The following is a 57,671-nucleotide window of genomic DNA, read 5'->3' as shown; positions in this document are numbered from 1 at the left end:
ATTCTCCGGCGGCACCACCGAACGGCCCCGCTCGCCGGGCGGCAGGCACTCCCGCGCCCCCGCCACATCGGTCAGCAGCACCGGCCGCCCGCAGGCCATCGCCTCCAGCGGCGCCAGCGCCATTCCCTCCCAGCGCGAGGGCAGCACCGCCAGGTCGGCGGCCGCCAGCCACAGCCGCGGATCCGCCACGTCGCCCTCCAGTCGCACCCCGGACGGCACGGGCAGCGCCCGCACCCGGCGGGCCAGCGCCTCCGCGTCCGGGCCGCCGCCGACCAGCACCAGCCGGGCCGCCGGCAGCCGCCGCTGCGCCTGCTCCCAGGCGTCCAGCAGCACGTCCTGGCCCTTCTGCCGGCACAGCCGGCCGACGCACACCGCCAGCGGGGCGGACTGCTCCAGGCCCAGGGCCATCCGGGCGGACCGCCGGGACGCCGGGTCGGCGGGCGTGAAGTGCGCCAGGTCCACGCCGTTGGGCACCACCCGCCAGTCCGCGACCAGCCCGGCCGCCACGCCGTCCGCCCGCTCCTGCTCGCTGACGCACAGCAGGGTGCGGGACCACCGGGTGGCGTACTGCTCCCAGCGCAGACCGACCGTGGCGAGGACGCCCTCGACGGCGGCGAACGACCAGGCGTGCGGCTGGAACACGGTGGGCACGGCGCCGCGGGCGGCCAGCCGGCCGGCCAGCCCGGCCTTCGCGCTGTGCAGGTGCAGCACGTCCGGGCGGGCGGAGCGGAGGATCCGGCGCAGCCGCCAGGCCTCGCCGACGGCGCCCGGCCCGGGTGGGCGTTCGGCGGGCCAGTCCAGCACCCGGGCGCCGACGGCGGCGGCCTCGTGGGCGAGCCGGCCGCCGGGCGGGCAGGCCACCAGGACCCGGCAGCCGGCCGCGCGCTGACCGCGCACCAGGTCGACCACTACCCGGGCCACGCCGCCGTCGACCGGTTGGGAGACATGAAGGATCGTCATCTGCACGGCCCGGAGCCTAAGTTGGCAGCCACCGGCGGGCCGGGGTCGCTTCACCCTTCCCGGGGACGCAGAACACCCGCACGGCTGATCAGCCGTACGGGTGTCCGAATCGCCGGGCGGTTCAGCCGAGTTCGGCCGCCAGGTTGGCCAGCACCTGGTCGTGGATCCGGTTCAGGCCCTTGGGGGCGAAGGTGCGCTCGAAGAAGCCGCCGATGCCGGTCGCGCCGGTCCAGGTCGCATCCACGGTGACCTTGCTGCCGGTCTGGCCGTTGGCCGCGACCGTCCAGGTGATCACCATCGAGGAGTTGGCGTCGGTCTCCACCAGGGTGTCCGGGCTCGGCGCGGTCACCGTGAACAGGCAGTCCCGGACCCGCTTCTCGGTGGCCTGGAGCTTCCAGTGCACCTGGGTGCCCGCGCCGGTGCCGCCGGCCCGCACCTCGTACTCGCTGTACTGCGCGGGCAGCAGCTTCGGCCGGGTCACCGTGTAGTCGGCCAGCGCCTCGTACACCCGGGCCGGGTCGGCCCCGTACGTCCGCTCAGTGGTGGCGTGCACCTTGCCCATCTGTTCACTTCTCCTCGGTCCGGTCATCTGCGCATCTGCACTCGACGTCGCGGCCAAGCCAACCATCGCCGTCGGCCCCCGCCAAACCGGGAAACGGGCGGGTCTCCGGCCAGGCGTTAGGGTGGGCGGATGCTCGATGAGGTGACGGCGCTGCGGTACGTCGATCCGCTGCGCGCGGGCGGCTCGGTGCCCGGGGTGGTGGAGACCGACGACCTGGGCACGTACGTGGTGAAGTTCACCGGTGCGGCGCAGGGCGTCAAGGCGCTGGTGGCCGAGGTGATCGTCGGCGAGCTGGCCCGGCGGCTCGGGCTGCGGGTGCCGCCGCTGGTGCTGGTGGACTTCGACCCGGCCGTGGCTGCGGACGAGCCCGACCAGGAGATCCAGGACCTGCTGAAGGCCAGCGCGGGCCGCAACCTGGGCATGGACCTGCTGCCGGGCGCCCGGGACTTCAAGCCCGGGATGATCGAGGTCTCCCCCGCCGAGGCTGGCCGGGTGGTCTGGCTGGACGCGCTGACCGGCAACGTCGACCGCAGCGTGCACAACCCGAACCTGATGGTCTGGCACGGCAGGCTCTGGCTGATCGACAATGGCGCCGGGCTGATCTTCCACCACCGCTGGTCCTCGGCGCACGCCTCGGTGCACAAGCGCTACGACCTCAGCGGCCACGCACTGGGCGGCTACGGCCCCGACCTGGCCGCCGCGGACGCCGAGCTGGCGCCCCTGGTGACACCCGAACTGCTCGCCGAGGTCGCCGCGTTGGTGCCGGACGCCTGGCTGGCCGACGAGCCGGGCTTCGACTCCCCGGCCGCCGTCCGGGCCGCGTACGTGCAGCACCTGGCCGCCCGAGTCACGAACTCCGCGGCCTGGCTGCCGGAGGGGTTCGCCACCCCGGAACAGATCCGAGCCGCCGAGGAGCGGGCCGCGGCAGCCCGCACGGCGGCCCGTCCGGCCTGGTTGAAGCAGGTGCCGAACCGGGCCGGCCTGGCCTCCGTAGAGTCCGACTGGTCCCGGCACGTCGGCAACGAGGACTGACCTGCGGTCGGCTACGCGACACCGCCGGGCACCGACAACCAGGAACCGCCGACACCCGGCCGATCAAGTGCGTGGCAACGACCGGTGGTTGCTGCCACGTTGAACCGATCCCGGAACACCGACGAAACCTGACCCACGACCAGCTGCACCACGATCCACACCACCGGCCCGCGGGCCCACCGAACCGACCTACGGCCGACTGCACGACACCGCCGGACAGACAGCCAGAACCCACCGACGCCCAGCCGATCAAGTGCGTGGCAACGACCAGTGGTTGCTGCCACGTTGAACCGATCCCGGAATACCGACAAAACCTGACCCACGACCGACTACGCCACGATCCACACCACCGGCCCGCGGCCCGCCGAGCAGCAGCAGTGAGCTTGACGGCCCGCCACCGGCCAGGCGGCAGCGAAATCGTCGGCCCACCAACAGCAGCAACGCACCCAACGACCGCCCAGCCGACCAAGCCATCTCTCAACTCCGCCAAACACCCACAGCCTTGGCAGCGACGAGGCCAACGGCCCGCCACCGGCAGGCAGCCGCGAAGCGGTCGGCCCACCAACGACCGCAATACGTCCGACGCTCGGCCAGCCGATCAGGTCGTCTCAGCTCCGCCAGGCGTCCGCAGCCTTAGCAGCGATGAGATCAACGGCCCGCCAACGGCCAGGCGGCCGCGAAACCGTCGGCCCACCAACGGCCGTACTGTGTCCGACGACCGCCCGGCCGACCAAGCCGTTCCCAACTCCGCCAGGCGTCCGCAGCCTTGACAGCGACGAGGCCAACGGCCCGCCACCGGCCAGGCGGCCGCGAAACCCTCGGCCCACCAACAGCCGCAACGCACCCAACGACCGCCCGGCCGACCAAGCCGTTCCCAACTCCGCCAGGCGTCCGCAGCCTTGACAGCGACGAGGCCAACGGCCCGCCACCGGCCAGGCAGCCGCGAAACCCTCGGCCCACCAACAGCCGCAACGCACCCAACGACCGCCCGGCCGACCAAGCCGTTCCCAACTCCGCCAAACACCCACAGCCTTGACAGCGACGAGATCAACGGCCCGCCACCGGCCAGGCGGCGGCGGAGCCGTCGGCCCATCATCGGCCGTACTGCGTCCGACGACCGCCCGGCCGGTCAGGTCGTGTCAGTTCCGCCAGGCGTCCGCGGCCTTGGCGGCGTTGACCACGCCCGCCCCGTAGAAGCCGTTGTTGGCCAGGGTGCCCTCGCAGGTGGCCTGGTAGGCGCCGGTGCCGCCGGGGTTGAACACGCCGGTCGGGCAGGCGTGCGGGTCGGCCTGCTTCACCAGCAGGCTGCGCAGCTGCTCGGCGTTGGCCCCCGGGTGGGTGGAGGCGAGCAGCGCGAGGACGCCGGCCACGTGCGGGGAGGCCATCGAGGTGCCCGACATGTAGCCGTACTTGTTGCCGGGGAGGGTGGAGAGGATCCCGCCACGGCGGTCGGGGGTGTCGGGCGCCTGGAAGGCGGTGGCGTCGCCGCCGGGGGCGGAGACCGCGACCTTGTTCAGGCCGTAGCTGGAGAAGTAGGACTTGTCGCCCTTGGCGCCGATCGCCGAGACCGCGATCACGCCCGGCAGCTCGGCGGGCAGGTCGAGGCAGCTGGCGTCGATCGGCCGGCCGCCGGGGGTGGTGTCGTCGGGGCTGCTGACGTCGACGGTCTTGTGCGCCAGGTCGATGTTCTCGTTGCCCGCGGCGGCGACGTTCAGCACCCCGCCCCGGCGGGAGTAGTCGACGGCCCGGCGGACGGCCTCGCTGACCGCGCCCTGGTCGGGGTCGCCCGCGCAGTTGAACATCCACGGGTCCACGTAGTAGCTGTTGTTGGTGAGGGTGAAGTGGTGCTCGGCGGCCCAGACGAAGCCGCAGATCGCGTACTCGGGGTAGATGAATCCGCCGTTGTCGACCACCTTCACGGCGGCCACCCGAACGCCGGGGGCGATGCCCTCGATGCCCTTGCCGTTCTTGGCGGCGGCGATGGTGCCGGCCACGTGGGTGCCGTGGCTGCTGCTGGTGGGCTGCCAGGACTGCCAGCTGGTGTCGGGGCGGCCGCTGAGGCAGGACGCGGAGAGCGCCGGGTCGACGGCGGCGGCCAGGTCCTCGTGGGTGGCGTCGATGCCGGAGTCGAGCACGCCGACCACCACGTCGCGGTTGCCGAGGGCGGACTTGTGCGCCTGGTCGACGCCGATCTGCCGCATGTCCCACTGGTTGGCCCAGAGCGGCTCGTTGCCGTCGGCGGCGGCGGTGGGCACCGCGGTCTCCTCGACGGTGGACTCGACGTCGGCGGCCTGGATCCCGGCGGTGCGGCTGGCGCCGACCGAGTCGATGGTCTTCGACTGGCGGAGCCGGGCAGCGAAGCCGGGGTCACCCGAGCGGGCGATCACCACGCCTATCTGCTCGTAGGAGGCGACCACGCTGCCGCCGGCCGCCTCGATCTCGCGCTCGGCCTTCTTGGTCTGCCCGTGGTTGGCCTTGGTGTTCACCACGTAGTTCATCGGCTGCCCGGTGGCGGCCGGGGTGGCCGCCACGGCCGCGCCTGCCGCGGGTCCGGCGAGGGCGCCGGCCGTGACCAGTGCGAGACCTGCGGCGAGGAGTGCGGAGCGGCGGATCCGGGGAACGCTCATAGGGGTTGACCCTTCCGGCTGGCGGCGGACGCGATCGAGGGTGATCGAAGGCGCGCGAATGGCCGGGAGACTATTCATCCCATATGACAAAAATCAAGAGGTAGTAAAACAATCGGCCTAGAGCGGACGAGTGCCCGGTCCGCTGTCGGTCGGACCGGGCACTCGGGCTGCGGGGCGGTGCCGCCGGCGTTCGGTCAGCCGCCGAACAGCTCGCCGTAGGCGGCCATCGCCGTGGCGATGTCGGCCTGCGCCCAGAACCGGTGGTACGTGAAGGTCGGCGCCGCACCGCCGTTCAGGTAGCTCTGCACCTTCGCGAACGACGGGTCGTTCCGGTACCAGGACCGGATCGACAGGAAGGTCGAACTCCCGTTGATCGCATCACCGTTGGGCATGGTGCCGGTCCAACCGCCGGGCACCGACACCGAGTCCTTGAACCGGCTGTAGTCGGTGCGGGTCTCCGGCACCGAGATGCCCAGCGTGTCCTGGTTGTTGGCCCACATGCCGTCCAGCAGCTTCTGCGCGGCGGTCTTCGCCGCCGCGTTGCCGGACTTGGCCGCGTAGTAGGACAGCAGCTTGGCGTACGAGCCGGCCACCCCGACGTCGTTGGTGAAGTCGACCACGCTCACGTGCAGACCGGTGTTGGCGCCCGGCGAGGTGGCGTTCCAGCTGTCCGGCTTGCCGCTCCAGGCCAGCGTGGACGGGATCCTGAAGCTGCCGTCGGCGTTGAAGGTGGTCTGGGACAGCGCCCAGGTCACCCACTTGTCCAGGATGGCCTTGGCCCTGGTGTCGCCGCTCGACCAGTAGTACTCGGCCATCCGCTCCAGGCCCCAGGCCTGGAAGCCGAACCACTGGTTGGACGGCGGGTCGTGGTAGACCGGCGCCTCGTCGTAGAACATCCCGTAGAAGGTCGGGGTGCCGGCCGGCGGGGTGTCGTAGCTGCCGTTCCAACTGTTGGTGGCACCGCCCGCGATGGCGCCCTCGCTGGACTGCAGCCACTGGGTGAACTCGACCTGGCGGGCCATCGAGGTGGTCCAGTCGGTCTTGCCGGTGCTCGACCTCGGCGCCATCGCCGGGTCGTTGACCAGCGCGTACGCGGCCATCGGGTTCTGGTAGCCGCCGTGCGCCGCGCTGTCGCCGATCCGCCAGGCCCAGCCGGCCGAGGTGTCGGTGGCGCCGCCCCAGGCGTAGTACCAGGACAGCAGGTAGTGCTCGGAGCTCTTGCCGCTGCCGGCCGCGCAGGCGGTCGGGCCGACGCAGTTGCCGATCTTCTTGAAGTACTTGTCGAAGAACGAGTACCGCAGGTAGTCGCCCATCTTGCCGGCCTTGGCCACCGTGGTCGCCACCTGCGCGGCGTTGCCCTGCGCCTTGGCCCAGGTGTCGGCCCAGTACGCGGCCTGGATGGCACGGGCGTCGGCGTCCGGCGCGTCGGTGTACTTCCACTGCTTGGCGTAGGAGCTGTCCTTGATGAACAGGTCCAGGTAGCCGTTCTTGCCGCCGTAGGCGAACTTGTCGCAGGTCGGCTGCGGGATCGTCTCCCACACCGACTCCTGCGCGCCGCGCTGGTAGGTGTTGATGAACGACGGTCCGGTGTCGGTCGGCCCGGCCTCGCACTTGCCGGGCGCGTTGCCGTAGCCGTACACGTTGTCGACGTCCTGCAGCCAGTGCATGCCGTAGACGTCGTCGGTGCCGTACGCGCTCTTCAGCTCCGCGGCGATCGGGTCGTTGCCCGGGGTGACGGCGGAGTCCATCGCCGACGGGTAGTCGCTCGGCAGCGGGTGCTCGGGCGCGTAGGTGGCCGGCTTGGACGCGTTGTACGCCGAGTTGGTGGGCTGGTCGGCGTGACCCGGGATCATGTACGTCTCCATGAGCGTCCACGCCGAGTTGAACTTCGACCAGTCCTTGGTCACCCGCCCGTACTGGGCCTCCAGCCACAGCAGGTACGAGTACGCCTCCGAGGTGGTCTCGTGCCCCTGGTCGGGGGCCTCCACCAGCAGGGTCTCCACCGAGTGGTACGGGATGCCCTCCGGCGAGAAGTACCCGTTCGCCGGGTCCTTGATCTTGTTGTACAGCTGCAGGAACCGGTCGTTGTACACCCCGGACGCGGCGGCCAGTTCGGTCACCGTCACCGCCGAGGAGGTGTAGCCGGTGGCGGCCGAGGTGAACGTCGCCGCACCGGTGGAGGAGGCGTCGGCGGTGAGCATGACGGTCTGCGCGGTGGACCAGTTGCTCGGCGTGAAGGTCAGCGTCCCGCCGGAACTGACGGACAGTCCGGTGTTGCCCGACGTCCGGGTGGTGGTGACGGTGACGTTCGCGCTCGGCTGGCTGCTCAGCTTCACCGTGAAGCTGCCGGTCTTCCCCTGGTTGACCGACAGCGTCACCGGAGTGGCGGTGACGGCCGGCCCCGCCGCCACCGTGATGCCCGCCGGGGTCGACTCGCTGCTCGCCCCGAGACTGTCGTACGCCTTCGCGTACACCGAGTGGCTGCCGCTCGCTGCGCCCGTCCAACTGAAGCCGTACGGGGCGGTGGTGGCGGTGCCGAGCAGCGTGGTGTTGTCGTAGAACTCGACCTTCGCGATGCTCGCGCCGTCCGCCGCGCCCGCCGTCGCGGAGAGCGGGATCACCGCGCCCGCCTGGTAGGTGGCGCCCGGGGCGGGGCTGGTCAGCGTGGTGGTCGGGGCCGCGTGGGCCCCCGTGCAGCTGGTCCCGTTGACCGCGAACGCGGTGGGGGCCGCGTTGCTGCCGCTGTACGAGAAGTTGGCGCCCGCACTGACCGAACCACCGGCCGGGATCGTCCCGTTCCAGTCGGCGTTCACCACCGTGACGTTCTTCCCGGACTGGCTCCAGGTGCCGCTCCAACCCGCCCCGGAGAGCGTCTGGTTGCCGGCGTACGAGTAGGTGAGCGTCCAGCCGTTGAGCGCGGCGGCGCCCTTGTTGTTGATCGCCAGGTTCGCGGTGAACCCGCTGCCCCAGTCGTTGACGGTGTAGTCCACCGAACACTGGACGGCGGCGGCCGACGCGGGCACCGCCACGGCGGTGGACAGGCCGGCCGTGAGCAGCAGCAGGGCGGCGCTCAGCGCCGTGGCCCGGTTGCGGGGTGGAGACATGACGGCTCCTCGGGTGGGGGGAGGTGGTGGGAGCGCTCCCAAATATCGGGAGGGGTGCGCGCGGTGTCAAGGGAGTGCGCAGCCAGGAGAGGTATCAACCCCCTTGCAGCAACGCAAAATTGGGCGTCAGCCGGTGGGAGCGCACCCGATCCGCCGATCCGCCGCTGCCACCGGCGACGTGAAACTTACGCCCGCCCGGCCAGCGCCCGCGCCACCCGCCCGCGCAACCGCGCCGAGGCCCCGGCCGACTCCCCCAGCGCCCGCACCCGCTCGACCGGCACCTCGGGCCGCCGCGCCAGCGCGACCGCGGCCGCGTACGGCCGCTCCCCCGCCGCGAGGAGTTCGGCCACCGCCGCGAGCACGGCGTGCAGCACCGGGTCGTCCGCACCGGGGTGCTCGGCCGGCAGCCACAGCAGCCGATTGTCGTTCCACGCCGAGTGCCGGACTCCGGCCAGCTGCGTCAGCGTGTCCGGCGGGGTGTGCGGGTTGGCGGCGAGCGCCTGGTCGATGAAGGGCAGGCCGGTGCTCGCGAGCGCGCGCAGCGCGGCCGGGTCGCTCGCGGCGCGGGCGGCGGCCAGGTGATCGGCGGGCGTGGGCACGGGTTCGGACTCCTCGGGGCGGTCGGACCCGCATGGTCTCAGCCCCCGCCGACCGGCCACCACGGCATTTCGCGCGCGGCGGCGCTCCCGGCTACGGGCGGGCGGCGACCTGGATCAGGGCGTGGCGGCCGTCGGTGCGCCAGGGGGTGGCGGTGTTGTCGAGGCGGGTGACGGTGGCGGCGGTGAGGCCGACGGCCACCTCCGACTTCAGGGTGCGCAGGGCGGCGACGGGGGACGGGAAGTGGCGGACGGTGTCGCCGAACGGCGTGGTCGGCGGCCGGAGTTGATCGCCGACCAGGCGGCGGTAGTTGAGGTCGCCCTTGAGGATCGTCATCGTCGCGGCGGCGAGCTCGGCGCGGAGGTCGGCCGGCATGGCGTGGAACGGCAGCGGCGCGCAGAAGAACGGGTGGGTGCGGACGACCAGTGCGCCGTCGTTCATGGCGCGCCACAGCCGGCCGCCGATCGCCTCGGCGGCCGGCGTGGGCGCGGTGCGCAGGCGGTCGAGGGCGGCGAGGACGTCGGCCGTCGTCGCGTCGGACACGTAGTACGGCTGCGGCTTCACGTACAGCACGACCTGCGCCGCGAGGCCGCCGGCCAGCAGGTGGTCGATCAGGACCAGGTCCGGCAGCAGCTCCCGGCCGGCGTTGTCCGCGATGACGCAGACCTGCCCGCCGCGGGCCCGTTCCAGCTCGGTCCAGAGCGTCGCACTGTCGTCGGCGACCAGGTCGGCGGCGGCCGTCCCGGTGGCGTCGGCGGTGATCCCGAAGCTGAGGTCCGCGCGGTTGCCCCACAGCGCGGACGACAGCAGCGCCGCCGCCCGGCGGGTCTCCGGCAGGCCGTCGAGCCTGCTCAGCGCGGCCAGTTCGTCGTCCACCGCCGACCCGGCCAACTCGGCGTCCTTGAACGGCGCGAACGGGTCGATGCCCTGCCACGCGCCGGGCCGGAAGTACCCGATGGCCTCCAGCAGCCGCCGGTAGAAGTAGCTCTCCGCCCACAGGAACGGCGCCTCGCTCCAGGGCCGCCCCCACAGGCCCGCTCCCCACTCCCGCCACTGCGCGACGTCCGCGGCCTCCTCCTGCAGCGGCTCCAGCACGCCGCCGGTGCTCTCCTCCAGCAGCCGCTCGACCGCCGCCCGCTCGGCGGGGCCGTACGGCAGCGCGCCGAGGACCTGCCGAACGAGCTCGGGGTGACGCTCGTGGAAGACGCCCCAGGAGAAGGACCCGGGGACGTCGCTGCGGATCACGGGGGCGTTCGACACGGTGGGGCTCGTCTCTTTCGTCGACAGCGGGCGCCGGGCCTGTCCGACAGTACTGCCGACCGGGGCTCAGCCCTGGTGCGCCACCGGTTGACCGGTGACGGCGTCGACGAACTCCACGGTGCCCGACGCCCGGGTCTCGCCGGGCTTGACGAGCTCGACCGCCCAGCAGGGCCGCCACTGCCCGTCGATCTGCTTGGCCACCAGCGACGCGGTGTCCGCGCGGGAGCCGATCAGGGTGGCGACGGCCCGCTGCTCGGCCGCCTCGGCGGTGACGGTGGGGTGCGGGAGCTGGGGATCGGCGTCCCGGCGGGCGGACGACGCCGTGACCCGGCCGGAGGCGGCGACGGTGATGTCGAGCCGCATGGGCATCAGGACGTTGTCGCTGTTGTGGCGGCGGTAGCTGAGCAGGTAGGCGCCGTCGGTCGGGGTGAGGGTGGGGCTCGCGGTCGGCGTCAGGTCGGAGAACCAGGTGGCCGCGAAGTCGGCGCCGGCCTTGAGGATCCGGTCCTGAGTGACGGGCTCCGCCTCGGCCTGGCGGGCGGTCGAGGCGCTGACGAGCAGGCGTCCGCCGGGCCACTCGGCCTGGAACCTGCCGCGATCGGTGACGGCGGCGAGGACCGGCTGGGGCGACACCTTGGGATCGGTGGCCAGACCGACGGACGTGACCCAGGTGCCCGGGCCGAACAGCTGCGTGGCGATCCGCTCCGCCGTCTCGTACCGATCGTGCGAGGAGGGGTCCGAGACGAAGCCCGCCGGGTCGTTGTGCAGCGGCACGTACAGCCAGACGACGACCGCGACGGCCGCGAAACCGGTGCCGGCCGTGCCGAGGGAGTGCAGGGCGTCCCGCCGCCCGGACAACGGCCTGCGGCGGCGCAGCCAGAGCCAGCCGACCGCGACGACCGTGCCGACGACCGCGCCGAGGACGTTGTCGACCAGGTCCGCGGCGTCGCACGAGCGCCCGGTCCCCAGCAGGGTCTGGCAGGTCTCGGTCACGGCGGAGAGCACCGCGCACCCCGCGAGGACGGTCAGCGGTCGGCGCAGGGTCAGCACGCCGAAGAACGCGACCGGCACGTACATGGCGAGGTTCATCAGCCCCTGCTGGGTGACGGCGGTGTCCCACACCCCGGAGCCGATCGAACAGGTCGCCGATCCCCAGCTCCCGCTGTTGGTCGGCGTCAGCGTCGCCGCGGTCTCCCCGGCCAGGGACAGGCCGAGGAGCACCGCCGCGACCGGCGGCCACTGCCGGCGCCGGGCGAGCCGTAAGGCCGTGAACCCGAGGATCAGACCCAGCACGGCGAAGGCGGGGAACAGGGCGGGGGCTGCGGAGAGGGAGGCTTCGATCATCGGTCTTCCAGGAGGTGACGGGGTGGCAGGGGTTCAGTGCGGCGCGGAGGCGCCGTGGCGGGCGGTGAAGTCCTCGGCGAACAGGGCGAGCAGCACCACGTCGGCGGGCCGGCCCCAGAGGAAGGCGTGGCCGCGCAGGCGGCCCTCCTCGGTGAAGCCGAGGTGGCGGTGGAGTTCCAGGGAGGGGTGGTTGTGGGCGAAGACCCGGGCGGTGGCCTTGCGGTAGCGCCGTTCCTCGAACTGGTGGCGGACCACCAGGCGGACGGCCTCGCCGGCGTAGCCGCGGCGGCGGTGCTCGGCGGCGACGGTGATGCCGTACTCGAACCAGCCGTTGCGCGGGTCGGCGCGGTGGACGGCGACCGAGCCCACGGGGGTGCCGTCGGCGCGCGACTCGACGATCAGGGTGTAGGTGTCGCCGGACGGGTCGGCGGTGGCGTGCTCGCGTGCGAAGGTCTGCCAACCCTCGGTGGAGCGCGGCGGGTTGAGCAGGTCGCCGAGGCGCTCCTCCTGCTCGGACAGTCGGGCCAGCAGCGGCCCGTCCCCGGTCTCGACCGCTCGCAGGCGTACTCGTTCGCCCAGCCAGTAACTTGTCATCCGATCTTCGTACCATTCGGGCGAGGGGTACGTCCGGCCGTTCGCGAACCGTCCCGGGTCGGCAAAACGGCCCCCGGGCCGGCACCGGGTGCCTAGAATCGGCGAGCCCGGCGCGCACCGAGCAACATCCGGACGCCTCCGGCCAGTTGACGGCACTTCGAAGCGAGGGGCGGACGATGGCGGCCGAGGAGATACCCGGGGCGCGGGAGGAGCTGCGGCGGCGCGGCGAGCGGCTGTACGCGGAGTTCGCGGCGCTGCTGGAGGCGGTGGCGCCCGGGATGGCGCCGCCGGCGGTGCTGCCGGAGCATCCGGACATCACCGCGTTCGGCAATCCGCTGAGCTTCGGCCACCACCGCCAGGTCGCCTTCGACCGCACCCCGACCGACCCCGACCCGCTGGCCCTGGCCGAGTCCCGACTGGCCGACTGGCAGCGGACGGTGGAGCGCACCGAGACCGGTTCGAAGGTCCTGCACGCGTGGCGGGACGGGATGACGATCCGGCTGCACTTCCACCCGGTGCGCGGCCTGACGCTGGGCCGGGCCGACCTGGAGCCGATGGCGCTGCACCTGCCGGAGGTGTTCGTCCGCCCCGAGCCGCTGCTCGCGCCGGAGGACGTCCGACCGGGCTACGAACTGTGCCCGGAGTGCGAGGGCCTGGGCTGGTGCGATCGCTGCTGGGGCCGCGGTTGGACGATGGGCGGCGTCACCTGGGGCGGCCGGACCGAGGGCCGGGCCCGCTGCGGCGACTGCCACGGCAGCCGGGCCTGCCCGTTCTGCCGCGGCGCGGGCGAGCGCCCGGCCCGCTGAGGTCCGGGCGCTCCGCGTCCGACCGGCAGAAGTCCGACCGCCAGAAGTCCGGTCCGCGGAAGTCCGGCGGCGTCCGGCAGAAATTTCCGCGTCGGCCCCGTGACGCCCCCGGCGGTCCGTTCCGTCTGAAGGGTGACAAGGCACGGAGCCGGGGGAGAACAGCAGACGTGGCAGGAGCAGCAGGGCGCAGCGGCGACCTGGAGTACGCGGAGTTCGCCGCCAACCGGTCCGGCGCGCTGTACCGTTCGGCCTGTCTGCTGACGGGTGGTGACACCCATCTCGCCGAGGACCTGGTGCAGGAGACGCTGAGCCGGATGTACGTGGTGTGGCGTCGACCTGGGCGGTTGTTCGGCGGACGGGCGATCGAGAATCCGGCGGGCTACGCGCAGGGCGTGTTGTACCGGCAGTTCATCGACCATCACCGGCGGCGCAGTTCGACCGAGCGCCCGGTCGCCGAACTGCCGGACCTGCCGGGTCCGCAGGACGACAGCACGCTGCGGATGACGCTGCTCCAGGCGCTGGCCCAGCTGGCGCCGCGGGACCGTGCGGTGCTGGTGCTGCGGTACTGGGAGGACGTCAGTGTCGAGGAGACGGCGGAGATCCTGCGCTGCCGTCCGGGCGCGGTCCGTTCCCAGGCCTCCCGGGCGCTGGCCCGGCTGCGGACCCTGCTGGGCGAGGGCCTGGCCGACCTCGCCCAGCGCTGACGCCCGGTCAGTGCCCGTCCTGTCCTTCCCCTGTTGCCCCCGGAGACGGTGATCACGCATGCCCGCACTGCCCGAGCACGACTTCGAGGACCAGCTCTGCCAGGTCTTCCACGAGACCGGGGAGAGCTTCGTCCCGGACACCCCGCGACTGGCCATGGGCGGCGCGACCCGGGGCCGGCGCCGTCAGCGCCGCCGGCTGGCGCTGGGCGCGGCCGCGGCCGTGCTGGCGGTGAGCGGGCTGGGCGCCGCCGTCCTGCCGTCCGCCCTGCAGACGAACGGCACGGGGCCGGCGGCCTCGCCCGTCCCGTCCCCGCCCGTCAGCGACCCGCCGGACGCCGCCCGGATCCCGCAGGAGGCGCACCTGGCCTCGGCGGTGGCGGAGCGGCTGCCGAAGGGGCTGAGGATCGTCCGCTCGGACGGCTCGACGCAGGGCTCGGCGGCGTTCCCGACGAACCGGGCGTGGGCGGAACTGGTGCTGGACGACGGCCAGGGACAGAGCCTGCTGTCGGTGGGCGTCTTCAATCCCCACCGGGGGGCGATCCAGCCGTGCGACCAGTCCCCGTTCACCGGGCTGGAGTGCCGGCAGACGCCCCAGCCGGACGGCGGCACGGTGGCCGTCATGCGGTACGCCGGGGAAGACGCGAATCCGTGGCGGTTCACCGCCGTCGAGTGGGTCACCGCGGACGGGATGACGATCACCGCCACCTCGCACAACGCGGCCCGCCGGGGGGGCGCCCCGAACCGGCCGGAGCCGCTGCTGAGCGCCGCCGCGCTGTCCTCGCTGGCCACCGATCCCGGCTGGCGCACCATCGCGTCGCAGCTGCTGGCGGTGATGCCGAACTCCACGTCCACCGACGCCTCCGTCCAGCGGCCCGACCTGCTGCCGCCGGGCTTGAAGGTGCTGTCCAGCACCGCCGGCGCCGAGCAGACGGCGACGCTGGCCGACGGGGACCGGACGGTCGTCCTGCGGCTCCAGGAGGAGGCGGCCGACCGGTCGGTGCTGGACTGGTTCGCCGACGCCCCGACGCTGCCGGACGACACCCGCATCCGCAGCGTCGCCAACCGTCCGGTCCCCGGCACTCAGGGCTCCACCGAGACGGTCGTCGACGTGCTGCGCCCCGACGGCCGACGGGTCCGGGTCACGGCGGTCAACCCGGCGGGCGCGGGCAGCCCCGACGCCGGCCGGGCGCCGCTGCTGACCCTCGACCAGTTGACGGCGATCGCCCGCTGCCCGGGCTGGACGGTGCCCGCGCCGGACTGACCCGGCCCGGGTCCGGGGTGGAGCAACGGGACGACAACACGGCCGACCGCGCACGGGCCCGTCCGCACCCCGACGACGACTCCTTCGACGCTGCATGGCACACCGGGCAGCGGATCGGCATGAGGGGCCGACCGCCCCGAGGCCTGTTCCGACCTGGCCCCGCGCGTCCGCGAGGCGCCGGCCCCGCTCGCGCTGCCGGACCGCTCACTCGGCTGACGGGGCGTCAGTACCGGTAGCGGACCGCCTCGATGATCTCCGCCGGGCGGCGGTCCGCGAACCGGGCGATCTCCGCCTCCCGGACGTCGATCACCGCTTGCCACAGCGACTCCCCCATCGCGGCGCGCAGCACCTGGGACTTGCGCAGCGCTTCCACCGCCTGGCCGAGCGTGGCGGGCAGCCGTTCGGCGACGCCGTCGGGGTCGCCGGTGGTCTCGGCGGGCAGTCGCAGCGCGTCGCCGAGGCCGGCCAGGCCGGCGGCCAGCACGCCGCCGACCGCCAGGTAGGGGTTGGCGGCGGCGTCGAAGCACTTGACCTCGGCGTTGGCCTGCTCGGGGGCCGAGCCGGTGATCAGCCGCAGCGCGGCCTCCCGGTTCTCCAGCCCCCAGCAGCGGTGCGGGCCGGACCAGTGGCCGGGCACCAGCCGCAGGTAGCTGGCCACCGACGGGGCGCCGAGCGCGAGCAGTGCGGGCAGTTCGGCCAGCACCCCGGCGAGGAACGCCTCCATCTCCCGGGTGAGGCCGTGCGGGCCGCTGCCGCCGTGGCCCAGGTTCTGGCCGTCGCGCCACAGGCTCAGGTGCAGGTGGCCGCCGTTGCCGACGCCGTCGGCGGCGACCAGCGGCGCGAAGCTCGCGCGCAGCCCGTGCCGCAGCGAGACGGCCTGCACGGTGTGCCGGACCAGCAGGGCGGTGTCGGCGGCCTCGACCGGCCCGCCGGGGGCGACCGACAGTTCGAACTGGCCGTCGCTGTACTCGGGGTGCAGCTGGAGCACCGTCACCTTCTGCTCGCGCAGCGTGCGCAGCAGGTCGCGCAGGTAGTCACTGTTCCCGATCAGGCGGCGCATGCCGTACGCGGGGCCGGCCTCGCCGCCCTCGACGATCCACTCGACCTCGATGCCGGCCTGCACCGTCAGCCCGCGCTCGGCGAGTGCCTCGGCGGTGCGGCGGGCGAACCGGCGCTGGCAGCCCGGGTGCGGCTCGCCCTGCTGGGTCCAGCGGTCGCCGGGGGCCCAGGCCCAGCCGGGCTGGGCGGCGAGCCGGTGCAGGGCGGCCAGGTCGGGCACCAGCCGCAGGTCGCCGACCGGGCTGCCGGACGGGGCGAGCGAGTCGTCGACCAGGAACGCGTCGAAGCAGGGCGCGGCGCCGACGCCCCACCGGGCGGCGCTCTCCAGGCCGCGGACGGGCACGGACTTGACCCGGGTGACGCCGGAGTTGTCGACCCAGCCGACGATCACCCCGTCGACGCCCTCGGCCTCGATCCTGGTGGCGGCCAACCGGGCCTCGGCGGCGCGCTCGGCGCGCGGCTTCACGGTGCTCATGCGCCCATGCTGGCCTGCGGCGATGCGGCGCGCGGGCGACCCCGCCGAGACGTCACTCGTCCGTGCAAACCTGAATGTGACGCAGCTCACATAAAAAGATGAAATTCCGGGGACCGAGTCCCCGTTTGAACCTCTGTCCAAGCAGAACCGGGGAATACCTCCCCACTCTCCGCCGCCCGCCGGTCGAAGGGAGCACCGCACTCATGACCACCGTCGCCGCTCCCCGCCGGCGCGCGGACGCCACCCGCAACCGCGCACTGATCGTCGCCGCGGCCCGCGAGGCCTTCGTCGAGTACGGGGCGATGGCCCCGCTCGACGAGATCGCCCGCCGGGCCGGCGTCGGCAACGCCACGCTCTACCGGAACTTCGCCGACCGCCGCGCCCTGATCCACCAGGTGTCGCTCGCCGTCATCGACCGGATCGTGGCGCACGCGCACGCGGCCACCGCCGAGGAGCCCGACTCCTTCGCCGCGCTGAGCCGCTTCGTGCACGCCGCCGCCGACGAACGGATCGGCGCGCTGTGCTCCCTGCTGTCCGGCACCATCGACCCGAACGACCCCGAACTCGCCGACGCCCGCGCCGAGATTAAGCAGGCCACCGACGACCTGGTGCTCCGCGCGCAGGCCGACGGGCTGCTCCGCGCCGACATCGGGGCCGGCGACATCGTGGTCGCCGTCTCCCAGCTCACCCGACCGCTCCCCGGCACCGCCTGCCTCGACCTGGACCGACTGGTCCACCGGCACCTCCAGCTCCTGCTGGACGGGCTGCGCACCGCCGCCGCCTCGTCCGCGCTGCCCGGCTGTGCCGTGACCCTGGAGGACCTCACGCAGCGCGCCTGACCTTCCTCGCGCTCGACTTCCGCTCCGCACGCACGACTTGCGGCAGACCGCCCGACCGGGCCGGCTGCCGACCGCACGCTTTCGCACGTCTCGTACGCTCTCGCACACACAGGTGGGTACCTCCATGTCCGAAACCCTCCAGCCGGATCCACGTCGCTGGAAGGCCCTGCTCTTCATCGCGCTGGCCCAGCTGATGGTCGTCCTCGACGCCACCGTGGTGAACATCGCCCTCCCGCGCGCCAAGGAAGACCTCGGCTTCGCCGACAGCACCACCCAGTGGGTCATCACGGCCTACGCGCTGGCCTTCGGCGGACTGCTGCTGTTCGGCGGCCGGATCGCCGACCTGTGGGGCCGCCGCCGGACCTTCATGGTCGGCCTGGTCGGCTTCGCCGCGGCCTCCGCGCTCGGCGGCGCGGCCGTCAACACCTCCATGCTGCTCGGCGCCCGCGCCCTGCAGGGCGTGTTCGGCGCGATGCTCGCCCCCGCCGCGCTGTCGCTGCTCGCGGTCATGTTCACCGACGGCAAGGAGCGCGCCAAGGCGTTCGGCATCTTCGGCGCCGTCGCCGGCGGTGGCGGTGCGATCGGCCTGATCCTGGGCGGCGCCCTCACCGAGTACCTGAACTGGCGCTGGACGTTCTTCGTCAACATCCCGTTCGCCGCGGTCGCCCTCGCCGGCGCGATCCTGGTGATCCGCGAGCCCGCCGTCGGCCTCAACCGCAACCGCCTCGACATCCCCGGCGTGCTGCTGGTCACCACCGGCCTGGTCTCCCTGGTCTACGGCTTCACCCGCGCCGAGAGCGAGGGCTGGGGCGACAGCAGCACCATCGGCCTGTTCGTCGCCGCCGCCGTGCTGCTCACCGCGTTCGCGTTCGTCGAGAGCCGGGTCAAGGCCCCGCTGCTGCCGCTGCGCGTCCTCACCGACCGCAACCGCGGCGGTGTCTACCTCTCGCTCGGCATGGCCGTGATCGGCATGTTCGGCCTGTTCCTGTTCCTCACCCTCTACATGCAGGGCGTGCTGGGCTACAAGCCGCTGGTCAACGGTTTCGCCTTCCTCCCGATGGTGGCCGGCATGATCACCGGCTCCACCCAGATCGGCGCCCGCCTGATGACCCGGGTCCCGGCCCGCTACCTGATGGCGCCCGGCTTCCTGGTCGCCTCGCTCGGCCTGCTGATCCTCACCCGGATCGACGTCGGCACCTCGTACTGGCAGATCCTGCCCGGCCTGATCCTGATGGGCCTCGGCATGGGCACCGCCTTCATGCCCGCCATGAGCCTGGCCACCTACGGCGTCCAGCCCCGCGACGCGGGCGTCGCCTCCGCGATGGTCAACACCTCCCAGCAGGTCGGCGGCGCGATCGGCACCGCCCTGCTCAGCACCGTCGCCCACAGCGCCGGCACCGAGTGGGCCAAGTCCCACGCGGCCGCCGCCACCGACCCGAAGCTGTTCGCGCTCCAGGCCCAGGTCCACTCCTACTCCACCGCGATCTGGTGGGCCGTCGGCATCCTGGCCCTGGCCTCCCTCACCGCCTTCACCCTGATCAACGCCGGCAAGCCCGAGCACCACGACTCCGCCGCCGAGATCGAGGACGCCGTCCCGGTCATGGCGCACTGACACCGCAGCACGAACGAACGGCCCCGCCCGGAACCCTCCGGGCGGGGCCGTTCCGCATGCGGAGTCAGCGGCTGAAATCCTTGAGTTCCTCGGTCTCCAGCGTGACGTTCACCGGCTCCGGCAGCTGCACCACGTGCCCGTAGGCCAGCGTCACGACGCTCTCGTAGCGGCCGTGCGAGGGCTCGCTGTGCACCGTCACCGAGCCTTCGTCCCGGTCGACCAGCAGGAACACCGGGATTCCGGTCTCCGCGTACGCCCGCGGCTTCTCCAGGCGGTCGCGACGATTGGCGTCGGCATCGTACGACGTCACCTCGACCACCATCAGCACCCCGGCCGGGTCCGCCCACTCCCCCTGCCCCGCGAAGGTGCGCCGGGGCGCGAGCGAACCGTCCGGCTTGGCCAATCCGTTTCGGTAGCTCGCCACTTGCAGCCCCTGCTCCGGATAGAGCCGCAGGTCCGGGCGCTGGGCCATGCAGCGCTCCAGCAGCCACATGATGATTTCGCCGTGGTCGCCGTCGGGCACCGGCTTGACTCCGATCCTGCCGTTGATGAACTCGAGCACCACCTCTTCCCGCTCCGCCGTTATGGCGATCTCTCTGAACTGGGCGAGTTCCATCTGAGGGCGTTCGGTCGTCATGACAGCCATGGTGTCCTCCTTGGAGAGCTGCGGCCACAGTATGGGCACCTCGACACCCGGCCTGCCGCCAACTCCCCCTTCCTACCCGCCAGTAGCTGGGCTACAGTGTCCGCACGCGCCAGCGCCGGGCTTCGGGAGCCGCACCGGTGGGCTGCGTCTCTTCTCTCGTGTGCGCGTCGGCGTCGCTTCATGATCCTGTCGGAGCGCCTGAGCACCACGGCACTGCCCCTCGACGGAACCGGAGCGGACCGGTCCGTACCGCGGGGTCGCCGCTGTTCTTCTTCCGTTCCCCCTCATTTCTCCCGTGCCGTCGGCACACCCTCCCCTGTCACGCCCGCTGCCCGGGCGGTGGCGGGGGCCGTCGGCGCGGGCCCATGACAAGGAGTCTGGACAATGGAGCGTCCCTTCCCCACTGTTGCCGTGGTCGGCCTGGGCACCATGGGTGCCGGGGTGGCCGTGGCGGTGGCCCGCAGCGGCCGCCGGGTGATCGGCGTGGAGGCCGGTCCGACCCGGGCGGTGCGCGCGCTGGCCCGGATCGAGGCGTCCACCGCCCGGGCGGTGGCCCGCGGGCGGCTGACGGCCGAGGAGCGCACCGCGCTGCTCGCACTGATCGAGGTCGGTGACGACCTGGCCGCGGCCGCGCAGGCGGACCTGGTGATCGAGGAGGTCCCGGAGGACCTGGAGCTCAAGCGTGGCCTGTTCGCCGAGCTGGACCGGATCTGCCCGCCGGAGACGCTGCTGGCGACCGGCACCACCGCGCTGAGCGTGACCCGGATCGCGGCGGCCACCGCCCGCCCGGAGCGGGTGCTGGGGGTGCACTTCTTCAACCCGGTGCACTCGATGAAGCTGGTCGAGGTGGTCCGCACCGTGCTGACGTCCCCCCAGGCGGCCGAGCAGGTCGCCGAGTTGGCCCGGGACCTGGGCAAGGAGCCGGTCGCCGCGGGCGACCGGGCGGGGTTCATCGCCAACGGCCTGCTGTTCGCGTACCTGAACCAGGCGGCGGCGATGTTCGAGTCCCGGTACGCCACCCGGGAGGACATCGACGCGGCGATGCGGCTGGGCTGCGGCCTGCCGATGGGCCCGCTGGCGCTGCTGGACCTGATCGGCGTGGACACCGCCCGCACCGTGCTGGAGGCGATGTACGAGCAGTCGAAGGACCGGCTGCACGCCCCGGCGCCGATCCTCGGCCAGCTGGTCGCGGCGGGCCTGCTGGGCCGCAAGTCGGGCCGCGGTTTCTACACCTACGAGGCCCCGGGTTCGTCGACGCCGGTCGCCGAGGAGGCCGCGGCGGCCGAGGCCCGCCCGGCCGGCCGCGAGGTGCGCAGCGTCGGCGTGTGCGGCAGCGGGACGATGGCGACAGGCATCGTGGAGGTGTTCGCGAAGGCGGGCCTCCCGGTGCTGCTGGCGGCCCGCAGCCAGGAGAAGGCGGAGCGGGCGAAGGCCCAGCTGGCGAAGTCGCTGGAGCGTTCGGTGGCCAAGGGCCGGCTGACCGAGCAGGCCCGGGACGCGGCGCTGGCGCTGGTCACCCCGACCGGCGGCTACCAGGACCTGGCGGACGTGGACCTGGTGGTGGAGGCGGTGGCGGAGGACCTCGCGGTCAAGCGCGAGCTGTTCACCGCCCTGGACCGGATCGTCAAGCCGGGCGCGGTGCTGGCCACCACCACCTCCTCGCTGCCGGTGATCTCCTGCGCGACGGCGACCTCCCGTCCGCAGGACGTGATCGGCATGCACTTCTTCAACCCGGCGCCGGCCATGAAGCTGGTCGAGGTGGTCTCCACGGTGCTGACCGCCGAGGACGTCACGGCGACGGTGCTGGAGCTGTGCGCGAAGGTGCGCAAGCACCCGGTGGAGTGCGGCGACCGGGCCGGTTTCATCGTGAACGCGCTGCTGTTCCCGTACCTGAACGACGCGGTGCGGATGCTGGCGGAGCACTACGCGACGGTGGACGACATCGACACCGCGATGAAGCTGGGCTGCGGCTACCCGATGGGCCCGTTCGAGCTGCTGGACGTGGTGGGCCTGGACGTGTCGCTGACCATCGAGAAGGTGCTGCACCAGGAGTTCCGCGAGCCGGGCCTGGCGGCCGCGCCGCTGCTGGAGCACCTGGTCGCGGCGGGCTGCCTGGGCCGCAAGACCGGTCGCGGTTTCCGCGACCACGCACGGCGATGACCGGCCGTCCGGCGCCCTCGCCGGGCCGTCGGCCGCCGCCCGGCGAGGGCGTCAACCCGGCTGCGCCGAGGCCCCCTTGGGGTGCCGGCGCGGTCTCCTCGCGGTGGCCGCGGCCCGCGGTGGTGCCGCCCGCGGCGCCGGTGCGCAGGGCCAGGCCGGCGGGGGCGGCACCGGGGGCGTGTAGCGTTCCGGACATGGATCGCCAGACCTCGCCTTCCCAGCAGCAGCAGCCGGCCGCCGGGCCGGACCAGTCGCGGTCGGGGGTGGAGTCCGGGGCGGGCAGTCGCCGGGCCGCCGCCCAGCGGCTGCAGATGCGCCAGGACCTCACGGCGGCGGCCATGCAGCTGTTCGCCACCCAGGGGTACGAGGAGACGACGGTCGATCAGATCGCGGCCGCCGCCGGGGTGGCCCGGCGCACCTTCTTCCGGTACTTCCGGTCGAAGGAGGAGGCGATCTTCCCGGACCACGACGACACCCTGGTGCGGGTGGCCGACCTGCTGGCCAGCGCCGAGCCGGAGGAGCACCCGCTGGACGTGGTGTGCCGGGGCATCAAGGAGGTGCTGCGGATGTACGCCTCCACCCCGGACATGTCGGTGGCCCGCTACCAGTTGATCCGGCAGGTCCCGGCGCTGCGCGAGCGGGAGATCGCGGTGGTCTCCCGGTACGAGCGGCTGTTCACCCGCTACCTGCTGGGCCGGTTCGACGCGGCCGAGCAGACCCCGCCGGGCTGGCAGCGCGGCGGGGACGACGACTCGATGCTGGCCGAGGTGTCGGCGGCGGCGGTGGTCGCGGCGCACAACCACGTGCTGCGGCGCTGGCTGCGGGCCGGCGGGCACGGCGACGTGGAGGCGCAGCTCGACCACTCCTTCGAGGTGATCCGGGGAACGTTCTGGCCGACCCCGCCGAGCGGCGCCCGCCGCCGCGGCACCACGCTGGCACCCGGTGCCAATGGTGACGGAGTGACGCCGGAGGACTCCGCTGCCGTGAGCGCACTGAGTGCCAGCCCGAGCGGTGAGGTACTGATCACAGTGGCCCGCACGGACGCCCCGCTGGAGACCGTGGTGGATTCGATCCGGGCCGCGCTGGCGGGCCGAAACACCATGTAATCCAGGCAGTTTCAGCAGGCGACAAGCAGAATCGAAGGCCCGTTCCCGGTTCCGGGAGCGGGCCTTCGGGCGTTCCCGCCAACCCTCCGGTCGGCGTGTCCTGACTCACTCAAGAAGTTGGCACCCCGTGTCTTTACGAGTGGCACAGGGTGCCACTACCTTGTTGCCACCGGTCGCGGCGCCGCGGCTCCCCACCTCGGCGCGCCGTCGTCCGGCGTCCCCCGACCCGGGGGGCATGCACCTGCGACTCCACCCTTTCGTCGCACCACCGCAGTACCCGACCCCTCAGACCCTCAGCGAAGCCGGTGTCCGCTCCCGGCTCCCCCAGACGCCCTGTGTCCCTCGCACAGGTACGCCTTCGGAGGCAGCCATGCAGGAAATTCTCGACGCGATCCTCAGCGGCAACGCCACGTCCGCCGACTACGCGGGCCTCGCACTGCCCGAGTCCTACCGGGCCGTGACGCTCCACAAGGACGAGGAGCAGATGTTCGCCGGCCTCGCCAGCCGCGACAAGGACCCGCGCAAGTCGCTCCACCTGGACGACGTCGCGCTGCCCGAGGTCGGCCCGGGCGAGGCCCTGGTCGCCGTGATGGCCAGCGCCGTCAACTACAACACCGTGTGGAGCTCGATCTTCGAGCCGGTCTCCACCTTCTCCTTCCTGGAGCGCTACGGCCGGCTCTCCCCGCTGACGAAGCGTCACGACCTGCCGTACCACGTGGTCGGCTCCGACCTGGCGGGCGTGGTGCTGCGCACCGGCGCCGGCGTCAACGCCTGGCAGCCCGGCGACGAGGTCGTCGCGCACTGCCTGTCGGTCGAGCTGGAGTCCCCCGACGGCCACAACGACACGATGATGGACCCGGAGCAGCGCATCTGGGGCTTCGAGACCAACTTCGGCGGCCTGGCCCAGCTCGCGCTGGTGAAGACCAACCAGCTGCTGCCCAAGCCCAAGCACCTCAGCTGGGAGGAGGCCGCCTCCCCGGGCCTGGTCAACTCCACCGCGTACCGCCAGCTGGTCTCGCGCAACGGCGCGGGCATGAAGCAGGGCGACAACGTGCTGATCTGGGGCGCCAGCGGCGGCCTCGGCTCGTACGCCACCCAGTACGCGCTGGCCGGCGGCGCCACCCCGATCTGCGTGGTCTCCAACGACGCCAAGGCCGACATCTGCCGGGCCATGGGCGCCGAGGCGATCATCGACCGGTCCGCCGAGGGCTACAAGTTCTGGAAGGACGAGAACAACCAGGACCCGCGCGAGTGGAAGCGCCTGGGCGCGAAGATCCGCGAGTTCACCGGCGGCGAGGACGTCGACATCGTCTTCGAGCACCCCGGCCGGGAGACCTTCGGCGCGTCCGTCTACGTCACCCGCAAGGGCGGCACCGTCGTCACCTGCGCCTCCACCTCCGGCTTCATGCACCAGTACGACAACCGCTACCTGTGGATGTCGCTGAAGCGCATCGTCGGCTCGCACTTCGCCAACTACCGCGAGGCGTTCGAGGCCAACCGCCTGATCGCCAAGGGCAAGATCCACCCGACCGTCTCCAAGGTCTACTCCCTGGAGGAGACCGGCCAGGCCGCCCTGGACGTGCACCACAACAAGCACCAGGGCAAGGTCGGCGTGCTCTGCCTGGCCCCCGAGGAGGGCCTGGGCGTGCGCGACCACGAGTTCCGCGCCAAGCACCTCGACAGGATCAACCTCTTCCGCGAGCTCGACGAGCGGAACAACAAGCCCAGCAGGAACATCTGATGGGCGCTCAGGAACGCGACCGCCCCTGGCTGATGCGCACGTACGCCGGCCACTCCACCGCGAGCGACTCCAACGCGCTGTACCGGCGCAACCTCGCCAAGGGCCAGACCGGCCTGTCGGTGGCCTTCGACCTGCCGACCCAGACCGGCTACGACTCCGACCACGTCCTCGCCCGCGGCGAGGTCGGCCGGGTCGGCGTGCCGGTCGGGCACCTGGGCGACATGCGGACCCTGTTCGACGGGATCCCGCTGGAGCGCACCAACACCTCGATGACCATCAACGCCACCGCCATGTGGCTGCTGGCGCTGTACCAGGTGGTCGCCGAGGAGCAGGGCGCGGACATCGCGGGGCTCACCGGCACCACCCAGAACGACATCGTCAAGGAGTACCTGTCGCGCGGGACGCACGTCTTCCCGCCCGGCCCGTCCGTGCGGCTGATCACCGACATGATCGCCTACACGGTCGCGAACATCCCGAAGTGGAACCCGATCAACATCTGCAGCTACCACCTGCAGGAGGCCGGGGCCACCCCGGTCCAGGAGATCGCCTACTCGATGTGCACCGCGATCGCCGTCCTGGACGCCGTCCGCGACTCCGGGCAGGTCCCGGCCGAGCGGATGGGCGAGGTGGTCGCCCGGATCTCCTTCTTCGTCAACGCGGGCGTCCGCTTCGTCGAGGAGATGTGCAAGATGCGGGCCTTCACCCGGCTCTGGGAGAAGGTCACCCGCGAGCGCTACGGCATCGAGGACGCCAAGCAGCGGCGCTTCCGGTACGGCGTGCAGGTCAACTCGCTGGGCCTGACCGAGGCGCAGCCGGAGAACAACGTCCAGCGCATCGTGCTGGAGATGCTGGCCGTCACGCTGTCCAAGGACGCCCGCGCGCGCGCCGTCCAACTCCCGGCCTGGAACGAGGCGTTGGGCCTGCCGCGGCCGTGGGACCAGCAGTGGTCGCTGCGCATCCAGCAGGTGCTGGCGTACGAGTCGGACCTGCTGGAGTACGGCGACCTGTTCAACGGCTCGCACGTGGTCGAGGCGAAGACCGAGGAACTGCTGGCCGGCGCCGAGGCGGAGATCGCCAAGGTGCTGGGGATGGGCGGGGTGATCCCGGCCGTCGAGTCCGGCTACCTGAAGTCCAACCTGGTGGCCTCGCACGCCGCCCGGCGGGCCCGGATCGAGGCCGGCGAGGACCGGATCGTCGGCGTCAACTGCTTCGACACCACCGAGGACAGCCCGCTCACCGCCGACCTGGACACCGCCATCATGGTGGTCGACCCGGCGTCCGAGCGCTCCGTGCTGGCCAACCTGGAGGCCTGGCGCGGCAGTCGGGACGAGGCCGCGGTGCAGACCGCGCTGGCCCGGCTGAAGGAGGTGGCCGTCACCGAGGAGAACCTGATGGAGGCCACCCTGGCCTGTGCCCGGGCCGGCGCCACCACCGGCGAGTGGTCGTTCGCGCTGCGCGAGGTGTTCGGCGAGTACCGCGCCCCCACCGGGGTCGGCGGCGCGCCGGTCGCGGTCGCCGCCGAGCCGGGCGGCGAACTCGCCGCCGTGCGCGAGGCCGTGGCCGCCACCGCCGCCGAGCTCGGCGCCGGCAAGCTCCGCCTGCTGGTCGGCAAGCCCGGCCTGGACGGGCACTCCAACGGCGCCGAGCAGATCGCCGTGCGGGCCCGTGACGCCGGATTCGAGGTGGTCTACCAGGGCATCCGGTTGACGCCCGAACAGATCGTCTCCGCGGCCGTCGCCGAGGACGTGCACTGCGTGGGGCTGTCCATCCTCTCCGGCGCGCACCCCGAGCTGGTGCCGGACGTCCTGCAGCGGCTGCGCCGCGCGGGGGTGGAGGATGTGCCGGTGATCGTGGGTGGAATCATCCCCGCAGCGGACGCCGAGGCCCTCAAGGCCACCGGAGTCGCTGCCGTGTTCACACCCAAGGACTTCGGCATCACCACCATCATCGGCCGGATCGTGGACGAGATCCGGCTGGCCAACAGGCTTCAGCCGTGGGCCGCGACCACCGCCGCGACCAGCTGACCCGGAAGGAAACTCCCCAATGACTGTGAACCGTCTCCGTCCGCGCCGTTCCTGCCTGGCCGTGCCCGGCAGCAACCCGCGCTTCCTGGAGAAGGCCCAGGGCCTGCCCGCCGACCAGGTCTTCCTGGACCTGGAGGACGCCTGCGCCCCGCTGGTCAAGGAGAGCGCCCGCCACACCATCGTGGACGCCCTGAACAACGGCGACTGGGGCGGCAAGACCCGCGTCGTCCGGGTCAACGACTGGACCACGCACTGGACCTACCGCGACGTCATCACGGTCGTCGAGGGCGCCGGCAACAACCTGGACTGCATCATGCTGCCCAAGGTGCAGGACGCCCAGCAGGTGATCGCCCTGGACCTGCTGCTCACCCAGATCGAGAAGACCGTCGGCCTGGAGGTCGGCAAGATCGGCATCGAGGCGCAGATCGAGAACGCCAAGGGCCTGATCAACGTCGACGCGATCGCCGCCGCCTCGCCGCGCCTGGAGACCATCATCTTCGGCCCGGCCGACTTCATGGCCTCCATCAACATGAAGTCCCTGGTGGTCGGCGAGCAGCCGCCCGGCTACGGCGCCGACGCCTACCACTACATCCTGATGCGCATCCTGATGGCCGCCCGCGCCAACGACCTGCAGGCCATCGACGGCCCCTACCTGCAGATCCGCAACCAGGAGGGCTACCGCGAGGTCGCCCGCCGCTCCGCCGCCCTCGGCTTCGACGGCAAGTGGGTGCTGCACCCGGACCAGGTCGCCGCCGCGAACGAGATCTACTCGCCCGGGCAGGAGGACTACGACCACGCCGAGCTGATCCTCGACGCCTACGACTGGTGCACCTCCGAGGCGGGCGGCGCCAAGGGCTCCGCGATGCTCGGCGACGAGATGATCGACGAGGCCAGCCGCAAGATGGCCCTGGTCATCGCCGGCAAGGGCCGTGCCGCGGGCATGCAGCGCACCACCAAGTTCGAGATCCCGGAGAGCTGAGCCATGCAGTTCGGACGCACCTACGAGGAGTTCGAGGTCGGCGCGGTCTACAAGCACTGGCCCGGGAAGACCGTCACCGAGTACGACGACCACCTCTTCTGCCTGCTGACCATGAACCACCACCCGCTGCACCTGGACGCCAACTACGCGACCACCACCGTGCAGGGACAGAACGTGGTGGTCGGCAACTACGTCTACTCGCTGCTGCTGGGCATGTCCGTCCCGGACGTCTCCGGCAAGGCGATCGCCAACCTGGAGATCGAGTCGCTGCGCCACATCGCACCGACCTTCCACGGCGACACCCTCTACGGCGAGACCACCGTCCTGGCCAAGAACATCACCTCGAAGCCGGACCGCGGCATCGTGTACGTCGAGACCAAGGGCTACAAGCAGGACGGCACCGTCGTCTGCATCTTCCGCCGCAAGGTGATGGTGCCGACCGAGACGTACGTCGAGGAGCGCGGCGGCGAGCAGCCGGGACGCCCCGAGCCGCTGGCCTGACGCCCCTTCCAGACCCCGGACGGGCGGGCCGCCGTCATCGGCCCTGCCCCTACCCGGTTCCCGGGGGCTCCGCGGCAGCCACGCGCCGCGGAGCCCCCCAACCCCACCCCTCTTGAGCAGTCACGGAGCCGCACGATGGGACGCCTCGCACAGACCGACGGCCTCACCGAGATCCAGCGGGACATCCTCGCCACCGTGCGGGATTTCGTCGACAAGGAGATCATTCCGGTCGCGACCGAGCTGGAGCACAAGGACGAGTACCCGACCGCCATCGTCGAGGGGATGAAGCAGCTCGGCCTGTTCGGGCTGACCATCCCCGAGGAGTTCGGCGGCCTCGGCGAGTCGCTGCTCACCTACGCCCTGGTGGTGGAGGAGATCGCCCGCGGCTGGATGTCGGTCTCCGGCATCGTCAACACCCACTTCATCGTGGCGCACATGATCAACGCGCACGGCACCCAGGAGCAGAAGGACTACTTCCTGCCGAAGATGGCCGCCGGCGAGCTGCGCGGCGCCTTCTCGATGTCCGAGCCGGGCCTCGGCTCCGACGTCTCGGCGATCTCCACCAAGGGCGTCAAGGACGGCAACTTCTATGTCCTGAACGGCCAGAAGATGTGGCTGACCAACGGCGGCACGTCCAGCGTCGTCGCGGTGCTGTGCAGGACCGACGAGGGCGGCAACACGCCCTACAAGAACATGACCACCTTCCTGATCGAGAAGACCCCGGGCTTCGGGCCGAACGAGACCGTCCCCGGCCTCACCGTGCCCGGCAAGATCGAGAAGATGGGCTACAAGGGCGTCGACACCACCGAGCTGGTGCTCCAGGACGTCCGCGTCCCGGCGGACCGGATCCTCGGCGGCGTCCCCGGCAAGGGCTTCTACCAGATGATGGACGGCGTCGAGGTCGGCCGGGTCAACGTGGCCGCCCGCGGCTGCGGCGTGGCCCGCCGGGCGTTCGAGCTGGGCATCGCCTACGCCCAGCAGCGCACCACCTTCGGAAAGAAGATCGCCGAGCACCAGGCGATCCAGTTCAAGCTCGCCGAGATGGCCACCAAGGTCGAGGCCGCGCACCAGATGATGGTGATGGCCGCCCGCAAGAAGGACAGCGGGCAGCGCAACGACCTGGAGGCCGGCATGGCCAAGTACCTCGCCTCCGAGTACTGCAAGGAGGTCGTCGAGGACTCGTTCCGGATCCACGGCGGCTACGGGTTCTCCAAGGAGTACGAGATCGAGCGGCTGTACCGGGAGGCCCCGATGCTGCTGATCGGTGAAGGTACGGCGGAGATCCAGAAGATGATCGTGGGACGCCGCCTACTGGAGGAGTACCGGCTCGCCGACTGAGGCAGTCCCCCGTACCGGGCCGGAAGACGGGCGTGCGGGCCCGCCGCCGGCCCGGCCGTGCCCGCCCCCGGCCTGGTCAGTCGGACCGCGGCGGGGCACGGCACTCGATGCGGTCGCCCGGCGCGTTTCCCCAGGTACGCGCCGGGCGACCGCTTCCGTGCACGGCCCGTGACCGGCGTGTCGCTGAGACGTGAATCACCCGTGACCCGAGACCTCTTGGGGAACCGGACTCGGTCCGGTTACGGTCGTACACATAGCAGGTGCCCGACTCGGCAGGCAGGCGTAGTTCCACTAGCAGGCGGCTTGCCCAGATACCGGCAGGTCCCGATAGCATCCACCGGGACAGCAGCCGTCCCAGACAACTCGATCCCCGCGGTGGCCCTCGTCCAGGGGCCATTCTGTGTTCCCCGCGCGGGGCCCGCGACTAAAGGTCCTCGATGCCCATCAGCCCGTCCTCTCACACCTCCGCCCAGGGATTCGCCCCCGAGGGTCGGCGTCCCCGCGTCACCATCGCGCGCGGTGCCACCCCCTGGTTCGTTCCCACGCTGGCCACCGCCGCCGTGACGACCGCCCTCACCCGGCGTTCCGGCAAGTGGGCCCTGGCGGCCGTGCCGGCCTGCGCGCTCAGCGCGGGCATGCTGTGGTTCTTCCGCGACCCCGAGCGTGAGATCGGTGCCGGCAGAGTGATCTCCCCGGCCGACGGCGTGGTCCAATCCATCGACGAGTGGCCGGACGGCCGCACCCGCGTCGCGATCTTCATGAGCCCGCTCAACGTCCACGTCAACCGCGCGCCGCTGGCCGGCAACGTGACGTCCGTCGAGCACATCGCCGGTGGATTCGTCCCGGCGTTCAACAAGGACAGCGACCGCAACGAGCGCGTCGTGTGGCACTTCGACACCGAGCTCGGCGACATCGAGATGGTGCAGATCGCGGGCGCCGTCGCCCGCCGCATCGTCCCCTACATGGACGCCGGCACCAAGGTCGAGCAGGGCGAGCGGGTCGGCCTGATCCGCTTCGGCTCCCGCGTCGACACCTACCTGCCGGCGGGCGTCGAGGTCGGCGTCACGGTCGGCCAGAAGACGACCGCCGGGGTGACTCGCCTTGACCGTGACTGATCCGGAGACCCTCGTGGGCCTCGGTGACGAGGAATCCACCGAACTTCGCCGACGCCGCTGGGCGCGGGACCGCGAACTCCGCGCCCCCCGCTCCCCGCAGCACCTGTCCACCGCCGACTTTCTGACGCTGGGGAACGCCGTCTGCGGCTTCCTGGCGATCTACTCGACCACCACCGGCATCCTGATGCCGCACCTCACCGGTGAGTCGAACGCCCCGGTCAAGCACAGCGCCGCCACCGTCGTGACGCTGCTGCTGATCGGCGCGATGTGCGACCTCTTCGACGGCCTGGTGGCGCGCAAGCTGCGCTCCTCCGCGCTCGGCGCCGAGCTCGACAACCTCGCCGACCTGATCAGCTTCGGCATCGCGCCGGCGTACTTCGTCGCGGTGTGGGGCCTGGTCTCGTCCGGTTCCAACCAGCAGCTGTCCGCGTTCATCGCGCTGACCGTGCTGCTGGCGGTGGTGCTGCGCCTCGCCAGGTTCTCGGCCGTGAAGATGCGACCGGGGATCTTCCAGGGCATGCCCTGCCCGATGGGCGCGATGACCGTCATCGCGATCGTGCTGCTCGACCCGCCGTTCCTCCCCGGCCTGCTGCTGATCTTCGGCGTGGCCTACCTGATGGTCAGCCGGATCGAGTACCCGAAGCCGCAGGGCCTGCTGGCCACCGCGACGGTGGCCTGGATCGTGGTCTCCATCGGCTGCCTGGCGGCCTGGGCCGCGGGCCTGCCCGGCGGCGACACCCTGATGCACATCGGCGCGCTCGCCCAGATCGCGCTGGCCGCGATGGCGCCGCTGCTGGTCATCCGCCGCAAGGTCGGCGAGAAGGTGGGCGTCGTCCGCGCCCGCCGCGCCGAGAACCGCGGCTGACCCGCACAGCAGGAAGCCCCCCGTTCGAATCGAACGGGGGGCTTTCGCGTTACCCGGGCTCAGGCCCCGCCGGTGTGCACCGAGAAGGCGCTGCGGCGGGCGGCGCGGGCCACGGCCGGGTCGGGGTGGACCGAGGCGACGGCCGTCAGGACGCTCGCGGCGCGCGGGTGGCCGGACTGGCGGGCGCGGTGGAACAGGCGGACGGGTTCGCCGGCCGACGCGCCCTCGACGTGGCCGACCAGCAGGTCGGTCTCGCCGTGGTCGAGGACGGCGGCGGCGGTGTCCACCCAGAGCCAGGCGGCGTCCTCCGCGCCGAGCACGTCGGCCGGGGAGGCACCCCCCTCGTCCAGCTGTTCGGCCAGCCAGAGCAGCGCGTAGGGCCGCAGCACGGCCTCCTCGACGGCGGCCCGGACGCCCTGCTCGGCGGTGGAGCCGGCCACCACCCGCAGCGCCTCGAAGGCCAGGCCGCGGACCAGCGCGTCCTCACCGCGGGCGGCTTCCAGGAGTTCGGCGACGGCCCGGTCGGCGGGGCGGGCGGCGACCCAGGCGCGGAACTCGGCGCGGGCCGGGCCGGGGCTGTAGTCGGCGCAGGCGCTGAGCAGCTCCAGGGCGCTCTGTTCGATGTGCCCGGCGGCGGTCTGCGCGACGGTGCAGATCTCCTCCAGCTTGGCGCGCACTGCCCAGTGGCCGAGCGGGGAGAGCTCGGCGGCCTCGTCCTGCCGGCCGAGCGCGCCGACGGCGGCCAGGCCGTCGAGCATCCAGTCCAGGACGGCGGCCACCTCGGCGGGCGAGTGCGGGGTGTCGATCTGCGGTTCCCGGCAGGTGCCGCGGACCGCGGAGACCGCGGAGGCGGCGTGCGGGACCGGGGAGAGCGGGAAGGTGCCGCTGCCGGGGCCGAGGCGGCGCTCGTCGAGGCCGCGGCGGAGCAGTTCGAGCAGCTCGCTGTCGGCGACCGGCCCGTCCACCAGGTGCAGGAAGGACAGCAGCTGCGGGGCCTGGTCGACGGCCTGGCCGGCCAGCTGGGCGAACACGCCGCGCAGCGCCGCGGGCGGCACGGGGGCGAGCAGCGTCCAGGCGTCGAACAGCGCGGACCAGCCGCGGACGACGGCCTCGTCGTCGCGTTCCCAGGCGTGCAGCCGCCAGCCGGGCCCGGCGCCGCCGTCGCGGAGCTCGACCAGGCCGACCAGCAGCGCCTGGCCCCAGGCGTTGGCGGCGGCGCCGACCGTCATGGCGAGGGCGCGGCCGGCGGCGCGGGCGTCCTCGGGGAGGAGCTCGCCGCGCTTGTCGACCTCGGTGAGGTCGCCGGCCCAGCGGGCGACGCGGACCGCGTCGGCGAGCATCCGGCGGGCCAGCGGGGCGAGCTCGGCGGGTGCGGGGAAGCCGTCCGGGACGGGCACTCGGCCCCGTCCGGGCTTGGCGGGTACCCGGCGGCGGTTGGCTGCGGGTACGGTGCCCTCCGCACGCCCGACGGCCGTTCCGGGCAGACGGGTCACCGTCGCACCGGTGCGGTGGGGCGGGTGCGGGGCATCACGGTCGCGCGGGTTCCGAGACGTCACGCCGTGCAGTCTTCCCCTTGCACGGGCCTTCTGTCACATCGACTGCCGGGCTGTCTCGGCGCATTGTCCGAACCGTTCGAACGGCGGGGGGACAAGCGGGTCCAAAGCGGGACGAACCACTCCGCTTTCCGGCATGGACATGGCGCTTGATGTGATCGCTCCGCGACGGGTTCGGGAACAGGACGCGGTGGGACCGGTTCCGGTTCCCCTCCCGAGGTCACAGCAGCGGGGTGAGGAAGCGGCGCAGCGCCTCGGTGTACCGGGCCGGGTCGGCGTTCCACAGCGCGGCGTGCTGCGCGTGTGGCACCGAGTGCAGGCTGACCAGGTCCGCGCGCTCGGCCGCGAGCCGCTCGGCGGCCGCCCACGGGCTGATCGGGTCGTCCGGGCTCTGCAGCAGCAGGGTGGGCGCGGGCAGGTCGGCGCCGGACGCGATCCGGGCGAAGCCCGCCAGGTCCACGCCGGTGCGGCCCTGGGCGGCGAGCGCGCCGAGTTCGGCGAGCATCGGGGACGCCCCGCCGCGGCCGGCCGCCCGGCGCGCCGACTCCGGCCAGTCCAGCACCGGCGAGTCCAGCACCAGTCCGGCGATCTGCGCCCGCCGGGCGGAGCGGGCGGCGGTGTACAGCGCGACGGTCGCGCCGACCGACCAGCCGTACAGCACGACCCGGCCCGCGCCCTGGTCGAGTGCGGCGCGGATCGCCGCGTCGACGTCCTGCCACTCGGTCTCGCCGAAGTGCCCCAGCCCGTCCGGGGAGGCGGGCGCGCCCGCGTCGCCCCGGTAGGTGACCGTCAGGGTGGGCAGCCGCAGCGTGTGCAGCAGCGGCAGCACGGGCAGCGCCTGCGAGCGGTCGGCGGCCGCGCCGTGGATCAGCACCACGCAGGTGCCGCGGATGCCGGCGGTGCGCCAGGCCGGGAAGGCGCCGAGCTCGCCGGCCACGGCCGTCTCGGAGTAGTCCAGGCCGAGCGCGGTGCGCGGATCGCCGAGCAGCACCCGGGGGGTGAGCCGGACTTCGGTGCCGACGGCGAGGGTGCCGTGCTCGGCCCGCTCCAACCGCCGGGTGACCGTCCCGCCGCCGGAGCCGAGCACCTCGCCGACCACGGCGTGGCCGCCCAGGCCCCACTCCAGCGCGTAGTGGCCGCGGCGGACGGTGTCCGGGGTCGCGGTCAGCGTGACCCGGCCCGGGCCGAGCTCGTGCACGGTGACCGCCGGCGGCGGTTCGACCGCGCCCGGCTGCACCACCTGGTCCGACATCTTCCGGCCGAGCAGCAGGAACGCCGCCGCTCCGGTCCCTGCGGCGGCGGCTGCGACGACGGCGGCGGTTCCCCAACGCATGGCGGTCTCCCGGGGGCTGGCGGGTCCTGTGCCTCCAGTGCACCCGCCCGCGGACCGCTCGGCGAATCGGGACGGCACCGGGGGTGACGCTCGGTGACCGGTCAGTCGGTGTCGGTGCGGATCGTGTGCGCCTCGTCGCGGACGTCCGGCTCGGGGTGGCGGCGCAGCTCGTGCAACAGCGCCCGCCACGGCTCGGACCAGCGGTCGCGGGCGCCGGCCCGGGCCAGGGCGACGGCGAGCACGCCGCCGGCGAACGAGCCGTCCGGGGCCAGCCGGCGGGCGGCGGCCAGCGCGGGGGCGGTCCTCGCCCACCCGTACTGCGCCTTGCGGCCCAGCTCCTCGGCGGCCCGCACGGCGAGCGCCGGACGGTCCGCCAGCAGCCGGACCAGCCGGTCGCCCAGGTCCTCGGCGCTCACGTCGACCGCCCCGACCAGCAGCTCCACGGCCGGCCGGCGCAGCGCGGGCTCGACCAGCAGGACGGCGGCGGCGGCCCGGCACACCGCCGCGGCATTCGGGTTGTTCCAGGAGTGGAGGAACAGCCGGTTCTGCAACCGGGCCAGCCGCTCGCGGCTCCGGTCCTCCCCCGCGCCGACGGACGCCGCCAGAGCGGTCAGCACGCCGCTGAGCACGCTGCCGGGCGCGCAGCCGCCCAGCGGGTGCGGGGTGTCGCCCAGGGCGATCACCGCGAGGGTCTCGGCGGCCGACTCCCAGCGGTGCCGGTCGTCCGGATCGAGGACGGTCCGGGCCAGCCCGGCGACCGCCTGCGGAACGTGCCCGGCGAGGTCCGCGAGGCGGGTGCGGGCGGCGTCCTCGACCGACCGGTCGCCGCTCTCCAGCAGGCCGGCGACCAGTTCGGCGTACCGGGGGTGGTCGGCGGGCGGCAGGCGGTGCGGGTCGACTTCGGTGAGCCGTCGACGCTGGTCGGGGGTGCCGTGGGCGGCGATCTCGGCGAGCAGGGCCCAGCGCAGTTCGCCGGTCGGCGCCGGGGTGTCGTCGGCCCGGCGGTCGCCGAGCCGGTGCAGGGTCTCGGCCAGCGCGGCGGTGCGGACGTCCGGGTGCCCGTCCGGGGCCCGGACGGCGTCCAGCAGGAGGGTCGCGGCGGCCTCGGCGGGCAGGTGGCGGGCGGCCAGGCGGACGGCCTGCTTGCGGCTGGTGATCCTGGCGGGCGCGTCGCCGAGCGCCGGCGGGCGCAGCAGGGCGGCGAGCGTCCCGGGCGGGGTGTGGCGGGCGGCGCGGTCGGCCGCGTGCAGCGCGACCCGGGCGCGGTCGCCGGCGGCCCGGGCCAGCAGGTCGGGCAGCACGGCGGCGGGGTCGTCGGCGGTCGGCAGGGCGGCGAGCGCGGTCTCGGCCAGCACCGTGTCCGGGTGGCCGGCCCAGCGGCGGAGCAGGGCCGCGCCGTGGCCGGGTATTCGGGCGGCGGCCCGGAGCGCCGCGGCGCGCTCCTCGACGGGGCGCTGCGGGTCGTCGGCGACGGCCGCCGGCCCGGCGGCCGCGGCCTGCTGCTGACGGGGTGTCCAGCGGTCGGCGGTGGCGGTGTCCGGCGGGGTCGGGGCGGTCAGCAGGCGGTCGACCAGGTCGGTGCGGACGGCGGCCAGGGCGGCGGTGAGGCCGTCGAGGCGTTTGCTGCGGCCGGTGGCGCCGGGCCCGGCCTGGGCGGCGTCGCGTTCCAGCAGGTCGAGGAGGGCGAGCAGGTCGGGCAGCGCGGCCGGGTCGACGGGCAGCAGGGCCGTCGCGCGGCGGGCGGCCGGATCGCTGCCGCCGCGCACCGTCCGGATCAGCAGGTCGGCGAGGTTGCGCCGGGTCCGAGGGCCGGCCGCCTCGGCGACGGCGAGCAGCAGGGTGGCGTCGGCGGTCGCGGCCGAGCGGTGCAGGGACGGGCGGAGGGCCTCGACGACGGCCCGTTCGCTGGCTCGCGGCAGGTCCAGGCCGGGCGCGCCGGTGCGTTCCAGGACGTGGCCGGCCCAGTCGGCGAGGGCCGTCCCGGCGTGGTGGCGCCCGAGGACGGCGACGGCTGCGGCAGTGAGCGCGGCGCGGGTGCGGTCGGAGCAGTCGCGGGCGGTGAGCGCGTCCTCGGCGAGGCGGTGCAGGTCGGGCGCGTGCTCGTCCCGCAGGCTCCGGGACAGTTCGACGAGGGCGGCGGGCGCGGCCCGACGGACCAGGTCCTGTTCGTTGCGCAGGCGGCGGGTGAGCGTCAGGAGCTGCTGCACGGCCGCCGGGTCGCCGGAGAGGCCGGCGTTGCGGATCAGCAGACGCCAGGCGTGGGCCCGGTCCTCGGGGTCGGGGGCGCCGGTCCCGGCGAGCAGCTGGGGCCGGGCCTCCTCGGGCGGCAGCAGGGCGATCAGCCGGTCGGCGCTGTCGTCGCCCCCGTCCGTCGCCCGGCACAGGCGGTCGATCTCGGCCCGGGCCCGGACGTACCGGTCGGCGGCGGGCAGCAGGGCGAGCGCATCGGCGTGGCCCGCCCACCGGCGGCCGGTGTCGGCATGCGCGGCGTCGTGGAACGCGGTGCGGCGCCCGGGCGGCAGCGCCCGCAGCAGCTCCAGGTCGTGGCCGACGCCCTGGTGGGCGAGCTCGGTCAGCGACGGCGGGGCGGCCGCGGCCAGGCGGCGGGCGACGGCCCGGCGCAGCGGCGGGTCGTGCCGGCTCCGACCGGCGGTGATCAGCAGCCGGACGGTGCGCTCGGCGTCGGCGTCGACCAGGTCGGCGAGGCGGTCGCGCAGCGGGTTCGACAGGCTGCCCCCGTGCCACCGTTCCAGCAGGTCGAGCATCCGCAGCGGCCGGTGCCGGGCGGCGGCGGCCAGGCCCCGGGCGTGCCGGGCCCAGGCGTCGCGCCGGCTCGCCCGGGCGGCGAGCTGGGGCTCGACCGCGTCCAGCACGGCCTGCGGATGCCGGTGCCCGAGCGCGGCCGTGACGGCTACGGCGTGCACGAAGGCCGGGAGTTCGACGGCCACGAACCCGGGCGAGCACAGCGGCAGCAGCGGCGCGGCGGCCACCGGCCCGTGACTGCGGCTCAGCGCCGTGACCAGCCGCTCCGCGAGATCCGACCGCCCCGAGCGGAGGACCGCCCCGACCAGCTCGCCCCGGACGGCCGTGGGCGCGGCGAGCACCGCCCGCTCCACCGCCTCGTCCGGCACCGGCAGCCGACGGATCGCCCGCTGCGCGTACCGGCGCACCACCGGATCGGGGTCGGCGAGGCGGGCCGTGAGGTGGACGGTGTGCCGCCCGGCCTGGGCGGCGAGTGCCGCCAGCCGCCGGCCGTAGGTGCCGTGGTCCTCCAGCTCGTCGAGCAGGGCGGCGAGTTCGCCGGTGGCGGCGAGGGCGTGGGCGGTGCGGGCCACCGTCCGCAGTCGCTCGGCGTGGGGCAGTGGCTCCACGGCGGCGAGCAGGCGGTCGGCGGAGGAAGCGGCGTGGATTGTGTGGATCGTGTGGATCATCGTGCGTGATTCTTACCGGCCGACCGGGCCCGGCACCAGTCGCCCCCGCTGTCGCCCCGTCGTTCCGGGCGGTGCGGCAGCGGCGACGCCCGGCAGGCGCGGTGCGATCCGCCCTTCCGTGCGCCAACAGAGCATCCCTGGAAGGGAGTTGAAGCGTCTCCCGGCAGGCTTTCACCCGAGCTCCCCGCAGCGCGCGGGCGCAGCGACCCGCCGATCGAGCGCTGCGCTGCGGTCCCTGGTCGACCCGACCAGAGGGGCGGCCGTGGGGGCGGGCGGCCGGCTGTCCATGCTGGAGGCCGTGGCGCGCCGGGCCGAGGAGCACGCGGGGAACGAACCGGCCGCCCGTTTCCGTAAGTTCGCGGCGTGCGCGCGCGGCGAGCGGGGTCAGTGCTTCTTGCAGGCCGTGGCTTCGAACTCCGCGACGGGGACGGTGAGCGTGGAGGTGGGCCCGTAGTAGCGGACGTGTCCCGGCGCGAGCTGCTCCAGGTCCTCCGGGGTGAAGTCGACAGCAGTCGACGACCGGGAGTCGTCCTTGGTCCAGCCGCGCAGGTGGTAGGTGGTCCCGGCGTCGAGCGGGGCGGCGGACCTGGCCGTCTCCCAGCCCTCGGCAGGCGCGTCCAACGCCCAGGTGCTCAGCCCGGGCCCGAGCGCCGACCTGGCGGTCCACTCCCCGACCGTCTCCGTGTGGCTGCCCTCACTGGTGTAGAGGCTCGCCCCGTCGATCCGCTGCCCACAGACCATCAGCACCCCCAACGGCCGCCCGTCCTCGGTCACGGAGACCCCGGCGACAGCACCGCTCGAACCCGCACACCCCGAGACCCCCGCCAGCACGGCCGTCCCCACGACGACCGACGCGGCTCGCCGGACCAGCTGTCGCACGGTGTCTCCTCGATCTCCCGCCCGTCCGGGCCGGTGAAATGCAGTGGCAGCCCGGAACCCGTCGGGCGACGGCCGGAGTTCATGGACGGTACCAACACAGCCTCAGGCAATCGCCGGGGCGGTCCTGTTGAGGACCCGTGCGCGCCCTCCGACCTCGGGCCCGGGCCTGGACGGGCCTTCGGCGGGGCGCTCGCCGGGGCGCGCGACGGTGTGTGACCAAACCCTCCGTCGGCTCGGTTGACTGTCGCGAAGCGGGCGTGGTGGGATCTTCGGGCCAAACGGAGGCAAGCAGAGGAAGCCGGTGCGAGTCCGGCGCGGTCCCGCCACTGTGACCGGACATCCCGCGCGGGGGTGACCGGAAGTCAGGAGACTCTGGCCCCCGTTCCGTCGATCCAGGGCGCGGACCCTGAGTGAGGACACAACGCCATGCGGGCTGCCCCGTACCTGGTGGGCGCGGTCGCGGGATTCCTCGCGGACGCCCGGCTCGGAGACCCCCGACGCGGACACCCCGTCGCCCTGTTCGGCACCGCCGCGGGCCGGCTGGAACGCCGGCTGTGGCGCGACCGTCGCGCCGTCGGGGCGGTGTACACGGGGCTCGCCGTCGGCGCGGTCGCGGGCGGAGCGGCACTCGCCGCGCGGGCCGTCCGTCGTTCGCCGCTCGCTGCGGCGGCACTCACCGCCGGAGCGACGTTCACGGTCCTCGGCGGGACGTCGCTCACCCGGGAGGCCCGGGCCATCGGGGACTCCCTGGCCGCCGGTGATCTGACCGCCGCCAGGGAGCGGCTGCCGCACCTGTGCGGACGCGACCCCTCCGGGCTGGACGAGCAGCAGATCGCCCGGGCGGTGGTCGAGTCCGTCGCGGAGAACACCGCGGACGCGGTCGTCAACGCCCTGGTCTGGGGCGGCATCGCGGGCGTCCCCGGGCTGCTGGCCTTCCGGGCCGTCAACACCCTGGACGCGATGGTCGGCCACAAGTCCGAGCGGTACCGGCGCTTCGGCTGGGCCTCGGCCCGGCTCGACGACGTCGCCGGCTGGCCCGGCGCCCGGCTCACCGCCCTGCTCACCGTCGCCGCCTCCGACTCCCCCGCCCGCACCTGGCGCGTCTGGCGCCACGACGGCTCCGCCCACCCCAGCCCGAACGCCGGCCAGGCCGAAGCCGCGTTCGCCGGCGCCCTCGGCGTCCGACTCGGCGGCGCCCTCCGCTACGGCGACCGCGTCGAGCACCGCCCGGTCCTGGGCGCCGACCACCCCCCGGTCGCCGCCCGCGACATCGACCGCGCCTGCCGCCTCTCCCGCCGCGTCTCCGCCCTGGCCCTCGCTGTCACCACCACCGCCCGAATCACCGCCCTCACCCTCCGCGCCCGGCGGCCCAGGTGACCGCGTCCCCGGACGCAGCCCTTCGCCGGTCCTGGTGCCCCCCGCCCGTGCAGGACGGGCGTGCTGCGCACGGACCAGCCGTGAAACGGGCCGCGGTGCCGGGCGAGTGGGCCGCACGACCGGCGGCGGTACCTGACGGCTTCGGCATGTCCTCGTCCGCTGCGCGCAGTTCTTCGTGCCCCTGGCGCTCGCCGGGCGAGAAGTCGGCACCCGGGCGGGCCGCGCAGCGCGAACTCGGCACACCGCGTTCCTCGCGGAGCGGGACACTCGCGGACGAGTGGACGGGGCAGCGTGCCGCAGCGCCGGGAGGCTTCGGCAGGTCTTCTTCTGCCGCGCGCAGTTCCTCGCGCCCCGGGCGCTCGTGGAGCGGAGCACCTGCGGCCGCCGTGGGCGAGTGCGCGGTTCGTCCGCTTTCCTCTGTTGCTGTTCTCGTCTCCGAAGGAGGCCGTCGGTGAGTGGTGCGTTGTTGGTGGCCGGGACGACCTCGGATGCCGGAAAGAGCGTGGTGACGGCGGGGATCTGTCGGTGGCTGCGGCGGGAGGGGGTGCGGGTGGCTCCGTTCAAGGCGCAGAACATGTCGCTGAACTCGTTCGTGACGGCCGACGGGGCGGAGATCGGACGGGCTCAGGCGATGCAGGCGCAGGCGGCGGGGGTGGAGCCGGAGGCGGCGATGAATCCGGTGCTGTTGAAACCGGGGGCGGACGGCCGGAGTCAGGTGGTGCTGATGGGGCGGGCCGTGGCGGAGGTCGGGGCGCTGGACTACCGGGACCGGAAGCCGGTGCTGCTGGAGCGCTCGTTGGAGTGCCTGGCGGACTTGCGGTCGCGGTTCGACGTGGTGGTGTGCGAGGGCGCGGGTTCTCCGGCAGAGATCAATCTGCGGGACCGGGACATCGCGAACATGGGTCTGGCGTCGGCGGCCCGGCTGCCCGTGGTCGTCGTCGGCGACATCGACCGCGGCGGGGTGTTCGCCTCGATGTTCGGGACGCTCGCGCTGCTCTCGGCGGACGACCAGTCGCTCGTCGCGGGCTGGTTCGTGAACAAGTTCCGCGGTGACGCGCGGCTGCTCGCCCCGGGGTTGGAGATGTTGCGGGAGTTGACGGGGCGTCCGGTGCTGGGGACGTTCCCGATGCTTCAGGGGCTGTGGCTGGACGCGGAGGACTCGCTGGATCTGGCGTCGGTGGCGCAGCGTCCGGCCGCGGGTGGGCCGGTGGGGGCGGAGGTGCTGCGGGTCGCGGTGGTGCGGTTCCCGCGGTTGTCGAACTTCACGGACGTGGACGCGCTGGCGCAGGAGCCGGGGGTGCTGGTGCGGTGGGCGACCCGTCCGGAGGAGCTGGCGGATGCGGACCTGGTGGTGCTGCCGGGTACCCGGGCGACCGTCGCGGACCTGGACTGGCTGAGGGGGCAGGGCCTGGTGGAGCCGCTCGCGCAGCGTGTCGCCGCGGGGCTGCCCGTGCTGGGCGTGTGCGGCGGCTACCAGATGCTGGGTCGGGAGATCGTGGACGAGGTCGAGTCGCGGGCCGGCGCGGTGGACGGTCTGGGGCTGTTGCCGACCCGGGTGGTGTTCGGCGCGGAGAAGGTGCTGGCCCGTCCGACGGGCGTGGCGCTCGGTGCACCGGTGGCGGGTTACGAGATCCACCACGGCGTGGTGTCGGTGGACGGCGGCGAGGCGTTCGTCACCGACGTCGACGGCGCGGCGCTGGACGGCTGCCGGGTCGGGCCGGTGTGGGGGACGACCTGGCACGGGGTGTTGGAGAACGACGCGTTCCGTCGGACGTTCCTGACCGCGGTCGCCACTGCCGCGGGGCGGGCCTTCGTGCCCGCGCCGGACACCTCGTTCGCGGCGGCGCGCGAGCAACGACTGGACGCGCTGGGCGACTTGGTCGCGGAGCACGCCGACACGGACGCGCTGTGGAAGCTGATCGAGAACGGGGCGCCGGCGGGCCTGCCGTTCGTGCCGCCCGGGGCTCCGGCCCCGGTGCAGATGGAGAGGGCGAAATGAGTGAACTGAACGATGCCCGTTACCCGTTCACGGCTGTCGTGGGGATGGACGACCTGCGGCTGGGCCTGTTGTTGAACGCGGTGTCGCCCGCGGTGGGCGGCGTGCTGGTGCGGGGCGAGAAGGGCACCGCCAAGTCGACGATGGTGCGCGCGCTGGCGGGGCTGCTGCCGTCGATCGCGACCGTGGCCGGCTGCCGGTTCGCGTGCGACCCGCTGTCGCCGGACGCGCAGTGCCCGGACGGGCCGCACGCCGGCGCGGACTCGGCGGAGCGTCCGGCGTTCCTGGTCGAGTTGCCGGTGGGTGTCTCCGAGGACCGGGTGGTCGGTTCGCTGGACCTGGAGCGGGCGCTCGCGGAGGGCGTGAAGGCGTACGAGCCGGGGCTGTTGGCGAAGGCGCACCGGGGCGTGCTGTACATCGACGAGGTGAACCTGCTCCAGGACCACCTGGTGGACCTGCTGCTGGACGCGGCGGCGATGGGGCGTTCCTACGTGGAGCGCGAGGGCGTCTCGGTGCGGCACGCGGCCCGGTTCCTGCTGGTCGGGACGATGAACCCGGAGGAGGGCGAGCTGCGGCCGCAGCTGCTGGACCGGTTCGGCCTGACGGTGGAGATCGCCGCCACCCGGGACGCCGACGAGCGCGCCGAGGTGGTGCGCCGCCGCCTCTCCTACGACGCCGATCCGGCCGGCTTCGCGGCGAGTTGGGCCGCACGGGAGCGGGAGCTCGCCGAACGGATCGGCGCGGCGCGGGAGTTGCTGCCGTCCGTCGAACTCTCCGACCTGGCGCTCCGTCAGATCACGGCGGTGTGCGCGGCGTTCGAGGTGGACGGCCTTCGGGCGGACATCGTGATGGCGCGCACGGCGGTGGCGCTGGCCGCGTGGGCGGGGCGCACCGAGGTGCTGGAGGAGGACGTCCGCAAGGCCGCGCAGCTGGCCCTGCCGCACCGGCGGCGGCGCAACCCGTTCGACGCGCCGGGCCTGGACCAGGAGCAGTTGGACCGGACGCTGGCCGAGCACCAGGAGCCCGGCGACGAGGACCCCGACGGTGACGGCCCGGACGACGGCGGCCCCGGCGACGGCGGCCCGGGGGGCGGCGGTTCGCCCGCCCCGTCCGAGCCCGACGAGCCTGCTGCGACCGGGAGTTCCGAGGACGCCCCGGCCGCGCCGCCGCAGCAGCGGCCCGGCGGCACGAAGGCGTCGTCGCCGGTGGCGGCCGACCGGCCGTACCGGACGCGGCTGTTCAAGGTGGACGGCACCGGCCGGGGTGCGCAGGGGCGGCGCTCCCCCGCCGAGACGGACGCCGGGCACACCGTGCGGGCGCGCCGTCCGCAGGGGCGGCTGACCAGGCTGCACCTGAGTGCGACGCTGCGGGCGGCCGCGCCGCACCAGGTGGCGCGCGGGCGGGCCGGTCGGGCGCTGGTGCTGCGGCGCGACGACCTGCGCGAACAGGTGCGCCGGGGGCGGGAGTCGAACCTGGTGCTGTTCGTGGTGGACGCCTCGGGGTCGATGGCGGCCCGGCAGCGGATGACGGCCGTCAAGGGCGCGGTGCTGTCGCTGCTGATGGACGCCTACCAGCGCCGCGACAAGATCGGCATGGTGACGTTCCGGGGCTCCGGCGCGGAGCTGGCGCTGCCGCCGACCTCCTCGGTGGAGGTGGGCGCGGCCCGGCTGGAGCAGCTGCCGACCGGCGGTCGGACGCCGCTGGAGGCGGGCCTGCTGCGGGCGCACGAGGTGCTGCGGGTGGAGCGGCTGCGCGACCCGGACCGGCGGGCGCTGCTGGTGGTGGTGACCGACGGCCGGGCGACCGGGGCGCGCGACGCGCTGGCTCGGTCGCACCGGGCGGCCGGGCTGCTGGCGGCGCAGGGCGTGGCCGCGGTGGTGCTGGACTGCGAGTCCGGCCCCGTCCGGCTGGGCCTGGCAAGGGAGTTGGCGGCGCACCTGAACGGCGACGCGGTGAGCCTGGACGAGCTGCGGGCCGACGGGGTGGCCGCGCTGGTGCGGGAGACCCGTTCGACGATGACCTCTGGTTCCATGACACGAAAGGCGGCGTGACCGAATGCCCAAGGGAGTTGCGGAGAACGTCCCGGACGACGGCCTGACCACCCGGCAGCGGCGGACGCTGCCGATCACGGCGGTGCACACCGGTCCGGGCAAGGGGAAGTCCACGGCGGCGTTCGGGATGGCGCTGCGGGCGTGGAACCAGGGCTGGCCGATCGGGGTGTTCCAGTTCGTCAAGTCGGCGAAGTGGAAGGTCGGCGAGGAGAACGCGCTGCGGGTGCTCGGCGAGTCCGGGCAGGGCGGCACGGTCGCGTGGCACAAGATGGGCTCGGGCTGGTCGTGGGTGCAGCGGGACATCGAGTCGTCCGAGGAGGCGGCCCGGGAGGGCTGGGAGCAGGTCAAGCGGGACTTGGCGGCCGAGACGTACCGGTTCTACGTGCTGGACGAGTTCACCTACCCGCTGCACTGGGGGTGGATCGACGTGGCGGAGGTGGTGGAGGTGCTGCGGGAGCGCCCGGGCAGCCAGCACGTGGTGGTGACGGGCCGCAACGCGCCCGAGCCGCTGCTCGAACTGGCCGATCTGGTCACCGAGATGACGAAGCTGAAGCATCCGATGGACGCGGGCCGCAAGGGCCAGCGCGGTATTGAGTGGTAGATCGTTGAACGACAGCATTCCTCGGCTGGTGGTGGCCGCCCCGTCCTCCGGCTCGGGCAAGACCACGGTGGCGACCGGCCTGATCGCGGCGCTGGCGGCGCGCGGGTTGAAGGTGTCGCCGCACAAGGTCGGCCCGGACTACATCGACCCCGGCTACCACGCGCTGGCCGCCGGCCGCCCGGGCCGCAACCTGGACTCCTGGATGAGCGGCCCGGACCGGATCGCCCCGCTGTTCGCGCACGGCGCGGCCGGGGCGGACGTGGCGGTGGTCGAGGGCGTGATGGGCCTGTACGACGGGGCCGCGGGGCAGGGCGAGTTGGCGTCCACCGCGCAGGTGGCGAAGCTGCTGCGGGCACCGGTGGTGCTGGTGGTGGACGCCTCCTCGCAGTCCCGTTCGGTGGCGGCGCTGGTGCACGGCTTCGCGTCCTGGGACCCGCAGGTGCGCCTGGCCGGGGTGATCCTCAACAAGGTGGCCTCGGACCGGCACGAGACGCTGCTCCGGGAGGCGCTGGAGGAGGGCTCCGGGGTGCCGGTGCTCGGCGCGGTGCGGCGGGCCAAGGCGGTGGACACCCCGTCCCGGCACCTGGGCCTGGTGCCGGCCGTGGAACGCTCGGCGGAGGCCCTGCGGGCGGTCCGCGAGATGGGTGAACTGGTCGCCGCCTCGGTCGACCTGGACGCCGTGCTGGCGCTGGCCCGCACCGCACCGCCGCTCTCCGTGGACGCCTGGGACGCGGCGGCGGAGGTCGAGCGGGTCGTCGGCCCGCGGCCGCGGATCGCGCTGGCGGGCGGCGCCGCGTTCTCCTTCTCGTACGCGGAGAACGCCGAACTGCTGGCCGCCGCCGGCGCCGAGGTGGTGCCGTTCGACCCGCTGCACGACGAGCGACTGCCGGAGCGGACGGCGGCGTTGGTGATCGGCGGCGGCTTCCCGGAGGTGTACGTCTCCGAGCTGAGCGCGAACGCGTCGCTGCGGCGCGCGGTCGCCGAACTGGCCGCGAGTGGCGCGCCGGTGGTCGGCGAGTGCGCCGGACTGCTTTACCTGGGGCGGGAGTTGGACGGCCTGCCGATGTGCGGGGTGCTGGCCGCGACGGCCCGGATGACGCCGCGGCTGACGCTCGGCTACCGGGAGGCGGTGGCACTCGCCGACTCCCCGCTCGCGGCGGCCGGATCGCGGGTGCGCGGGCACGAGTTCCACCGCACCGTCACCGACCCGGCGGCCGGCCCGTCCCCCGCCTGGGGCTGGCGCACCCCCACCGGCCCGCACACCGAGGGCCACCTGCACGGCTCGGTGCACGCCTCCTACCTGCACCTGCACTGGACGGGCGCCCCGGCCCTGCCGACCCGCCTGGTCCGGCACGCCGCCGCGTGGGCCGCCTCGCACGACGGGAACTGACGGCGGGAACCGACGGCGGGAACCGACGGCCGGTCCGGCCGCGCGGGCCGAGATGCTCGCGCGGCCGGCGGACGGCTCAGACCGCCTTGCTGTTGCCGCCCTGGTGCTTGGCCGGTTCCTCCTGCTGGGTCGCCAGGCCCAGCGCACGGCGCAGCGAGATGATCTCGTCGTCGCCCAGGTTGTCGTCGGCGAGGCCCAGTTCGGTGCGGAGCGTCGCGTTGTCGGTGGACTGGGCGGCCAACTGGTAGTGGGTGGCGGCGATCCTGGACTTGGCGACCAGCCGGTCGACGGTCGCCTTGTCGGCCGTGGTCCAGCGGTAGTTCGACAGCAGGGTGGCCTGCTGGTTCGCGGCCGTGCTCATGTCCTTGGCCCAGGTCCGGTACGCCTGCGGGTCGTCCTCGATCCCGGTGTCCTCGTCCGGGCCCTTGCCCCAGGCCTTGTCGAACTGGTTGGTGGCATCCAGCAGTTGGCGCTGGTCGGGGGTCAGGCTGCCTGCGTACTTCCGCAGCATGCCGGTGCGCGAGGACTTGTCCTCGTTGGCCAGGAAGCAGACGATGCGGCGGGCGGCGGGGGCCTTCCAGGCCACCCGGTCGGGGTAGAAGTAGAAGGTCACCACCTTGTCCGGGATCGACCAGGTGTCCGCCACGTAGGTGTCCACGCGGTCCGCGCAGAGCTTCTCGGCCTCCTCCTTCATCACGTCCTCGCCCGGGTACGCGCCGGTCTGCTCCGTGGCGGGCTGCACCCAGTACGTCTCGCCGAAGTGCGCGGACGCGCAGTCGACCGGCCTGGCATTGCCCGCTGCGGCGCGGTCGAAGCACTGGCCGAGGGACAGCCGGAACGGGGAGTTCGCCGAGAGGCCCGAGTCCGAGGTCGGCGAGACGTGCGAGGGCCGGGAGCCGTCCTCCTCGAAGTCGTCGACGCTGAAGGCGCCGCCGATCACCGTGAGGACGAACAGCACCATGCCGAGGCTGCCGGCCACGATGCCGGAGATGGCCAGCCCCTTGCCGCGCTCACCGGTCCGCTTGATCTGCCGCAGCGCGCCGATGCCCAGGCCGATGCCGATGAAACCGAAGTAGCAGCAGACGATGCCGACGATCAGCGAGGCGATGGCCAGGTTGTTGGTGTACAGCGAGCGCTGCGGGGCCGGGTACATCATCGGCCCGCCCGGCGCGCCCGGCATTCCGGGCGGCGGGTACCCGCCCGTCCCCCACGGCTGCTGACCACCCGCGGCCGCCCACGGATTGCCCCCGTCGGGCACCGGCCCCGGCGCACCCGGCGGCACGTGAGCCCCCGGCGGCACGTGGCCTCCGGGCGGGGATGCGGCCCACGGGTTCGCACCCGGCGGCAACGGCGCACCGACCGGCGCCGCACCCGGGACGGGCGGCGGCGCACTGGGCAGCGCCCACGGGTTCGCGGGCGCGGGCGGCACGGCGGGCGCGGGCGGGACGGGCGGCGCGGCGGGAGCCGGCGGGGCCTCCACGGGTGCCGAAGTCACGGGCTCAGCAGGCTGCTTGGCGAACGAGATCGCGACCGGCGCGGCGTCCTCGACGTCCGACGCGGGCACGGCGTCCTCGACGTCCGGTGCAGCCGCGGCGGGAACTGACGGCGCCCCGGTCGGCGAAGGCTCGACCGACGCGGCTGCCTCTGCATCCGCGACGGCGGTCTCGGGCTCGGGCGCGGCGGGCGGCTTGGCGAACGAGAGCGCGGCCGGCGCAGCGTTCTCGGTGTCCGGCGCGGGCGTGGTGGGCGTCACGGGCGTGGTGGGCGTGGTCGGGGAGTCGTTCCGGGCGGCGTCGGGGCCGGCCTCCCCGGAGCGCTCCTGGTCGAACGACATGGGTTTCCCCCCTGGGCGTGGAACTGTTCGACGGCTGCGCGAATATAGCGGACCGGTCCGTCGGTCTCCCAACGAGTTCGGTGTCCGAGCCCGGACGCCGCCCGGAAGTCCATTGCATGCAATGCATGCAGCGCACTACGCTGCCGCTGTGCAGACCGAGAGCACCCGCCGCAGCCTGCGGGCCCTGATCCTCGACGGCCGCTACCCACCGGGGGCGCGACTGGGCGAGGTGGAGGTCGCGGAGACCCTCGGGGTGAGCCGCACCCCGGTGCGGGAGGCGTTCCGGGCGCTGGCGGCGGACGGCCTGCTGGCCGCCGCCGGGCGCGGTGTCCGGGTGGTGGAGCTGTCGGCGGACGAGCTGACGCACGTCTACCGGGTGCGGGCCGCGCTGGAGGCGCTGACCGCCGAGCTGGCTGCCGAACGGCAGCGCGCGGGGCGGCTGGCCCCGGCCGAGCTGACCGACCTCGCGGAGCTCGCCGACCGCACCCACCGGGCCACCGCGGAGCGCGAGTTGACGGAGGCGGTGCGGCTCAACCGGCAGTTCCACCGGCGGGTCGCGGAGCTGGCCGGCAACCCCGTCGCCCTGCACTCGCTGGAGCGGCTCTGGGACCAGATCCAGGTCTCCACCCGCCGCTCCCTGCACGCACCCGACCGCACCGCCCTGGTGGACGACCAGCACCGTGAGCTGCTGGCCGCCGTGACCGCCGGGGATCCGGCCGCTGCCGGGGCGGCCGCCCGGCGGCACGTCCTGGACACCTGCGCCGCCGCCCGGCCGCCCGAGAAGGAGTGACCCGATGGCCCTGTCCCACCACTACGCGGTCCGTGTCGACTGGACCGGCAACCTCGGTACCGGTACCGACACCTACCGCTCGTACTCCCGCGACCACGACGTCTCCTCGGACGGGGTGCCGACCCTGCTCGGCAGCGCCGACCCGACGTTCCGCGGCGACCGCTCGCGGTGGAACCCGGAGCAGTTCCTGCTGGCCGCGCTCGCCCAGTGCCACATGCTGTCGTTCCTGTCGCACTGCGCGCGCAGCGGCGTGGTGGTGCTGTCCTACACCGACGAGGCGGAGGCCACCATGGAGACCTCGGGCGGCGGCGGCCGGTTCACCTCGGCGATGCTCCGGCCCCGGGTGGTGATCGCCGAGGAGTCGATGCTCGAGAAGGCGATCGCGCTGCACGGCCCGGCGAGCCAGGACTGCTTCATCGCCTCCTCGGTGAACTTCCCGGTCCACCACGAGCCCGTGGTGACGGTGCGGGCCGCCGGTTACTGACGATCCGTCAATTTCCTTGGTGTGGCTGGCTCCAGTATGCGCATGGGGGCTGGCTCCAGGGAAAAGACGGTGGCCTGCGGGATCGATCCGGGCGGCGCGACGGCGAAGACTCACTGCCATGCGAATCACCCGACGAGGCGCCGCCCTGGCCGCCACCACCACCGTCCTGCTCGGCCTGACGGCACCGCTCGCCGCCGGAGCGTCCGCCCCCGACCGCCCCGCCTGGGGCGCGTGCGCGGGCGGCGCGCCGGACGGGCGGCAGCAGTGCGCCGAGCTGACCGTCCCGATCGACTACGCGCAGCCCGCCGGGCCGACCCTCCGGCTCGCCGTCTCCCGGATCCCCGCCGCCCGGCCCGATCAGCGGCGCGGGGCGCTGGTGCTGATCCCCGGCGGGCCGGGCGGCTCCGGCCTGAACGGGCCGAGCAACGCCGCGAAGCGGCTGCCCAGGTCGGTGCTGGACAGGTACGACCTGATCGGCTTCGACCCACGCGGCGTCGGCCGTTCCAGTCCGGTCTCCTGCGGGCTCGACTACGCCGACCTGGCGCCCGGCAAGCTGCTGCCCTGGCCCGCGCCCGACGGCCAGGGGGGCGACGCCAACCTGACCACCGGTCAGCGCGTCGCCGACCGGTGCGCGGAGAACGGCGGCCCGGTGCTGCGCAGCGTCACCACCCGGAACGAGGCGCGCGACCTGGACCGGATCCGGCAGGCCCTCGGCGAGCGCCGGATCTCCGCCTGGGCCACCTCCTACGGCACCTACGCGGGCGCGGCGTACGCCACGATGTTCCCCGACCGCACCGACCGGATCCTGCTGGACAGCAACGACAACCCGGATCCGGTGCAGGCCGAGCGCAGCTGGCTGGCCGCCTTCGCCACCGGCGCGGAGGACCGCTTCCCGGATTTCGCGGCCTGGGCGTCCTCCCCCGGGGCCGGCGAGCTCCGGATCGCCGACACCCCCGAGCAGGTCCGCACCGCCTACCTGACGGCCGCTCAACAGCTCGACGCCGCTCCGCTGCCCTGGCCCGGGAACAACCCGTCGGTGCTGGACGGCAACCGCCTGCGCGGCACGCTGCTGAACGGCCTGTACTCGGACGCCAGGTTCCCCGCCGTGGCCGCCCTGATCCAGGCCGCCCAGGGCCGCCGTCCGCTGCCCGAGCCCGGCCCCGTGCCGGACGCGGCGGCGCTGGCGCAGCTGCAGAGTTCCACGGCGGTCTCCGCCGCCACCCTGTGCAACGACGTCGCCTGGCCGCGCGACCTCGGCTCCTACGCCACGGCGGTGGCCGCCGACCGGGTCGCGCACCCGCTCACGGCCGGCATGCCGGTGAACGCCACGGCCTGCGCGTTCTGGCACTGGCAGCCCGCCGAGCCGCCGGTGCGGGTCACCTCCGACGGGCCGTCCAACGTGCTGCTGGTGCAGAACCTGCGAGACCCGGCCACGCCGTACGCGGGGGCGCTCAAGCTGCGCGCGGCGTTCGGCGACCGGGCCCGGATGGTCGCGGTCGACTCCGGTGGCCACGGCGCCTACCTGGCCAACGGCAACGCCTGCGGCGACGCCCTGGTGACGGAGTTCCTGACCACCGGCCACCGCCCGGCCCGGGACGCGTTCTGCCCGAAGGCCGGGTGAGGCCGGTGCGCGGCCCGATCACCCCGGCCTGCGGGGCGCACGAGGCCACCGGGGGCACGGCCGCCGGGGGCACAGCCACCGCGGGCCCGGCCACCGCGGGCCCGGCCGCCGCGCGCCCGGCCGGTGACGGCGCGTCGGGCCGCGCCCGGTCAGCCCAGGTCGCGGCGGCGCAGCCCGGCCAGGCCCGCCAGGGCGGCGAGTGCGGCCAGCGCGGTGGTCCACAGCAGCGGCGCGGCGGTGAAGGCGCCGCCGGGCAGGTGCGGCAGGTGCGTGAACGGGGACAGGTCCAGTACCCACTGCGGCAGTTGCAGGATCGGTCCGAGCCAGGCGACCAGCACGAACACGCCGTACCCGGCCCAGCCGGCCGCCGTCCAGCGCGGCAGCAGGCCGTACACGGCCAGCGCCACGGCGGCGGTCAGCCACACCGCGGGCAGCTGGACGAGCGTCCCGCCGAGCATCCGGCCGACGGCGTCGCCCGTCCCGCCGAGCGCGGCGCCCTGCGCCAGCCCGGCGGTGGTGCCGGCGACGGCCAGCAGCACGGCGGTGCCGAGCAGCGGGAACAGCAGGTGTCCGCCCGCCCAGCGCAGCCGGGAGACGGCGCCCGCCAGCACGGGTTCGGCCCGGCCGGAGCTCTCCTCGGCGCGCAGTCGCAGCACGGACTGCACGGCGTACACGGCGGCGATCATCCCGAACACCCCGGCGATGGTGGACAGGTAGGCGTTCAGCACGCCCTGCTGTCCGCCGAGCCGGGCCATCAGGTCGGCCATCTGCCGGTTGTCGCCGACCAGGTCGACCACGCCCTTGGCGACGCTGCCGAACACCGCACCGCCCGCGGCGAAGGCCAGCGCCCAGCCGAGCAGGGCGCCGCGCTGCAGGCGGCGGGCCAGCGCGGCGGCGTCCGCCAGACCGGGTGCGGCGGCGGCCGGGCCGGGGCGCTGCGGGAGCATTCCGGCGCCCAGGTCGCGGTGTTCGACCAGGGCCCGGGCCAGCGCGGTGAGCAGTGCGGCGCCGCCCAGCGGCAGCGCCAGCACCCACCAGCGGTCCCCGGCGAACGCACGGACCTGCTCGCTCCAGCCGATCGGGGAGAGCCAGCTCGCCCAGCCGGTGCCGCTGCCGGAGTCGCCGACGGCGCGCAGCACGAACGCCAGGCCGATCGCCGCCCCGGCCAGGCCGTTGGCGGCCCGGCCGGTCTCGGCGACCTGCGCGGTGACGGCGGCCAGCGCGGCGAAGAACACTCCGGTGGCGCCGAGCGCCAGTGCGAACGCCAGCGCCCCGGCCGGGGCCTGACCGGCCGCCAGCAGCACGACGGTCACCAGCGCGGCCAGCGCGGCGTTCGCGGTGAGGGCGGTGGCCAGGGCGGCGGTCAGCGGGGCGCGGCGGCCGACGGCGCCGGCGCCGATCAGCTCGAAGCGGCCGTCCTCCTCCTCGGCGCGGGTGTGCCGCACCACCAGCAGGGTGGACATCAGCGCGGCCAGCACCGCCCCGAACACGCCCATCCGCCACGCGGTCAGCCCGCCGATGGTGGAGCCGTCGAAGATCGGGCCGTACAGGGCGCGCAGCGAGCCGTTGCCGTCGATGCCGGCCGCGAAGGTCCGCCGGGAGGCCTCGTCGCCGTACAGCTTGCGGAAGGAGAAGGCGGTGGAGGCGATCATGCCGGTGCCGACGTACACCCACACCGGCAGGGCGATGCGGTCGCGGCGCAGGGCGAGGCGGTAGAGGGTGCCGGTGCCGGTCAGCGCGTAGCCGTTCATCGGACGGCCGCCGTCGACGGGGCGTCGGAGGCGTTCTCGTAGTGGCGCAGGAAGAGTTCCTCCAGCGTCGGCGGCCGGCTGGCGAGGCTGCGCACGCCGACGGCGGTGAGTTCGGCGAGCAGGGCGCCGAGCTGCTCGGTGTCGACCTGGCAGCGCAGCCGGTTGCCGTCGACCGTCAGGTCGTGAACGTAGTCGGGGCGCGGCGGCGGCCCGGTGAGCACGGCGTCCACCGAGGTGCGGGTGAGGTGGCGCAGGTCGTCGAGGGTGCCGGTCTCCACGGTGCGGCCGGCCCGGATGATCGACACCCGGTCGCAGAGCGCCTCCACCTCGGACAGGATGTGGCTGGACAGCAGCACCGTGGCGCCCCGGTCGCGGGCCTCGGCGACGCACTCGCGGAACACCTCCTCCATCAGCGGGTCCAGGCCGGAGGTCGGCTCGTCCAGGATCAGCAGGTCGGTGTCGCCGGCGAACGCCGCGACCAGCGCGACCTTCTGCCGATTGCCCTTGGAGTAGGCGCGGCCCTTCTTGGTGGGGTCGAGCTCGAAGCGCTCCAGCAGCGCGGCCCGGCGGGTCGGGTCGAGCCCGCCGCGCAGCCGCCCGAGCAGGTCGATCGCCTCCCCGCCGGAGAGGTTGCGCCACAGCGTCACGTCGCCCGGCACGTAGGCGAGTCGGCGGTGCAGCGGCACGGCGTCGCGCCAGGGGTCGCCGCCGAGCAGCGTGGCGGTGCCGGAGTCGGCGCGCAGCAGGCCGAGCAGAACGCGGATGGTGGTGGACTTGCCCGACCCGTTGGGGCCGAGGAACCCGTGTACCTCGCTTTGTTCGACCGTGAGGTCCAGTCCGTCCAGGGCGCGGGTGCGGCCGAAGGTCTTCACCAGGCCGGACACCGAGATGGCGGTCGTCATGAGTTCGACGCTACTCTTGTTTCACAACTTCGTGAAGGCACCGAAAGTCCCGGATCTTCGCGTGGCGGCCGAAGTGTGTGAAGGTGGGCGGACGCCCGGCCGGGCGGGGTGTCGGGGAGGTTCGGATGGTGCGGGTGGTGCGGGTGAGCGAGGTGGACGGCATGGGCGCGCAGCGCGATCCGGCGGAGGTGTCGGAGTTCGTGGAGCGGTTCGCCACGGTGCTGACGGACGCGGGCTTCCCCCGGATGTCGGCCCGCGTGTTCACCGCCCTGCTGACCGCCGACTCCGGCCGGCTGACCTCCGCCGAGCTGGGCGAACTGCTCCGGATCTCCCCCGCCGCGGTCTCCGGCGCGGTCCGCTACCTCACCCAGGTCGACCTGGTCAGCCGGGAGCGCGAACCCGGCACCCGCCGCGACCGCTACCGCATCCACGACCACGTCTGGTACGAGGCCACCGCCAACCGGGACCGCACCCTCTCCCGCTTCGAGTCCAGCCTCGCCGAGGGCGTCGAGGCCCTCGGCCCGGACACCCCGGCCGGCCAACGCCTCGCCGAATCGCTGGAGTTCTTCGCCTTCCTGCGGGTCGAGATCCAGCAGATGATGCAGCGCTGGCGCGACCGCCGGAGCTGACCGCCGGGCGGCTACCGTCCGCGCGGGACCTCGCCTCGCAGCCCCCGCAGCGGCAGCGTGAGGACCAGCAGGATCAGCGCGGCGATCAGGCCCACGGTCCACCGCACCGTGTCGCCCGGGTCGGGCACCTCCTCGGTCGGGTACTGCCGGCCGGGTCGTACGTGACCTCCGGGCGGTTGCCGACCTGGCGGCCCTCGCAAGGGCTGAGCCGCCTGGGGATCTCCTGGCCCTCGGCGGTGCGCAGCAGGCAGTGTCCGGCCGACCGGCCCTCCTTGGGGCGGACGTCGGTGACCTGGGCCAGGGTGCGCTTCCCGTCCCCGGCCGGCGCGGTCCGGCTCACCGCGTCGGTGCCGAAGAACCCGATCGCGGCGACCCGCCCGAGGACGAGGACCGACGCGACCGCCCCGGCCTCGGTGCGGTACGGATGGACGATCAGCGGCACCAGGGCCGCCGCCGACGCGAAGACCACCACCGCCACCACGGGATCGGACCCGCCGAGCTGCCGGACCGTCAGCCACCTCGGCGCGAGGCTCCCGAACAGCGTCGGCACCGGGTACCGCGCCCAGAAGCGGTGCGGGTGTTCCGTCGGTTTCACGGCCGCCGTCCCTGCCGATCGTTCGAACGAATGGACCCACTGCTGTCGGCGCCCGGGGTCAGCCGAGGTGCGCGGCCTCCGCGTCCTTCGCCGACGGGGCGTCGGGCGCCGCGGCCGGCGGTCGGCGGGCGGCCCAGAACGGGAGCGAGGCGATCAGCAGGACCAGGGCGGCGAGCAGGCCCACCGCCACCCGCCCGGTTCCGGACGGGTCGGGCGTGCCGGTCACGGGAGCCTGGCGGTTGTGCGGGTCGGCGGTGACGTGGACCTCCTGGCCGACCTGCTGGAAGGGGCACGGGGAGAGCGGGTACCGGAGGTCGGCGCCGTCGGGCCCGCGCAGGTCGCAGGAGCGGGGGGAGCTGCCCTCCGCCCGGTGCACCGCGGTGACCGTGGCCACCACCCGCTGCCCGTCGGCGGCCAGCGCCTCGGCCCGGACCGCGTCGACCCCGGTCATGCTCAGCACCGCGGCCAGCACACCGGCGACGAACGCCGCCACTCTCCCTTGGCGGGTGCGGAAGTTCAGCGCGACGGCCAGGATCATCGCCGTGGGCGTGATCGAGTGCACCAGCTCCATGCCCGGCGAGCCACCGAATCGACGGGCCGCCAGGCCGACCAGCGCTCCGCAGCCGAGCAGGGTGAGCAGCGCGTACGCCGCTCCGCGCCCGCTCCGGCCGGCACCGCGCGTCCCGTTCACTGCGTCCCCCTCCGGTCGATCCCGATCGAGGACGCTACACGGTCCGTTCGCGGACGGTCAGCCGAGGTACGCGGGGGCGACCGCGGAGCGCACCAGCACGGCGGGGGCGCCGGTGCCGTCGGCGGGGACGGTCCACAGGTCGGAGCCGTAGTCGCCGGGCAGCGAGTACAGCAGGGTGCGGCCGTCGGCCCACAGCGCCTGGTCGTCGATGTTGCGCTGCTCGGCGGTCGCGGTCTCCGCCATGGTGGCCAGGTCGAGCACGTACAGCCGCCACGGCGCGGCCGGGTCGGCGCCGGCCACCCGCTTCTTGTAGGCGATCCGGGTGCCGTCCGGCGACAGGGACGGGCATTCGACGTTCTGGTGCAGGGTGGTCAGGGTGCGGGCGGCGAGGTCGCCCTGCACCAGGTAGGTCTGGCCGCCGGTGGCGACCGTCGCGTAGAAGCGGTTGTCGTCGGCGGCGAAGGTGGTGCCCCAGACGTTGAGGTCGGACGCCTGGACGCGGTGGCCGTCCTTCAGCACCTGGAAGGTCTCCAGGTTGTCGTAGAACTGCCAGTTGCGGGTGTCGACGATCGCGGTGCGGGTGGAGAAGTCGGTGCCCGCGTAGGAGTCGCCGCTGACGAACACCGTCCAGCCGACCAGGTGGCCCGACGGCGAGACCCGGGCGCGGGTGGGGATGCCGGGCGCGGGGAAGCGCCTGGTCTCGTGCAGCGAGGCGTCCAGCACGGACGCGTGGTAGGTGTCGTCCAGCGCGCCGTGCTCGGCCTGCAGGCAGATGCCGGTGCCGGCGGCGGCGTGGAAGCGCAGGCACTTCACACCGGACGCGGTGCGCGGGCCGTCCGGGCGGTCGGCGGGCACCGCGGCCACCTCGTCGCGGTGCGGGCCCCAGGCCAGGTTGCGCAGCAGCAGTTGACGCTCCGTCGGTTGCAGCGTCACCGATCCCTCGCGCACCGGCGGCCCGCCGGCCTGCTCCTGGTTGCGCCGGTCGGCCCGGTCGGCGGCGTACCGGACGGCGACCGTCCCGACCCCGGCCAGCAGCAGCACCGCGACCACCAGCACCACCACCTTGCGCCGCACGGAGGCGCCCTCGACCGGGGGTTCGGGCGTCGCGGAGTCCGGGTCGACGACAACGGGAGCAGTCATGGGGGTGTCCTCCGGGCGGGTTGGCGGGCGGGGGAAGGGAGGAGCTGCCGCGCCCTCCGTGGCGGTGCGTCAGTCGGTGGCGGCGGGACGGAGCAGGCGGGTGGCCGCGATCGCGGCGGCGGCGAGGGCGATCGTCGTCGCGGTGAGGGCGGCGCGCGGGCCCCAGAGGGTCCAGGCGGCGCCGAAGGCGAGGGAGCAGGCGAAGCGGGCGAGGGCCTGTCCGGTGCCGACCAGGGCCTGCCCGGCGCCCTGCTGACCGTCGGGGACGGTCGCGGCGGTGGCGGCGGCGAGCACCCCGTCGGTGGCGGCGTAGAAAGCGCCGTGCAGCAGCAGGACCAGCACGGCGGCACCCGCGCCGCGCAGCGGGGAGAGCACCACCCCGTACGCGCCGAGCAGCACGGCGTGGCCGGCCAGGAACAGGGTGCGGCGGCCGATCCTGTCCGCGATCACGCCGAGCGGGACGGCGAGGGTCAGGAAGACCGCGGCGGTGCCGAGCGGCAGCAGCGGGAACAGGTGGGCGGGCAGGCCGAGTCGGCGTTGCAGCAGCAGGTAGAGGAACGAGTCGCTGACGGTGGTGAGGCCGAGCAGCACCGCGGCCAGGGTGAGTCGGCGCAGCGCGGGGCGGCGCAGCAGCGCGAGCGCGTCCCGCAGGGTGGGGCGCGGACCCGTCGGCGCCTCGACCGGGGCGGTCCGGGCGGGGACGAACAGCACCAGCAGCAGGACGCCGAGCACGGCCACGCACCCGGAGACGGTGAACACCGCGCTGTAGCCGGCGCGTTCGGCCCGGTCGTCGGCGATCCGCAGCACCGCGAAGGCGAGCAGCGGGCCGAGCAGCGCGCCGGTGGTGTCCATCGCGCGGTGCACGCCGAACGCGCGGCCGCGGTGCTCGGGGGCGGTGGCGAGCGAGATCATCGCGTCCCGGGGCGCGGTGCGCAGGCCCTTGCCGGTGCGGTCGATCGCCAGGACCCCGCCGATCAGCGGCACGGTGTGGACCAGCAGCAGCAGCGGTTTGCACAGCGCGGACAGGCCGTAGCCGATCCCGGCGACGACCTTGTGGCCTCGGGAGCCGCGGTCGGCGAGGTGGCCGCCGAGCAGCCGGACCAGCGCGCCGACGCCGTTGTTGATGCCGTCGAGCAGGCCGAAGCCGAGCGGGGACAGGCCGAGCGCGGTGACCACGTACAGCGGCAGGACCGCGCTGACCATCTCGGAGGAGACGTCGGTGACCAGGCTGACCGCGCCGAGCGCGAGCACGGTGCCGGGGACGGCGGCGCGCCGCCCCGGGCGGGTGCCCGGGGCGGCGGCCGCGGCGCGG

The 57,671-nt window shown here is 74.0% G+C and carries 45 protein-coding genes and 1 riboswitch (2 of these 46 only partly in view); of the genes, 24 read left to right on the top strand and 21 right to left on the bottom strand.

Annotated features, from left to right (window positions below):
• Nucleotides 1-960, bottom strand: partial view of a glycosyltransferase gene (locus tag CG736_RS31030; protein ID WP_100589468.1) — the 5' portion only. It extends 204 nt beyond the left edge of the window; the window shows 960 of its 1,164 coding nt (coding positions 1-960); it begins with the start codon at nt 958-960; its stop codon lies beyond the left edge, outside the window.
• 121 nt (nt 961-1,081) lie between these two features.
• Entirely contained in the window at nt 1,082-1,522 is a 441-nt protein-coding gene (locus CG736_RS31025; RefSeq protein WP_100589467.1) for an SRPBCC family protein, read from the bottom strand.
• Between the two features lie 129 nt (nt 1,523-1,651).
• Here CG736_RS31025 and CG736_RS31020 point away from each other — a divergent pair, with 129 nt between their 5' ends.
• Nucleotides 1,652-2,554, top strand: coding sequence for a HipA family kinase (locus CG736_RS31020; RefSeq protein ID WP_100589466.1), 903 nt, complete (start codon nt 1,652-1,654; stop codon nt 2,552-2,554).
• Between the two features lie 1,139 nt (nt 2,555-3,693).
• On the opposite strand, the gene CG736_RS31015 is transcribed toward CG736_RS31020, so the two are convergent.
• From CG736_RS31015 to CG736_RS30990, 6 genes are all read right to left on the bottom strand, one after another.
• Nucleotides 3,694-5,181, bottom strand: a complete 1,488-nt coding sequence (locus CG736_RS31015) for a S8 family serine peptidase (RefSeq protein ID WP_100589465.1) — start codon at nt 5,179-5,181, stop codon at nt 3,694-3,696.
• 194 nt (nt 5,182-5,375) lie between these two features.
• Complete coding sequence (locus tag CG736_RS31010; RefSeq protein ID WP_100589464.1) at nt 5,376-8,285, bottom strand: glycoside hydrolase family 48 protein; 2,910 nt, start codon at nt 8,283-8,285, stop codon at nt 5,376-5,378.
• 185 nt (nt 8,286-8,470) lie between these two features.
• Nucleotides 8,471-8,884: a hypothetical protein gene (locus CG736_RS31005; protein WP_100589463.1), complete on the bottom strand. Its 414-nt coding sequence runs from the start codon at nt 8,882-8,884 to the stop codon at nt 8,471-8,473.
• Between the two features lie 91 nt (nt 8,885-8,975).
• Nucleotides 8,976-10,142, bottom strand: a complete 1,167-nt coding sequence (locus CG736_RS31000; protein WP_232734294.1) for a damage-control phosphatase ARMT1 family protein — start codon at nt 10,140-10,142, stop codon at nt 8,976-8,978.
• 66 nt (nt 10,143-10,208) lie between these two features.
• Nucleotides 10,209-11,486 carry a VanZ family protein gene (locus tag CG736_RS30995; protein WP_100589461.1) on the bottom strand — a complete coding sequence of 426 codons (1,278 nt, stop codon included), beginning with the start codon at nt 11,484-11,486 and terminating at the stop codon, nt 10,209-10,211.
• 33 nt (nt 11,487-11,519) lie between these two features.
• Nucleotides 11,520-12,080 (bottom strand): GNAT family N-acetyltransferase, encoded by a 561-nt coding sequence (locus CG736_RS30990; protein WP_100589460.1) that lies wholly within the window; start codon nt 12,078-12,080, stop codon nt 11,520-11,522.
• Between the two features lie 176 nt (nt 12,081-12,256).
• Between CG736_RS30990 and CG736_RS30985 the strand changes: the two genes are divergently transcribed.
• From CG736_RS30985 to CG736_RS30975, 3 genes are all read left to right on the top strand, one after another.
• Nucleotides 12,257-12,886, top strand: coding sequence for a hypothetical protein (locus CG736_RS30985; protein WP_100589459.1), 630 nt, complete (start codon nt 12,257-12,259; stop codon nt 12,884-12,886).
• Nucleotides 12,887-13,053: 167 nt separating this feature from the next.
• Nucleotides 13,054-13,590, top strand: a complete 537-nt coding sequence (locus tag CG736_RS30980) for a SigE family RNA polymerase sigma factor (RefSeq protein WP_100589458.1) — start codon at nt 13,054-13,056, stop codon at nt 13,588-13,590.
• A gap of 58 nt (nt 13,591-13,648) precedes the next feature.
• Nucleotides 13,649-14,851 carry a hypothetical protein gene (locus tag CG736_RS30975; RefSeq protein WP_100589457.1) on the top strand — a complete coding sequence of 401 codons (1,203 nt, stop codon included), beginning with the start codon at nt 13,649-13,651 and terminating at the stop codon, nt 14,849-14,851.
• 223 nt (nt 14,852-15,074) lie between these two features.
• Here CG736_RS30975 and CG736_RS30970 read toward each other — a convergent pair whose 3' ends face one another.
• Nucleotides 15,075-16,385 (bottom strand): glutamine synthetase family protein, encoded by a 1,311-nt coding sequence (locus tag CG736_RS30970; protein ID WP_100589456.1) that lies wholly within the window; start codon nt 16,383-16,385, stop codon nt 15,075-15,077.
• 203 nt (nt 16,386-16,588) lie between these two features.
• On the opposite strand from CG736_RS30970, the gene CG736_RS30965 reads away from it, so the two are divergent.
• Both CG736_RS30965 and CG736_RS30960 read left to right on the top strand, forming a co-directional pair.
• On the top strand, nt 16,589-17,224 hold the full coding sequence (locus CG736_RS30965) for a TetR/AcrR family transcriptional regulator (protein ID WP_100589455.1): 636 nt from the start codon (nt 16,589-16,591) through the stop codon (nt 17,222-17,224).
• 124 nt (nt 17,225-17,348) lie between these two features.
• Entirely contained in the window at nt 17,349-18,836 is a 1,488-nt protein-coding gene (locus tag CG736_RS30960; RefSeq protein WP_100589454.1) for an MFS transporter, read from the top strand.
• Between the two features lie 64 nt (nt 18,837-18,900).
• Here CG736_RS30960 and CG736_RS30955 read toward each other — a convergent pair whose 3' ends face one another.
• On the bottom strand, nt 18,901-19,482 hold the full coding sequence (locus CG736_RS30955) for a Uma2 family endonuclease (protein WP_100589520.1): 582 nt from the start codon (nt 19,480-19,482) through the stop codon (nt 18,901-18,903).
• A gap of 384 nt (nt 19,483-19,866) precedes the next feature.
• On the opposite strand from CG736_RS30955, the gene CG736_RS30950 reads away from it, so the two are divergent.
• The 9 genes from CG736_RS30950 to CG736_RS30910 all read left to right on the top strand — a co-directional run bounded on the left by CG736_RS30950 (nt 19,867) and on the right by CG736_RS30910 (nt 31,311).
• Nucleotides 19,867-21,642 carry a 3-hydroxyacyl-CoA dehydrogenase family protein gene (locus CG736_RS30950; protein WP_100589453.1) on the top strand — a complete coding sequence of 592 codons (1,776 nt, stop codon included), beginning with the start codon at nt 19,867-19,869 and terminating at the stop codon, nt 21,640-21,642.
• Between the two features lie 194 nt (nt 21,643-21,836).
• Entirely contained in the window at nt 21,837-22,748 is a 912-nt protein-coding gene (locus CG736_RS30945; RefSeq protein WP_043910116.1) for a TetR family transcriptional regulator, read from the top strand.
• A gap of 370 nt (nt 22,749-23,118) precedes the next feature.
• Nucleotides 23,119-24,489: a crotonyl-CoA carboxylase/reductase gene (gene ccrA / locus CG736_RS30940; RefSeq protein ID WP_100589452.1), complete on the top strand. Its 1,371-nt coding sequence runs from the start codon at nt 23,119-23,121 to the stop codon at nt 24,487-24,489.
• Entirely contained in the window at nt 24,489-26,513 is a 2,025-nt protein-coding gene (locus CG736_RS30935) for a protein meaA (protein ID WP_100589451.1), read from the top strand. The genes ccrA and CG736_RS30935 overlap by 1 nt, the downstream gene beginning before the upstream one ends.
• A gap of 19 nt (nt 26,514-26,532) precedes the next feature.
• A complete protein-coding gene (locus CG736_RS30930; RefSeq protein WP_100589450.1) occupies nt 26,533-27,492 on the top strand; it encodes a CoA ester lyase in 960 nt (319 codons plus the stop codon).
• 3 nt (nt 27,493-27,495) lie between these two features.
• The gene (locus CG736_RS30925) at nt 27,496-27,993 is read left to right on the top strand and encodes a MaoC family dehydratase (protein WP_100589449.1); all 498 of its coding nucleotides are present in this window, start codon (nt 27,496-27,498) and stop codon (nt 27,991-27,993) included.
• Nucleotides 27,994-28,128: 135 nt separating this feature from the next.
• The gene (locus tag CG736_RS30920) at nt 28,129-29,331 is read left to right on the top strand and encodes an acyl-CoA dehydrogenase family protein (RefSeq protein WP_100589448.1); all 1,203 of its coding nucleotides are present in this window, start codon (nt 28,129-28,131) and stop codon (nt 29,329-29,331) included.
• Nucleotides 29,332-29,768: 437 nt separating this feature from the next.
• Nucleotides 29,769-30,446 carry a phosphatidylserine decarboxylase gene (locus tag CG736_RS30915; protein ID WP_043910107.1) on the top strand — a complete coding sequence of 226 codons (678 nt, stop codon included), beginning with the start codon at nt 29,769-29,771 and terminating at the stop codon, nt 30,444-30,446.
• Complete coding sequence (locus CG736_RS30910; RefSeq protein WP_369880776.1) at nt 30,433-31,311, top strand: phosphatidylcholine/phosphatidylserine synthase; 879 nt, start codon at nt 30,433-30,435, stop codon at nt 31,309-31,311. The genes CG736_RS30915 and CG736_RS30910 overlap by 14 nt, the downstream gene beginning before the upstream one ends.
• Before the next feature lie 59 nt (nt 31,312-31,370).
• Here CG736_RS30910 and CG736_RS30905 read toward each other — a convergent pair whose 3' ends face one another.
• The 4 genes from CG736_RS30905 to CG736_RS30890 all read right to left on the bottom strand — a co-directional run bounded on the left by CG736_RS30905 (nt 31,371) and on the right by CG736_RS30890 (nt 38,507).
• A complete protein-coding gene (locus CG736_RS30905) occupies nt 31,371-32,708 on the bottom strand; it encodes a hypothetical protein (protein WP_100589446.1) in 1,338 nt (445 codons plus the stop codon).
• Nucleotides 32,709-33,084: 376 nt separating this feature from the next.
• On the bottom strand, nt 33,085-34,197 hold the full coding sequence (locus CG736_RS30900; protein WP_100589445.1) for an alpha/beta fold hydrolase: 1,113 nt from the start codon (nt 34,195-34,197) through the stop codon (nt 33,085-33,087).
• 101 nt (nt 34,198-34,298) lie between these two features.
• A complete protein-coding gene (locus CG736_RS30895) occupies nt 34,299-37,628 on the bottom strand; it encodes a hypothetical protein (RefSeq protein WP_100589444.1) in 3,330 nt (1,109 codons plus the stop codon).
• Nucleotides 37,629-38,012: 384 nt separating this feature from the next.
• Entirely contained in the window at nt 38,013-38,507 is a 495-nt protein-coding gene (locus CG736_RS30890; protein ID WP_232734293.1) for a hypothetical protein, read from the bottom strand.
• 290 nt (nt 38,508-38,797) lie between these two features.
• Nucleotides 38,798-38,880, top strand: a riboswitch (cobalamin riboswitch).
• A 53-nt stretch (nt 38,881-38,933) separates the two neighbouring features.
• Between CG736_RS30890 and CG736_RS30885 the strand changes: the two genes are divergently transcribed.
• From CG736_RS30885 to CG736_RS30865, 5 genes are all read left to right on the top strand, one after another.
• On the top strand, nt 38,934-39,884 hold the full coding sequence (locus CG736_RS30885) for a cobalamin biosynthesis protein (protein WP_100589443.1): 951 nt from the start codon (nt 38,934-38,936) through the stop codon (nt 39,882-39,884).
• A 451-nt stretch (nt 39,885-40,335) separates the two neighbouring features.
• Nucleotides 40,336-41,883 (top strand): cobyric acid synthase, encoded by a 1,548-nt coding sequence (locus tag CG736_RS30880; RefSeq protein WP_100589442.1) that lies wholly within the window; start codon nt 40,336-40,338, stop codon nt 41,881-41,883.
• Nucleotides 41,880-43,931, top strand: a complete 2,052-nt coding sequence (locus CG736_RS30875; RefSeq protein ID WP_100589441.1) for a putative cobaltochelatase — start codon at nt 41,880-41,882, stop codon at nt 43,929-43,931. The genes CG736_RS30880 and CG736_RS30875 overlap by 4 nt, the downstream gene beginning before the upstream one ends.
• Nucleotides 43,932-43,935: 4 nt before the next feature.
• Nucleotides 43,936-44,532, top strand: coding sequence for a cob(I)yrinic acid a,c-diamide adenosyltransferase (cobO, locus tag CG736_RS30870; protein ID WP_100589440.1), 597 nt, complete (start codon nt 43,936-43,938; stop codon nt 44,530-44,532).
• A gap of 4 nt (nt 44,533-44,536) precedes the next feature.
• Nucleotides 44,537-45,922 (top strand): cobyrinate a,c-diamide synthase, encoded by a 1,386-nt coding sequence (locus CG736_RS30865; RefSeq protein WP_100589439.1) that lies wholly within the window; start codon nt 44,537-44,539, stop codon nt 45,920-45,922.
• 76 nt (nt 45,923-45,998) lie between these two features.
• Here CG736_RS30865 and CG736_RS30860 read toward each other — a convergent pair whose 3' ends face one another.
• Nucleotides 45,999-47,756 carry a DUF4190 domain-containing protein gene (locus tag CG736_RS30860; RefSeq protein ID WP_100589438.1) on the bottom strand — a complete coding sequence of 586 codons (1,758 nt, stop codon included), beginning with the start codon at nt 47,754-47,756 and terminating at the stop codon, nt 45,999-46,001.
• A gap of 148 nt (nt 47,757-47,904) precedes the next feature.
• Between CG736_RS30860 and CG736_RS30855 the strand changes: the two genes are divergently transcribed.
• The 3 genes from CG736_RS30855 to CG736_RS30845 all read left to right on the top strand — a co-directional run bounded on the left by CG736_RS30855 (nt 47,905) and on the right by CG736_RS30845 (nt 50,651).
• A complete protein-coding gene (locus CG736_RS30855; RefSeq protein ID WP_100589517.1) occupies nt 47,905-48,546 on the top strand; it encodes a GntR family transcriptional regulator in 642 nt (213 codons plus the stop codon).
• 4 nt (nt 48,547-48,550) lie between these two features.
• A complete protein-coding gene (locus CG736_RS30850) occupies nt 48,551-49,030 on the top strand; it encodes an OsmC family protein (protein WP_100589437.1) in 480 nt (159 codons plus the stop codon).
• Between the two features lie 118 nt (nt 49,031-49,148).
• Nucleotides 49,149-50,651 (top strand): alpha/beta hydrolase, encoded by a 1,503-nt coding sequence (locus tag CG736_RS30845; RefSeq protein ID WP_100589436.1) that lies wholly within the window; start codon nt 49,149-49,151, stop codon nt 50,649-50,651.
• Between the two features lie 149 nt (nt 50,652-50,800).
• On the opposite strand, the gene CG736_RS30840 is transcribed toward CG736_RS30845, so the two are convergent.
• Together CG736_RS30840 and CG736_RS30835 are read right to left on the bottom strand one after the other, a co-directional pair.
• Nucleotides 50,801-52,402 carry an ABC transporter permease gene (locus CG736_RS30840; RefSeq protein WP_100589435.1) on the bottom strand — a complete coding sequence of 534 codons (1,602 nt, stop codon included), beginning with the start codon at nt 52,400-52,402 and terminating at the stop codon, nt 50,801-50,803.
• Nucleotides 52,399-53,304, bottom strand: a complete 906-nt coding sequence (locus CG736_RS30835; RefSeq protein ID WP_100589434.1) for an ABC transporter ATP-binding protein — start codon at nt 53,302-53,304, stop codon at nt 52,399-52,401. Before CG736_RS30835 ends, CG736_RS30840 begins: the two co-directional genes overlap by 4 nt.
• A gap of 125 nt (nt 53,305-53,429) precedes the next feature.
• Here CG736_RS30835 and CG736_RS30830 point away from each other — a divergent pair, with 125 nt between their 5' ends.
• Entirely contained in the window at nt 53,430-53,933 is a 504-nt protein-coding gene (locus CG736_RS30830; RefSeq protein WP_100589433.1) for a GbsR/MarR family transcriptional regulator, read from the top strand.
• Between the two features lie 85 nt (nt 53,934-54,018).
• Here CG736_RS30830 and CG736_RS30825 read toward each other — a convergent pair whose 3' ends face one another.
• The 4 genes from CG736_RS30825 to CG736_RS30810 all read right to left on the bottom strand — a co-directional run.
• A complete protein-coding gene (locus CG736_RS30825) occupies nt 54,019-54,528 on the bottom strand; it encodes a hypothetical protein (protein ID WP_100589432.1) in 510 nt (169 codons plus the stop codon).
• 58 nt (nt 54,529-54,586) lie between these two features.
• Entirely contained in the window at nt 54,587-55,219 is a 633-nt protein-coding gene (locus tag CG736_RS30820) for a hypothetical protein (protein WP_100589431.1), read from the bottom strand.
• Nucleotides 55,220-55,276: 57 nt separating this feature from the next.
• A complete protein-coding gene (locus CG736_RS30815; RefSeq protein ID WP_232734292.1) occupies nt 55,277-56,359 on the bottom strand; it encodes a TolB-like translocation protein in 1,083 nt (360 codons plus the stop codon).
• Nucleotides 56,360-56,428: 69 nt separating this feature from the next.
• Nucleotides 56,429-57,671, bottom strand: the 3' portion of a protein-coding gene (locus tag CG736_RS30810) for an MFS transporter (RefSeq protein WP_100589430.1). Its footprint extends 35 nt past the window's final position; only the last 1,243 of its 1,278 coding nucleotides appear in the window; its start codon lies beyond the right edge, outside the window; it ends in the stop codon at nt 56,429-56,431.

This window comes from Kitasatospora sp. CB02891 (assembly GCF_002803145.1).
GTDB lineage: Bacteria > Actinomycetota > Actinomycetes > Streptomycetales > Streptomycetaceae > Kitasatospora > Kitasatospora griseola.
Note: the sequence above shows the minus strand (reverse complement) of the source record. Positions and strands in the feature narration are given on the sequence as shown.

Bases quoted from the DNA above. Each gene is read 5' to 3' on its own strand.
- CG736_RS30835 (WP_100589434.1), bottom strand. From the start codon at position 53,304: ATGACGACCGCCATCTCGGTGTCCGGCCTGGTGAAGACCTTCGGCCGC.
- CG736_RS30900 (WP_100589445.1), bottom strand. From the start codon at position 34,197: ATGCGTTGGGGAACCGCCGCCGTCGTCGCAGCCGCCGCCGCAGGGACC.
- CG736_RS31015 (WP_100589465.1), bottom strand. From the start codon at position 5,181: ATGAGCGTTCCCCGGATCCGCCGCTCCGCACTCCTCGCCGCAGGTCTC.
- CG736_RS30845 (WP_100589436.1), top strand. From the start codon at position 49,149: ATGCGAATCACCCGACGAGGCGCCGCCCTGGCCGCCACCACCACCGTC.
- CG736_RS30990 (WP_100589460.1), bottom strand. From the start codon at position 12,080: ATGACAAGTTACTGGCTGGGCGAACGAGTACGCCTGCGAGCGGTCGAG.
- CG736_RS30965 (WP_100589455.1), top strand. From the start codon at position 16,589: ATGACCACCGTCGCCGCTCCCCGCCGGCGCGCGGACGCCACCCGCAAC.
- CG736_RS30875 (WP_100589441.1), top strand. From the start codon at position 41,880: ATGAGTGAACTGAACGATGCCCGTTACCCGTTCACGGCTGTCGTGGGG.
- CG736_RS30975 (WP_100589457.1), top strand. From the start codon at position 13,649: ATGCCCGCACTGCCCGAGCACGACTTCGAGGACCAGCTCTGCCAGGTC.
- CG736_RS30885 (WP_100589443.1), top strand. From the start codon at position 38,934: ATGCGGGCTGCCCCGTACCTGGTGGGCGCGGTCGCGGGATTCCTCGCG.
- CG736_RS30985 (WP_100589459.1), top strand. From the start codon at position 12,257: ATGGCGGCCGAGGAGATACCCGGGGCGCGGGAGGAGCTGCGGCGGCGC.
- cobO (WP_100589440.1), top strand. From the start codon at position 43,936: ATGCCCAAGGGAGTTGCGGAGAACGTCCCGGACGACGGCCTGACCACC.
- CG736_RS30930 (WP_100589450.1), top strand. From the start codon at position 26,533: ATGACTGTGAACCGTCTCCGTCCGCGCCGTTCCTGCCTGGCCGTGCCC.
- CG736_RS31010 (WP_100589464.1), bottom strand. From the start codon at position 8,285: ATGTCTCCACCCCGCAACCGGGCCACGGCGCTGAGCGCCGCCCTGCTG.
- CG736_RS30935 (WP_100589451.1), top strand. From the start codon at position 24,489: ATGGGCGCTCAGGAACGCGACCGCCCCTGGCTGATGCGCACGTACGCC.
- CG736_RS30840 (WP_100589435.1), bottom strand. From the start codon at position 52,402: ATGAACGGCTACGCGCTGACCGGCACCGGCACCCTCTACCGCCTCGCC.
- ccrA (WP_100589452.1), top strand. From the start codon at position 23,119: ATGCAGGAAATTCTCGACGCGATCCTCAGCGGCAACGCCACGTCCGCC.
- CG736_RS30995 (WP_100589461.1), bottom strand. From the start codon at position 11,486: ATGATCGAAGCCTCCCTCTCCGCAGCCCCCGCCCTGTTCCCCGCCTTC.
- CG736_RS30815 (WP_232734292.1), bottom strand. From the start codon at position 56,359: ATGACTGCTCCCGTTGTCGTCGACCCGGACTCCGCGACGCCCGAACCC.
- CG736_RS30920 (WP_100589448.1), top strand. From the start codon at position 28,129: ATGGGACGCCTCGCACAGACCGACGGCCTCACCGAGATCCAGCGGGAC.
- CG736_RS30970 (WP_100589456.1), bottom strand. From the start codon at position 16,385: ATGAGCACCGTGAAGCCGCGCGCCGAGCGCGCCGCCGAGGCCCGGTTG.
- CG736_RS30925 (WP_100589449.1), top strand. From the start codon at position 27,496: ATGCAGTTCGGACGCACCTACGAGGAGTTCGAGGTCGGCGCGGTCTAC.
- CG736_RS30915 (WP_043910107.1), top strand. From the start codon at position 29,769: ATGCCCATCAGCCCGTCCTCTCACACCTCCGCCCAGGGATTCGCCCCC.
- CG736_RS30895 (WP_100589444.1), bottom strand. From the start codon at position 37,628: ATGATCCACACGATCCACACAATCCACGCCGCTTCCTCCGCCGACCGC.
- CG736_RS30850 (WP_100589437.1), top strand. From the start codon at position 48,551: ATGGCCCTGTCCCACCACTACGCGGTCCGTGTCGACTGGACCGGCAAC.
- CG736_RS30945 (WP_043910116.1), top strand. From the start codon at position 21,837: ATGGATCGCCAGACCTCGCCTTCCCAGCAGCAGCAGCCGGCCGCCGGG.
- CG736_RS30960 (WP_100589454.1), top strand. From the start codon at position 17,349: ATGTCCGAAACCCTCCAGCCGGATCCACGTCGCTGGAAGGCCCTGCTC.
- CG736_RS31025 (WP_100589467.1), bottom strand. From the start codon at position 1,522: ATGGGCAAGGTGCACGCCACCACTGAGCGGACGTACGGGGCCGACCCG.
- CG736_RS31020 (WP_100589466.1), top strand. From the start codon at position 1,652: ATGCTCGATGAGGTGACGGCGCTGCGGTACGTCGATCCGCTGCGCGCG.
- CG736_RS30950 (WP_100589453.1), top strand. From the start codon at position 19,867: ATGGAGCGTCCCTTCCCCACTGTTGCCGTGGTCGGCCTGGGCACCATG.
- CG736_RS30955 (WP_100589520.1), bottom strand. From the start codon at position 19,482: ATGGCTGTCATGACGACCGAACGCCCTCAGATGGAACTCGCCCAGTTC.
- CG736_RS30830 (WP_100589433.1), top strand. From the start codon at position 53,430: ATGGTGCGGGTGGTGCGGGTGAGCGAGGTGGACGGCATGGGCGCGCAG.
- CG736_RS30860 (WP_100589438.1), bottom strand. From the start codon at position 47,756: ATGTCGTTCGACCAGGAGCGCTCCGGGGAGGCCGGCCCCGACGCCGCC.